Raw genomic sequence first — 57,671 nt, 5'->3', positions numbered from 1 at the left:
TCATGACCAAACAGCGCTACGGGCGCATCGTCAACATCACTTCGGTGGTGGGACAGATGGGCAACGCAGGGCAGGCCAACTACTCTGCCGCCAAGGCTGGCCTCATAGGCCTAACCAAGGCTCTGGGCAAGGAACTGGCCGCACGCAATGTCACCGTAAACGCAGTGGCTCCCGGATTCATTGAAACCGACATGACTCGCGCCCTGCCCGATGCCGTCCGGACCGAATACCAGAACGCCATTCCCATGAAGCGGTTCGGCAGCGTTGAGGATATTGCGGAGGCCGTGAGTTTTCTGGCCTCGCCCAAGGCCGCATACATCACCGGCCAAGTTCTTGCGGTAAATGGCGGCATGTACTGCTAGCCAAGGAATTTTTGCCCCTTTTCGCGACACCACCCCGTAGAACATACGCGGTACAAACGAAGAAACAATCCTCTGGAGGAATCCATGTCTATCGAAGCAAAAGTTAAGCAGATCATCGTTGACCAGCTCGGCGTTTCCGCCGAGGAAGTCGTTCCGGAAGCATCCTTTGTCGAAGACCTCGGCGCAGACTCCCTGGACCTGACCGAACTCATCATGGCCATGGAAGAAGAATTCGGCACCGAAATCGACGATGACGATGCCCAGAAGATGCTGAAGGTCAAGGACGCAATCGACTACATCGCCAGCAAGCAGTAGACGACGGCTGTACGCGATATTCACGGGCGTCTTATGACCTTAATCATAAGACGCCTGACCCGTTTCTTCCGGCCGCGTCCCGCCCCTCGTGGGCACACGGTGCACGTATTCATGCAAGCGGCCCGCGCCGCATGACCTGCCCCGGACTACGCCGCAAGCCCCAAGGAACGCCATAATGACGAAAAAACGAGTTGTTGTTACCGGTCTTGCCACCCTGAACCCGCTGGGGAATGATCTGGAAACCAGCTGGAGCAACCTCATTGCGGGCAAGTCCGGCATCAGTCCCATTACCGCCTTCGATGCATCGGAGTTCTCTTCCCGCATCGCGGGACAGGTCAAAGACTTTGACGCATCCGCCCACATGCCCGTCAAGGAAGCGCGCCGTATGGACCGCTTCGTCCAGTTTGCCGTGGCAACCGGCAACATGCTCATTCAGGACTCCGGCCTTGCCATCACGGATGAGAACGCGCACCGCGTGGGCGTTCTGCTGGGCGTAGGTCTGGGCGGACTGGATACCATAGAGGTTTTTCACACCAAGCTCATGGAATCGGGCCCCAACAAGATAAGCCCGTTCATGATCCCCATGCTCATTTCTAACATGGCTCCGGGACAGGTATCCATTTTCACGGGTGCCAAAGGCCCCAACGTGGTGTTTACCAGCGCATGCGCCTCCGGCACACACGCCATAGGTCATGCCTATACGGAAATCGTCATGGGACGGTGCGACGCGGCCATCACGGGCGGCGTGGAAGCCACCATCACCCCCATGGGCGTTTCCGGCTTCACCTCGCTGAAGGCCCTGTGCAGCAACCGCAATGATGAGCCGGAAGCGGCCTCCCGTCCGTTTGACGCAGAGCGATCCGGCTTTGTCATCGGCGAAGGCTCCGGCTTCCTCATGCTGGAATCGCTGGAACACGCTCTGGCACGCGGCGCGCGCATCTATGCAGAGGTGGTGGGCACCGGCTCCACCGGCGACGCATACCACATGACCGCCCCGCGTGAAGATGCGGACGGCATGGCGCGCTGCATGAAGGCAGCCATTGACGAGGCGGGCATCCACCCCGAAGACGTGGACGCCGTCAACGCGCACGGCACCTCCACCAGCCTGAACGACAAGGCGGAAACACTAGGCATGAAGACCGTGTTCGGCGAACACGCCTACAAGCTGCGCATTTCCGCCAACAAGTCGCAGACCGGGCACCTGCTCGGCGCTGCAGGCGGCATGGAGGGCGTGTTCTCATGCCTTACGCTGTACAAGGGCATTGTGCCTGGCACTGCCAACTATACCACCCCCGACCCGGACTGCGACCTCAATTATATGGGCAGCGGGCCGGAGGAATATCAGGCACGCTACGTGCTGAGCAATAACTTCGGATTCGGCGGCACCAACGCCAGCGTGCTTTTCAAGCGCTACGAGGCGTAGTGCGGACGAGTTCCGCAAGATAACCCGCATCCGGGTTCACCGGGTTTGCATCGGGCCGTGCGCCAGTCATGGCGCACGGCTTTCACAATACATACCGGAAGGTGGAATATGGACGAACTGTTCTTGCAAGACCCGGAAGTAGCCCGGGCAATGTATCTGGAGATAGAACGCCAGACAGGCGGTCTTGAGCTTATCGCATCCGAGAACTTCGTCTCTTCCGCCGTGCGTCAGGCGCAGGGCAGCGTGATGACGCACAAATACGCAGAAGGATATCCCGGCAAGCGCTACTACGGTGGCTGCGAATACGTGGATATTGCCGAAGAACTTGCCATAAGCCGCGCATGCACCATTTTCGGCGCGCAGTATGCCAACGTGCAGCCGCACTCCGGCAGTCAGGCCAATATGGCGGCCTACTTTGCCATAGCCAATCCCGGCGACACCATCCTCGGCATGGACCTGTCTCACGGCGGGCACCTTACGCACGGCAGCCCCGTGAACTTTTCCGGGCGGTTCTTCAATGTGGTCTTCTACGGCGTGGAACGCGAAACCGGACGCATTAACTACGAGCAGGTGCTCTCTCTGGCCAAGGAGCACAAGCCCACCGTCATCGTTGCAGGCGCCAGCGCCTATCCCCGCTCCATAGACTTTGCCCGTTTCCGCGCCATTGCCGACGAGGTGGGCGCAAAGCTCATGGTGGATATGGCCCACATCGCAGGCCTGGTGGCTGCCGGAGTGCACGAATCGCCCATTCCCCACGCCCACATCACCACCACTACCACGCACAAGACCCTGCGCGGTCCCCGCGGCGGCATGATTCTGAGCACCGAAGACCTTGGTAAGACCCTGAACAGCCAGATTTTCCCCGGCATTCAGGGCGGCCCGCTCATGCACGTTATCGCCGCCAAGGCCGTTGCCTTCGGCGAGGCGCTGCGCCCCGAATTCGCCGCCTACCAGCGGCAGGTTGTGGACAACGCGCAAACCCTTGCCAAGTGCCTCACCGATGCAGGCTACAAGCTCGTTTCCGGCGGCACGGACAACCACCTTATGCTCATGGACCTTACCGAAACCGACATTACCGGCAAGGCGGCGCAGCTTGCGCTGGATGAGGCGGGCATTACCGTCAACAAAAATACCGTTCCCTTTGAAACGCGCAGCCCCTTCGTCACCTCCGGTATCCGCATCGGCACTCCCGCGCTTACCACGCGCGGCATGAAGGGAGCCGACATGGAACAGGTGGCGGGCTGGATCATCGATGTGCTGCGTAACATAGACAACGAAACCAGAATCCGCGAAATCCGCAAGGATGTGGCAGCCTATTCCCGCCGCTTCCCCCTCTTTGCCTGGTAACGCAACGCATACCACTGCTTTTCCGGCTCTGCCGGAGACGCGCCGCACGGGCGGACTGGCCTTTGCGGCGCGTCCGTATTATACGGAAAAAGCGCGCTTCCGCCCTGCCGGGACAACAGAATTTCGGCCTACCAAGAAGGACATCCCCATGCACGAACGCATGCCGTGGCCACAGTATTTCATGGATATCACCTACATGGTGGCAGAACGCTCCACCTGCACCCGCCGCAAGGTGGGGGCCATCGCCGTTAAAGACAAGCGTATCCTCGCCACCGGATACAACGGTGCCCCCGCCAATGTATCCCACTGTCTGGACACGGGCTGCCTGCGCGAGCAACTGGGCATTCCCTCCGGTCAGCGGCACGAGATATGCCGGGGACTGCACGCGGAACAGAACGTGATCATTCAGGCCGCCGTGCACGGTGTTTCGCTGGCCGGGGCCGAAATTTACTGCACCACCATGCCCTGCCTCATCTGCACCAAGATGCTGCTCAACTGCGGCGTGAAGGCGGTCTATTACACGGAAGGGTACGACGACCCTCTTGCCGCCGACATGGTTGCGGAATCCGGCGTACTGTTCAAAAAGCTTGATTATACCAGAAGAGGATGCTGATGGGTCACCCCATGGAACCGTTCATGCGCGAGGCCATGGCCCTTGCCGAAAAGGGCCGCTGGCATGCCGCGCCCAATCCCACGGTGGGAGCCGTGCTGGTGCACCAAGGAGCCGTTGTGGCCCGCGGCTGGCACACCGCCTGCGGGCAGCCCCACGCAGAGGTGGAATGCCTGCGCGATGCCGCCCGCAACAACGTGGACCCCGCAGAATGCACGCTGGTGGTCACGCTGGAGCCCTGCAACCACCACGGCAAAACCCCTCCCTGCACACAGGCCATTCTGGAAGCGGGCATACGGAACGTGGTGGTGGGCTTTTGCGACCCCAACCCAAAGGCGGCCGGCGGAGCAGATTTTCTTCGCGGGCACGGCGTGCATGTGGAAACCGGCATTCTGGAACAGGAATGCCGCGACCAGATAACGGATTTTCTGACATGGGTGGCGACCCCCCTGCCCTATACCATTCTTAAGCTGGCTTCCACGCTGGACGGCAAAATAGCCACCAGAAGCGGCAACTCGCGCTGGATAAGCGGCCCGGAATCCAGAGCCCGCGTGCATGAGCTGCGCCGCCGGGTGGGAGCCGTCATTGTGGGCGGCACCACCTTCCGCAAGGACGACCCCCAGCTCACCTGCCGTCTGGATGAGACGGACGGCGCGTTGCAGCAGCCGCTGGCGGTGGTCATCACTTCGCAGTTGCCCAACGTGCCAGAATCGTTCAAACTGCTGCGGGAGAGGCCGGAACAGACCGTTTTCTGGACCACGGACGATGCGGCCCAAAGCCGCGCCGCAGAGGTACTGCGCGAACGCGGCTGCACGGTAATGGCACTGCCCTCCACGGCAGACACCACACACGGCGCGCGCGACATAGCACACGGCCTTGCGTGGCTGCGCAGCCACCACGGCTGCCTGTACACCCTGTGCGAGGGAGGCGGCAAGCTTGCCCTTACCATGCTGGAACTGGGACTGGCGCAGGAATTCCAGCTGCACATGGCCCCCAAGATCATGGCGGATTCCAAGGCTCCCGGCCTGTTTGACGGACGCAACCCCGCCACCATGGAAGAAGTGCTGGGCCTGCGCATGACTGCAACGGAAAAAAGCGGCGACGATGTGATCATCACCCTGCGCCGCCGGGAAGAACTATGTTCACAGGACTAGTGCTCGGACAGGGAGAGATTCGCGCCGTACAAGGCATGGGCAGGGAGACCCGGCTTACCGTGCGCCCGCTGTGCCCCCTTGCGGACTTTGTGCCTGGGGAATCCATTGCCGTGAACGGCGTATGCCTGACGGTGGAAACCTTCGGACCGGACTGGTTCTCGGTCTACGCCTCGGCGGAAAGCATGCGCCTTACCAATCTGGGCGACCTGCGCACCGGCAGTCTGGTCAATCTGGAACGCGCCCTTGCCGTGGGCGACCGACTGGGCGGCCATATTGTAAGCGGGCATGTGGACTGCGTGGCACAGGTGGTTTCCGTACGTCCCGCAGGACTTTCCAAAGTCTACCGGCTGGCCTTTCCCGCCCAGTTCGGCCCCCAAATCATCGCTAAAGGCTCCGTAGCTCTTGACGGCATCAGCCTTACGGTCAATGATTGCGGCCCTGATTTTCTAGAGGTGAACATCATCCCGGAAACGCAGAAGGTAACCACCATAGCCGCATGGACGACGGGATACAGGGTGAATCTGGAAACCGACGTCATCGGCAAATATGTTCAGCGCATGCTGGGCGCATGGCAGGGAACCCCCGCCGCGCACGGCACGCAGGGCGCAGGCACCGCGTCCGGAGTCATAACGGAAGAGTTCCTGCGCAAGCACGGATTCTGATACATTTTTGCGCCGCGCCGGCGCGCAGCGGGCCATGCCCACCGCACTGCGGCGCATCAGAGAAACATTCACGAGGTACCAACATGCCCATCTGCACTGCCGAAGAGGCCATTGAGGAAATACGGAAAGGCCGGATGCTCATTCTTGTGGACGACGAAGACCGCGAGAACGAAGGCGACCTGACCATCGCCGCCGAGCACATAACCCCGGAAGTCATCAACTTCATGGCCATGCACGGGCGCGGCCTCATCTGCCTTGCCCTTTCGCCCGATTGGGTGGATAAGCTGCAACTGCCGCTTATGGCACGGCGCAACGGTTCCAAATTCGGCACCAATTTCACCGTGTCCATTGAAGCGCGCCATGGCGTTACCACGGGCATTTCCGCCTCTGACCGGGCAACCACCATCCTCACGGCGGTTAAGGACGATGTGGTGCCGGAAGACATAGTCACCCCCGGCCATATCTTCCCCCTGCGCGCCCAGAAGGGCGGCGTGCTGGTCCGCGCCGGACAGACCGAAGGCTCGGTGGACCTCTCGCGCCTTGCCGGTCTCAAGCCTGCGGCCGTTATCTGCGAAATCATCAAGGACGACGGCGAAATGGCCCGCATGCCCGACCTCATCGAATTCGCCAAGAAACACGATATGAAGATCGCCACCATACGCGATCTCATCCGCTACCGCATGCAGCCCGACCAACTTTCCGTAAAGCGCGTGGCTGAGGCGAAAATGCCCACCAAGTGGGGCGAGTTCAAGGTCATTGCCTATGAAAACGAGCTGGAACCCTCCACCCACATTGCCCTTGTGAAGGGCGAGATAAAGGGCGACGAGCCGGTGCTCGTGCGCGTGCACAGCGAATGCCTTACCGGCGATGTGCTCGGCTCTGTCCGCTGCGATTGCGGCGACCAGCTCGCCAACGCCATGTGCACCATCTCGCAGGCGGAAAAGGGCGTGCTGCTTTACATGCGTCAGGAAGGACGCGGCATAGGCCTTGCCAACAAAATCCGCGCCTATGCCTTGCAGGATCAGGGCTACGATACCGTGGAAGCGAACAAGAAGCTCGGCTTTAAGGCCGACCTGCGCGACTACGGCATCGGTGCGCAGATGCTGGTGGACCTTGGCGTGCGCAAAATGCGCATGATGACCAACAACCCCAAGAAAATCGTGGGTATAGAAGGATACGGCATCGAAGTGGTGGAGCGCATTCCCATAGAGATGAACGCCTGCGAATTCAACGCGGAATATCTGCGGACCAAAAAGGACAAGATGGGCCACATACTGGAACATCTGGACGAAGGCTTCCGTAAGTAGGCCGTTGCGCCAATACAATTACCCCCATGCTCCCTCCCCTGATTTTAAGACTTTTCAGGGGCGGGAGCGTGTTCTATAGTACCGGACCGATACGCCACGGGAACACCGTTCCCATAAGGAGAACCGAGTATGCACCATATACGGACCATTGAAGGCCAGTTTGACGCCAAGGGCATGAAGGTGGCCATTATCGCCACCCGATTCAACGACTTTATCGTGGACCGCCTTGTGGGCGGCGCGGTGGACTACCTTGTGCGGCACGGCGCTTCCCGCGAAGACCTGACCATTGTCCGCCTGCCCGGCGCATTCGAAATGCCCATAGCCGCGCAGAAGCTGGCACGTTCCGGCGCGTTTCACGGCATCGTCGCGCTGGGCGCGGTGATACGCGGCGCCACCCCCCATTTTGACTTTGTCTGTAACGAGGCAGCCAAGGGCCTTGCTCAGGTATCCATGGATTCCGGCATTCCCGTGGGCTTTGGCCTGCTCACCTGCGACACGCTGGATCAGGCCATAGAACGCGCCGGTTCCAAGGCGGGCAACAAGGGTGTGGAAGCCGCATCGGCCATGCTCGAAACCATCCGTGTGCTGGAGCAGATATAACCCCATGTCCAAAGGAAAACCCCAGCCCCGCAGACTTGCGCGGGCACAGGCATTTCAGGTTCTTTACGGGCTGAACTTCTCTCCCGCCCTCACGCTGGAAGCATTGGGCGAGGCGTATGCCGGCTCGCCGGACAATGCGGACAAGCCCATAGACCCCGCAAACCCGGACGGATTTGCGTGGGAGATCATCGAAGGCGTGTGGAGCAACCACCGCGCCCTTGACGATGTGATTACCCGCTTTGCCAAGCACTGGCGTGTGGAGCGCATAGGCAAGATAGAAATCACCCTTCTGCGCCTCGCCATGTACGAAATGATCTACCGCGATGACGTGCCGCCCAAGGTGGCCATCAACGAGGCCGTTGAACTGGCGAAGCAGTTCGGCGATGAAAAGGCCCGCGGCTTTATCAACGGCATTCTGGATGCCGCCGCCAAAGCCTTGCAGGACGGCTCGCTGGAAAAGAAATTCTGACAGGCCGCCGCAAAGGCCGGATACCGTCCGGCCCGCACGCGCGGCAAACGGGCGCGGAAGCAGGATTCAGCAGGCATACCCGTCCTGCGCATCGCGCTCCCGGCGCACCTTGATAACGGGCAACCAAAAGGAACTGTTGGGAATGAAGTACGATCCGCAGGCCATAGAAACCAAATGGCAGCGCATTTGGGATGAAAACGGCGACTTTCACAGCGACCACAATTCGGACAAGGAAAAGTATTACGTGCTGGAAATGTTCCCCTATCCTTCCGGGAACATTCACATGGGCCACGTGCGCAACTATTCCATAGGCGACGTGGTGGCACGCTTCAAGCGTATGGAAGGATGCAACGTCATGCACCCCATGGGCTGGGATGCCTTCGGGCTGCCGGCGGAAAACGCCGCCATCAAGCACAACATCCACCCCGCCAAATGGACGTACGCCAACATTGACAACATGCGCACCCAGTTAAAGCGGCTGGGCTACTCCTACGACTGGCAGCGCGAACTCGCCACCTGCGACAGGGAGTATTACCGCTGGGAGCAACTCTTCATCCTGCGTTTCTTTGAAAAAGGCCTGCTCTACCGCAAAAAGCAGCCTCAGAACTGGTGCCCCACCTGCAACACCGTGCTCGCCAACGAACAGGTGGAAGACGGCCTGTGCTGGCGCTGCGATGCCGTGGTAGAACAAAAGGAACTGGCCCAGTGGTTCCTGAAGATAACCGACTACGCCGAAGAATTGCTGGCCGACCTCGAAAAGCTCAAAGGCGGCTGGCCGGAACGCGTTATCTCCATGCAGGAAAACTGGATAGGCAAGTCCGTAGGTGCGGAGATAACCTTTGACGTGGCGGACGGCGAAGACGCCATAACCGTATTTACCACCCGGCCGGATACCGTGTTCGGAGCCACGTTCATGAGCCTTGCCCCGGAGCATCCGCTGGTGGAAAAGCTCATCGCAGGCAAGCCGGAAGCCGCTGCCGTGCGGGCATTTGTGGACCGCATCCGCAACATGGACCGCATTGAGCGCACCTCCGAGACGCTGGAAAAAGAAGGCGTCTTCACCGGCGCATACTGCATCAATCCCCTGAACGGAGCGAAAATCCCCGTGTATGTCGCCAACTTCGTGCTTGTAAGCTACGGCACGGGTGCGGTGATGGCGGTTCCCGCCCACGACCAGCGCGATTTCGAGTTCGCCCGCAAGTACAACCTGCCGGTGCAGGTCGTCATCCAGCCGGAAGGCCCGGCTCTGGACCCCAAAGCCATGACCGAGGCCTATACCGGCTCCGGATGCATGGTCAATTCCGGACAGTTTGACGGCACCCCCAATGAAGACGGCAAGGCCCGCGTGGCCGACTGGCTGCAGGAGAGCGGGCGCGGCAAGCGCACCACAAACTACCGCCTGCGCGACTGGAACATCTCGCGCCAGCGGTACTGGGGCAGCCCCATCCCCATGGTCTACTGCGATACGTGCGGCATTGTTCCGGAAAAGGAAGAAAACCTTCCCATCGTGCTGCCGCTGGATATCCAGACTCATCCGGACGGACGCTCCCCCCTTGTGGACAGCCCGGAATTCTACGCCTGCGAGTGCCCCAAGTGCGGGCAGAAGGCCCGCCGCGAAACCGACACCATGGACACCTTTGTGGAGTCTTCATGGTACTTCGCGCGCTACACGGACGCACGTCTGGATACGGCCCCCTTCACACCGGAAGCGCTTTCCTACTGGTCACCCGTGGACCAGTACATCGGCGGCGTGGAACACGCCATTCTGCATCTGCTCTACGCGCGCTTCTTCACCAAGGCGCTGCGCGACTGCGGATTCCTGAATTTTGACGAGCCGTTCCGCAACCTGCTCACGCAGGGCATGGTGCTCATGGACGGCACAAAAATGTCCAAGTCCAAGGGCAACGTGGTGGACCCCACGGAAATGATCGCCCGATACGGTGCAGACACGGTGCGCCTTTTCTGCCTCTTCGCCGCTCCCCCGGAGCGCGACTTCGACTGGTCCGACTCGGGCATTGAAGGAGCCAACCGCTTTGTCAAACGCATCTGGCGGCTGGTGGAAGAGTTGCAGGACGTGCTCACCCCTGTGGCTCCCTGCTCCTCCACGGCGGCTCAGTGCACAGGCGAAAACGCAAAGGCCATCCGCCACAAGGAGCACGCCACGGTGAAGAAGGCGGGGGACGACATCCGCCTGCGGTTCCAGTTCAACACCGCCATTTCCGCCGCCATGGAACTGGTGAACGATCTTTACCAGCACAAGGATGCCCTGCGTGAAGAAGAAAACGGCCCCGCCGTGCTCTCTTCCGCCATTGCCACGGTGCTTGCTGTCATGTCGCCCATTACCCCGCACCTGTGCGAGGAACTGTGGCAGATTCTCGGCCATACAGGTCGTCTTGCGCTGCAGCCGTGGCCCGCATTCCGTGATGACGCACTGGTCAAGGATGTGGTAACCGTGGTGGTGCAGGTGAACGGCAAGGTCCGCGCCCGGCTGGAGGTTCCCTCCGATGCCGGACAGCAGGCCGTGCAGGAACTCGCCCTGCGCGATGAAAACGTAGCCAAGCATGTGGAAGGGATGACCGTGCGCAAGGTCATCGTCATTCCCGGGAAACTCGTCAATGTGGTTGCCAACTGACACCATACGCCCTGCGGCTCCCATGGCCCGCCGGTCCTTCGCTCTGCTGGCCGTCCTGCTGCTGACTGTCCTGTCGTCGCTGGCGTTGCTTTCTGGCTGCGCGGGCTACCAGTTTGCGGGCAAGGAAAAGGGCATTTTCGGCGATCCTTCGTCCACGCTGCGCATGGTGGAGGTAGAAAACCCCACCATGTACCCGTGGCTTCCGCACCGGCTGCGCTCGCTCATGCGCGATGAAGTACATAAGCGCAATCTGGCCCGGTGGGTGGATACAAGCCCCTCGGACTACTCCATGCGCATCATCATCAGCGAATTCCGGCTGCGCAGCCACACACGCGATGCCAGCGACACCACCCTGCTCTACTCGGCCACGCTGGGTTTTGAGGCCATTGTCTACAGCGGAACAACCAACAGCGTGGTGTGGCGGTCCGGCAAGGAATACCTCTCCCGGACGTATGATTCCAAAAACGCGGAAGAGGCCGGTACCGATGCGGCGTCCCTGCTGGTGCAGCGCGTGGCTGACCGCATGCGTCACAGCTTCTGACAAAGAACGCGCAGCCGGTCACCAAATATCACCCGGCATCACCCGGCATAATCTGATATTGGCGACTTTGCCGGAGTTTGCCAGACTTTGACGGATTTGCCGGCCGTTGCCGGATTTAGCCGGACCTTGGCGGATTTTGACGGATTTTGACGGTCACACGGCCATGGCTGGACCCCCGGCACGGCATGGTATATATTCGGCCTGAAAGCCAACGCTTTCAGGCCGTTTTCCTGCCGCGCAAGACCACCTTCCGCAGACGGCAATCAGACGTGCCGCCACAGCACAACGGTCATGCACCCTTTGCCGAACATTCTGCCAACCTCAGAAGAGAAAGACCATAACCATCCAACAGCCGCAGGCTCCCAACGACATGCCCCACACCACACGCCCCGGATTCAGCATCTGCGTCTGCCCCGATGCGCAGCTCATCAAGGAACAGGTGGAATCGCTCCTCGCCGCCCATCCTGCGGCAGAAGGGCCCTGGCAGCGTCATGCCTACTGGGGAGATGAAGGGCTGCCCGCCGTCTTCTGGGAAAACCTGACCCTGCAAGGATTGTTCGCCGCTCCCAAGTGCCTTGTGGTCCGCAACGCCCAGAACCTTGCCACGGATGACTGGAAAAAGCTGAGCCAGACGCTGGGCCGCTTCAACCCGCTGGCGTGGGCTTTTCTGTGCATGGAGGTTCCCTTTGAAAAAGGCGGTCCCAAGGTGGCAAAGGCTGTCTCATCCCTGCAATGCTGGACCTTCGCCGACAAGCAGGGCTGGATATGGACATCCCCCGGCCTCACCCCGCAGACCATGCGCGGATTCGCCTCCGCATGGGCAACCCGCAATGGCGTGACCATTCTTCCGCCCGTGCTGCAAACCCTTTCGCACAAGCTTCCCCCGGACGCCACCGCAGCAACCCGCGAACTGGAAAAGCTGGCTCTTGCCGCCGGCGATTCGCGCACCATAACGGCAGAGATAGCCGCCGACCTTTCCCACGAACCGGAAATGGATGTCTTCGCCTTCATAAACGCCCTGCAAAACGCCGGTTCAGGACAGACCGGCGGCAACGCCTCCCTGCACAAGGTGTGGCACAAGGTCATGCACAGTCAGGCAGGCGGTGAGGAGATGGTCTTCCCCTTCCTTGCCATGCTCCTGCGCGAAGCGAGGCTGTTGTGGCAGTTGCTGGCAGGCGAGCAGGCCTTTCTGCCCGGCAACGTGAAGCAGGCCAAGGAACGGCTGGCCCGTTCGCTGGGGCGCGCACGCCTGTGCCGCATATGGGATCTGGCGCTGGAGGCGGACAAGGGCATAAAAACCGGCGAACGCAGGCCGGAACAAGCCATGGAACTGCTCGTTGCCGGCCTGATAGCCCTGTTCAGCCCCCCTTCCGACCCGAGAAAGCCTTCACAAAGCCGTTCTTCCACGCATTTTCGCTGATTCAGACCTTTTTTTCCTGAAGCGGACCACTTTTTTCTCGTGCTTCCGCTTGCTTCACGCTATGAACTGCTTATCATGGACAGCAAACCGCACTACCACGGTCACAGGGACCGGCTACGGGAAAAACTCCGCAAGGATGCGACACAGCTTGCGGACTACGAGGTTCTTGAACTGGTATTGGGAACCGTTCTGCTGCGCAGAGATACAAAACCCCTTGCCAAGGAATTGCTGTTCAGGTTCCGCACTCTGCACGGCGTGCTGAACGCCCGCCCGTCCGAGCTGCGTGCCGTGCCGGGATTCGGTCCTTCGTTGCAGGCGCACTGGATGCTCCTGCGGGAACTGATGGCCCGGTGTCATGAATCCCCCGCCCGCGAACGCGCCGTGCTCTCCGGGCCTTCGGATATCGTGAACATGGCCCGCGCGCGGCTGGGTAACCTTGCCCATGAGGAATTCTGGGCGGCCTTTCTGGATAACCAGAATCGCCTGCTCGCGTGGGAGCGGGTTACAACCGGCACGGTGAACACCACCATGATTTACCCGCGCGACCTCATGGAAAAGGCGCTGGGGCACAAGGCAAGCTCCCTTGTGGTGGTGCACAACCACCCGGGCGGGAATCCGTTTCCCTCCACGCCGGATATCGAGATAACGCGACAGCTCGTGCAGTCCGGCAAAACGCTGGGCATACGGGTGCTGGACCACATTATCGTCACGGAAGACACGCATTACAGCCTGCGGGATGAAGGACATCTGTAACCATTTCCGCCCGCGCACGGAGGGGAACCATGAACACGGGATGCCGATGCATTATCTCCGGTATCGTTCAGGGGGTCGGTTTCCGGTACTGGACCCGCGACGCGGCGCGCGCCCTGCATCTGGAAGGCTGGGTCCGCAACCTGCCGGACGGCACGGTGGAACTGGAAGCCTTTGGCCCGGAAGATTCCCTGCGCGCCCTGCAAGACCTGCTGCACGAAGGCCCGCCATACAGCCGGGTTACAAAAGTACAATGCGTCCCCTGCCCCCCGCCCGACCATTCTTCCGGCAATCTTTCCATGGCAGGCTCCCCTTCCTCAGGCGGTTCCGCCCGGTTCATCATCCGCGCATGATGACACTTTTACCAGATCAGCACCAACGGAGCACCACATATGAGCGATGATACACTCTCCCCACATTCCCCGCTTTCCCCTCTCTCCTCCGGATCGGACAACGAATCCGACGATACCTCAGCACAGAGCGCAGACAGCGCGCCAGTGCAAAAAGCGCAGAACGCAGACAGCCCCATTCAGCGCGCAGACAGCGCAACGGAGCATGAACTGGAAGACGAGGTGCCCCAGGCCCTGCAGGACGACATGGAAGGCGCGCTGCCGGAGTTTCCTTCCGAACTGCCGGTGCTGCCGGTGCGCGACATTGTGGTCTTCAATTACATGATTCTCCCCCTGTTCGTGGGCAGAGAAAAATCCGTACAGGCCGTGGACGCCGCGCTGAACGGCAGCCGCTACCTGATGATCACCACCCAGAAGGAAGAATCCACGGAAGATCCTGGGCCGGATGACCTGCACACCACAGGCACCGTGGTCATGATCATGCGCATGCTCAAAATGCCCGACGGCAGGCTCAAGGTGCTTGTACAGGGCATAAGCCGTGCCGTGGTACGCCGTTTTGTATCCGAAACGCCTTTCCTGATGGCAGAGGTGGAGGCTGTTCACGAGCCGGAAGTGGAGATGCTGAACGTGGAGCAGGAAGCCATGATGCGCGCCGCCCGCGAACAGAGCGAGCGCATTCTCTCCCTGCGCGGCGTGGCCACGTCCGACATCATGGCGGTGCTGAACAGCGTGAACGATCCCGGCAGGCTGGCCGACCTTATCGCCGCAAACCTGCGCATGAAGGTGCAGGAGGCCCAGAAGATTCTGGAATGCACCGACCCGCTGGAACGCCTGCACCTTGTGAACACGCAGCTGGTCAAGGAAACCGAAGTGGCCGCCATGCAGGCCAAGATTCAGACCATGGCCCGCGAGGGCATGGACAAAGCGCAGAAAGACTATTACCTGCGCGAACAGCTCAAGGCCATACGGCGTGAACTGGGTGAGGGCGACTCCGGCGACGACGACCTTGAAGACCTTGCCCGCATGCTGGACAAGGCGGGCCTGCCCAAGGACGTACGCAAAGAGGCGGACAAACAGTTGCGGCGGCTTGCCTCCATGCACCCCGATGCGTCTGAAGCCTCGGTTGTGCGCACCTATCTGGAATGGTTCGGCGAATTGCCGTGGAAGAAGATGTCCCGCGACAGACTGGATATTCCCGTGGCAGAAGCCATCCTCAATGAAGACCACTACGGGCTTGCCAAGGTGAAGGACCGCATTCTGGAATATCTTTCCGTGCGCAAGCTCAACCCCAAGTCCAAGGGGCCTATCCTGTGCTTCGCGGGCCCTCCCGGTGTGGGCAAAACCTCGCTGGGCCGCTCCATAGCCCGTGCGCTGGGCCGCAAGTTCAGCCGTGTTTCTCTGGGCGGCATGCGCGACGAGGCAGAAATCCGCGGCCACAGGCGCACCTACATAGGCGCCATGCCGGGCCGCATCATCCAGATTATTAAGCAACTGGGCACACGCAACCCGGTCATCATGCTGGACGAGATAGACAAGCTGGGTTCGGATTTCCGGGGCGATCCGTCCTCCGCCCTGCTGGAGGTGCTGGACCCTGAACAGAACTTCTCCTTCTCGGACCATTACCTGAACGTGCCCTTTGATCTTTCCAAGGTCATGTTCATCTGCACGGCCAACCAGCTGGACACCATTCCCGCGCCCCTGCGCGACCGCATGGAGATCATCCAGATTCCCGGCTACACCATGCAGGAAAAGGCCAGCATAGCGCGGAAGTACCTTATTCCCCGCCAGACAGAAGAGAACGGCCTTACCGTGGAAGAAACCGTCATCCCGGATTCGGTCATCACCAAGGTCATTCAGGAATACACCCGCGAGGCGGGCCTGAGAAATCTGGAACGGGAAATCGGCACCATCTGCCGCAAGCTTGCACGCAAAAAGGCAGAGGGCGCCAAGGGCCCCTTCAAGGTCTCGGTCAAAAACCTGCAGGGCCTGCTCGGCGTGCCCCGCTATCTGGAAGAGGAAGGCGACAAGGAACTCATGCCCGGCGTGGCCATGGGCCTTGCATGGACCCCCTTCGGCGGTGAGATTCTGCACATAGAAGTGACCACCATGACCGGAAAGGGCAAGCTTACCCTCACCGGGCAGCTCGGCGAGGTTATGAAGGAATCCGCACAGGCGGCGCTCAGCTACGCGCGCGCCCACGCGGGCGAACTCGGCGTGGACCCGGATTTTCTGGAAAAGCTGGATATCCACATCCATGTTCCCGCCGGAGCCACTCCCAAGGACGGCCCTTCGGCAGGCGTAACGCTGATGATCGCACTCATATCCGCCCTTACCGGCAAGTCGGTGAACAGCGATCTGTGCATGACAGGCGAAATCACACTGCGCGGCAGGGTGCTGCCCGTGGGTGGCATAAAGGAGAAGATTCTCGCCGGCGTAGCGCGCGGGCTGGGGCACGTGATCATTCCCCGCCAGAACGTGAAGGATCTGGAAGACGTTCCGGCGGAACTGCTGCGGAAGATAACCGTGCACACGGCAGAAAGAATAGAAGACCTGCTCCCGCTGGCTTTCTCCAAATAACGTTCCGCCGTTCAGGAACCATCGCTTTTTAACAGCCGGACAACATATCACGGCAGGCGGCCATGCGGCGCCTGCCGTTTTTCCGTTACAGGCGGGAGAATGCGCTACCGGGGGCGGGCGGGCGGGGCCTGTGCCTGCCTGCGGTTGGCATTATTCGGTAAATGATGGTATTGTGCCATGCAGCACCCCCATGTACCGGAATAATGCGCATGGCAGATGGTCCCGGATGATCATCCCAAACGCTTTTCAGCGGGCTGTCCTGAAGAACTGTACGGAGCCTTGTCGGCACCAAATTGAGTACCCTGCGTTCACCAGTTGACTATCCGGCGTAAATGACGCATCTGTGCCACGCACCGGGGTGTGCCTCCACTTCAATCCGCACGAACCGTACACACTGTGCTTACCGTGCAAACCCTGTAAGCTAGGCAAACCAAAGCAGAACAATGAACCGTGACTTCACCTATTCCATTCCGTGGAACATTTTCATTATCACTCTGGGCTCCTGCATCTATGCAGTAAGCATCAAATCCATTGCCTACGTGCATGGGTTTATTCCCGGCGGGATTTTCGGGCTTGGTTCCATTGTCTACTACTTTACGGAACTGCTTGACCCCTCCCTATGGTTCTTTCTGCTTAACCTGCCGCTCTTCGCCCTCGGCTGGTTCAAAATAAGCAAACGGTTCTGTCTGTACAGCCTGTACGCCATGTGCTTTTCCACAGTGGCGTATCAGGTGCTGAACATACCCATCAATATTGAAAACGAATTTTACGCCACTGTTGCCGCGGGCGTTATGGGCGGTCTTGGCAGCGGGCTCATCCTGCGTTCTCTTGGTTCAGGCGGCGGCATGGACATAGTTGCCGTTATGCTGAACCAGAAATATAACATCGGTGTGGGCAAAACCTTTTTCGCCTTCAACCTGCTGCTGTTCTCGCTCTCGCTTTCGGTGCTCAAGCCGGACCTTGTGGTGGCGTCCATCATCAACGTGTTCATCGCCTCCACCACCATAGACTCGGTGATATCCCTGTTCAACCAGCGCAAGGTGGTCTTCATCATCTCTGACCACGCCAAGGCCATCTACGACGACATACGCGACCAACTGAACCGGTCCGGCACCTTCCTTGAAGGCAAAGGAGCCTATACAGGGCAAAACCGCGATGTGCTCATGACCGTGATAAACAACATCCAGCTCAAAAAACTGGAAGAGATCACCTTCACGCGCGACCCCAACGCCTTTTTCATCGTGGAAAACACGTTCTCTGTGCTGGGGCAGGGATTCTCGCGCCGCAAGGTCTATTAGCCCATTCCCGGCACAGCGGCTGCCCGCTCAGCAACAGGCACACAGCGCCCCCGCACCGGCTGAAAAAGCGTGCCGAACACAGCCCTTCCGTACACGCAGGAGGCAGCACCATGGGTGAACGCAGGCATATCATCACCACCTGCACCAGAGACTGTCCCAACACATGCGGGCTTACCGCCACGGTAGAAGACGGCCGCCTCATACGGCTTTCCGGCGACCCCGGCCACCCCCTCACGCGCGGGGCCGCCTGCGTGAAATGCGCCCGCTATGTCCACCGGGTCTACAGCCCGGAGCGCGTAACCCACCCCATGGTCAGGCCCAGCACAAAGGCCCCGTGGCGACGCGCCACATGGGACGAGGTCCTTGACCTTATCGCCCTGCGCATGACCGCCATACGCGATGCCTCCGGCCCGGAAGCCATCCTGTATTATCAGGGCTACGGCGAACGCACGGCCCTTAAACTGCTGAACAGATACTTCTTCAACCTCTTCGGCGGCGTTACCACCACGCGCGGCTCCCTGTGCGGCGGCACGGGGCAGGCCTCGCAAAATCTGGACTTCGGCGAACGCGTCTCCCACGACCCGCTGGACCACTACAACAGCGCCTCCATGATTCTGTGGGCGCGCAATCCCGTCTCCACCAACATCAGCCTTGTGCCCGTCATCCACGACATCCGCAAACGCGGCGGCAGCGTCATTGTGGTGGATCCGGCACACAGCAAAACCGTGCCGCTGGCCACCCGCCACATCCGCCCCAAGGCAGGCACAGACGCCTTTCTTGCCATGGCCGCCGCCAAGCTCATCCTTGCCGCCGGGGCGGAAGACCGCACCTTCCTTGCGCAGCACAGTGCGGGCGCACCGGAATATCTGGGTATCCTTGCCCAGTTCAGCGTGGAAGACCTGTGCCAGCGCAGCGGCGTTCCGGTTGCAGACGCGCAACTTCTGGCAGAAACCCTCATGCGGCAGAAGCCCACCTCCATACTTCTGGGCTGGGGCCTGCACCGCCATGAACACGCCCACTATTCGCTGCGCGCCATAGACGCGCTGGGAGCCATTTCCGGCAACATAGGCATTGCCGGGGGCGGCGTGAGCCAGGGGTTTGAGGAATACGGGCCCTACGACCAGCACTATTGGGGAGACAGCCTCAATCCGCCCCGCCGGTCCCTGCGCATGCCCACCATCGGCGAAGATATCCTGAACGCCCACGAGCCGCCCATCCGCATGATTTACGTCACGGCATCCAACCCCGTGTGCATGGCGCCCAACTCCGGCAAGGTGGCGCAGGCCTTCTCGCAGGCGGAATTTGTCGTCTATTCAGGTCATTTCATGGACGATACGGCCGACCATGCCCATGTGTTCCTGCCCGCCACCACCTTTCTGGAAGAACAGGATGTCATGGCCAGCTACGGCCACAACTACGTGGGGGCAGTAAATCAGGCCATAGCCCCCGTGGGCCTGTGCCGGTCAGAATTTCACATGTTCCACGATCTGGCCGTCCGCTTTCCCTTTGCAGAACGGTTCCGCCGCCCGGTCAGGGACTGGCTGCACGACCTCTGCGCACCGCTCCGGGCGCACGGCTGCGATCTGGATGCCCTTGCCAACGCCGCCTTCCGCTATCCCGCGCCCATGGTCCCCTATGCGGATAAAACCTTTGCCACCCCTTCCGGCAACTATCAGTTCATGACGGAATTTTCCCCGGAGTTGCTGGAAAAGACCGACCCGGCCTATCCCTTCCGCCTGCTCACCATCGCGCCGCACGGTGCCATCTGTTCGGAACGCACCATGACGGAACACACCCCTCTGCCGGTGGTCATTCTCGCTCCGGCGGAAGCTGCCCGGCAGGGCCTTGCGCAAGGGGATACCGTCACCGTGCGCAGTGCGGTGGGAGCCATACGCGCCACCCTGCGCACGCAGCAAGGGCAGCGCCCCGATGTGCTGGTGGCGGAACGCGGCGGCTGGATGAAGGCGGGGCACGGCCTGAACCGGCTCACCCGAGACCTTGCCAGTTTGGTGGGGCTGGGCACGCCCTATTACGAAACCTGCGTGGCGGTAGAGCCTTCTTCAGGCCCGCCTGCACCGCGCATCCTCGTCGTGCAGCACGATGAAGACGCCCCCGGCGGCAATTTCTGCAAATCTCTGGAACGGGCGGGAGCACGGCTTGCCACCGTCATGCCCGGCAAAACCAAAGGAGCAGCAGAGGCGCACGGGCTCCCGCAAACACCGGAAGAATGGGACGGGCTGGTGGTGCTGGGCGGTGCGCAGCATGCCGGTGATGATGCGGGCTCGCCGCATTTCCCCGCGCTTCTGCACCTTATGCGTGCCTTCGATGCTGCCCGCAAACCTGTGGCAGGCATATGCCTCGGCAGCCAGTTGCTTGCGCGGGCGTGGGGCGGCACCCTGCGGACCATGGACGCGCCCGAGTTCGGCTTCATCCGCTTTACCCCCACTGACGCGGCACGGCTTGATTCCGTCTTCCACGGCGTGGATGCCATCCCTCCCCTCATGTCCTACCATGAGGATGCCTTCGGCCTGCCGCAGACCGCCACCCTGCTTGTCCGCGGGGACCAATGCCCCAACCAGTGCTTCCGCGTGGGCAACGCCTCCTACGGATTCCAGTTCCATCTGGAGGCAGACGCCGCCATAGCCGACAACTGGATACGGCTGTTCCGCCACCGCCCCGCGAACGCCAAAACCGCACAGTACGATGAAGCCTTCTTCCGCAACCTGCGTGCGGACCTCCCCGTCCTTGCGGAGCAGTCTGAGCGTTTCTGCCGCACCATAGCGGAAAACTGGCTGCGCCTTGCTCTGCGGGAATAGATGCCTGCGGCCGGACGTTAGCGTGCAGACAGAAAACGGCGGGGAGAGGGAGCAATGTGCTCCTCCTCCCCGCCGATTACGTCATGATACCCTGTCCCGTATTACAGCAACTGGGCCTTCAGTCCCGGACTGGGAGACGGAATAACCACATGGCTCAGTACCGGACCGGCATCACCCACGCCAGCCACACCGGACTGCACGGCAGATTCCACAGAGGCCACATCGCCCGTCATCACCACAAAGGCCTTGCCTGCCAGCCCTGCGGCAATGCGAATTTCAATCAGCGACACCAGCGCAGACTTGGCTGCGGCATCGGCCGCAAGAATGCAGGAGGCGGCGGTACAGGTTTCGATAATGCCCAGCGCGCCTATGGGGCCGGTCTGCGTTGTGCCGCTGAGAGCCGGAATAACGTCAGGATGCACGCTGGGAATGGTGAACCAGTCCACCATCAGGTCGCCCCCCGCAGCACGCCCCGCCTTCACGGAACTCTCCACCGCTCCCGTATCGCCGGTCACAATCACAAGATACCGCCCGGGACAGGTAGGACGGGCAATCACTATTTCCACGGCAGCCGCCTTTACCATGGCATCCGCCGCCAGCATGCCCAAAGCCACGCTGTTCAGTTCCACACAACCGATGGTGCGAAGATTCATATCCTTCACCTGCTCCTATCAAGCCCTGATTGTTACCACGCCATCGCAGATGGCTTCCACCACGCCGTCCATGCTGGCGTGAACCCGGGCTCCCATGGCCTTTTCCGGAATCTCGCCTATCAGGTCCCCGCAGCGTACGCGGTCGCCCGTTGCCACCACGCATTGCGCGGGTGCGCCGATATGCTGCCCCAGACGAATGCGCACAACAGAGGGTGTAAATTCCCCGGCATAGGCCGGATGCGCGTCATACCGCTCAAGATCAAGCCTCTGCAGCAACCGCGAGGTGGGCACCTGCCGGACAACGCGGAAGGCATTCCCCCGCAATTCCTCCCCGGCGGATTCCCATTTCACACCGGCCGCCATGAGCACCTTCTTGATCTGGGCGTTGACCTCTCTGGGAGATACCTGCATGGGGCAGGCAAACTTCTCGCACAGCCCGCATTCGGAACAAAGCAACGCCTCTCTGGCAACCGGACTGCTAGCCACCAGCGTATCCGGGATGCGCATAAGCCGGTGCGGGTGCAGGGTGTGCCCCAGCAGGTTTCTGGGACACAGATCGGTACAGCGGGTACACTGGCAGCACACGGTATTGGTTATGCGGCGCAGCCGGACCGGGTCCATGCTCTTGCCCGCCACCACGGTATGGTCCGACGGCAGCAGAAGCAGCCCGCTGGTGGTCTTGGTCACGGACGGGTTACCCTCCGGCAGCACGCGGCCCATCATGGGGCCACCGTCCACAATGCGGTACTCGGAAATGGCGGCCCCGCCGGCAAAGGCAATGACATCGGCCACGGGCGTGCCCACGGGCACCTTCACCACCATGGGATTACGCACCGCTCCCGTCACCGTGAGATACCGATGGGTAACAGGCGCACCCTGCATGGCCCGGGCAACATTAAACAGGGTCTCCACGTTGCTCACCACGGCCCCCACCTGCAGGGGAATGCCGCGTTCCGGCACAGTACGTCCCAGCACCTCATGCACCAGCACATGCTCATCACCGGCCGGATAGAAATCCTTCAGCGCAAAAACGTCCAGCCTGCCGCCTGCCGCTTTCGCAACGGCGGCCTTTACCGCTTCCATCGCCTTGCCGTGCTTCGCCTTCAGGCAGATGACACCGCGACTCGCGCCGGTGCATTCCATCACGGCTTCCAGCCCGCGCACCACGGTTTCCACTTCCGACTCAAGAAGATACGGGTCACTCGCCAGCAACGGCTCACAGGAAGCCCCGTTTACCAGAACGGTATCCACCGTTGCAGCGGCCTTCACATGGGTAGGCAGACCGGCTCCGCCAGCTCCCACTACCCCTGCGCTTCGTATCGTATCAACTATATGCTCTCGCATGGTTCTGCCCTTTCCGGTATGTCACCGGGCCGCTTCACCACCGCCCCCGCTGCCCGGATTACTCCGGCAACAGGCATGGCGGAAGAAACCAAAACCACATGCCATCAGGCCATCAGGCCTGCTCCGGCAGCAGCCCCACCTGACTGTTGAAAAATCCTTTCCGTCCCCTTCCGTCCACATCAGGGCCGCCCACATTCATGCCGCACAAAGCACAACATTGTGCCATTGCCCGTGCGGCAGAAGACACGCCCCGGCACAGGCGCACCCGGCGGCATCTCTGCATAGTGCCTTGGCAGACGGGTGGCAAACCTTTGGCCGCTCCCTGCCCCGCAGGGCAGAAACATGCGGCATCCGGCCTGCGTTTTATGAAAATACCCCCTTCCCCGCAGGGAAAAGTCAACACCTTTTTCCACTTTCCCCATAAGGGGAATCTAAATCATAACACCATGTAATTTTTCATACTTCGTCAGATAAATTATTCAGCTGCCCCATACACCCCGGTTGGCCGCCTCCTGCCATGGACATGCGCCAACAGGTCACACCTGTCGCATTATCAAATACAGGCATCCCCACCCGATGACCTGCGCGCCCTGAAAAACCGGAAGCTGTCCAAAGAAAAATGAATGGTATCAGCACAGTGCAGAGGGAATCACCGCGCTCTTAGCGAAACGCCCTTCCATGGCGACACATACGGGATGCTTCTGCGGGCCGAAAGAGCGACACTCCCGTCGCCCCCTGCAAAACAACAAAAACATTCCACCTAGGGGAATGTTTTGCCAACAGGGGATGCGCCCCCACATGAAGACCGGGAGCATCTCTCCCGCCCGGAAAATCAGAACGGCTGCACAGCCTTTGCTTTTCAGGCCACTAAGAATGGGGAGGGTACCGTGGTGCCGGCATGCGGTCCGGAAGGAGCTTGCGGAATGTCCGAGCACAGTGCGGATTCAGGAGCTACACGCTCCGCACGATAAGCGTAACCGCGCTGACGGCAGAGAGCAGAAAAACGGCGGGACGGGTGTAGCCCGCATCACAGTATGCGGCAACGGGAATGGATGCCATATAGCCAAGCAGCACCGCCGGTGTCAGCATGGCGGCAAGCAGCAGTTCGGTCTGTCCTATACGGCCCACCAGCGAAAGGGCGACCACCGCCATGAGGATGGAGATAAACCCCACACAGGCAAGGGTGCCGCGCAGCCTCGGCCCCGGCTCGTTCTGCAACACAAGGGCCACGGGCGGCAACCCCACGCCGCTCACAGTGCCCATAAGGCCCCCGAATATCCCTGCGGAAAACAGCACCCGCCCCGTGGCGGGCAGCGAAATGCCGGAAACGCTCATGCCCACAGCCGCAAGAATCAACCCGCCGAGCAGCAGACCTGTCTCCCGCGGGGGCAGGTTGCTCAGCAGCATGGCAGCAACAACAGTACCGGCAAGATACCCGCCTATGGTGCGGCGCACGTTGCGCGGCTCAATATTGCTGCGTCCCCGTATGGCCATTACGGATGTGATGACGGCCACAAGCAAAACCACCGGGCCGGGCAGGAAAACAGGGCTTATCAGCACCAGCAGCGGCCCGATGATAAGGGCAAGGCCGAATCCCGCCACGCCCTGTGCAAGGGCACCCAGAAAAACGGTTCCGAAGGCAAGCGCATAGGTGGTAAGGGAAAGTCCGGTTTCAAACATGCATGTATCCGTTTGCAGAGTAATGTGTTCCGGGGGGATATACGGAAAAAACAGAAGCAGCTCCCGACTGCCGGCCTGCCCTGCCGGAAATTCGGGAATCGCCACCATTCATGCTTCGCGGGTTCTCACAAATTCATGAGTCCGCTTTCTGAATTTTGCGGAAGATGGTGCTGCGGTCCACCTGAAACACCTCCGCCACCTTCTGCACCGAGCCGTGAAACTCAATGGCCTGCCGCAGCAGATCGCGCTCCATTTCGGCAACAATGCTTTTCAGCGGTCTTCCGCCCCCGAGGATGAGGTCGGCATAGGACTGTTCCCGCGCATTGTCCTCCACGATGTGCGATGGCAGATCCCGGGGGGAGATGAGCGGCCCCTTGTGGGTGATGACCAGACCGTGCACCATGTTCTGCAGTTCGCGCACGTTGCCGGGCCACTGGTACCCGGAAAGGATGCCGTGCACAACCTCCATCATGGCCAGACTCTTGTGGTACTTGGTGGAATAATGACGCAGGAAATGCTCAACCAGAGGGCGGATGTCTTCCGCACGGTCCCGCAGGGCGGGAATGGTCACCTCCGCCACGTTCAGCCGATAGTAGAGGTCGCGCCGGAAGGTGCCCGCCTCCACGCATTCCGCCAGATTCTTGTTGGTGGCGGCGATAATGCGCACATCCACCTTGGTGGGGCGGGTTCCGCCCACGCGCATGATCTCGCGGTCCTGCAGCACCCGCAGCAGCCTTGTCTGCATGGAAAGGGGCAATTCGCCTATTTCATCCAGAAAGACCGTACCGCCTTCCGCCAGTTCAAAGAACCCGGCCTTGCCCTTACTGGAAGCCCCCGTAAACGCGCCGGGCATATACCCGAACATCTCCGACTCCGTAAGGGTTTCCGAAATGCCGCCGCAGTCCACCTTAAGAAAAATCTTATCCTTGCGGGCGCTTTTGGCGTGGGTAAGACGGGCAAACACGTCCTTGCCCACTCCTGTTTCTCCCAGAATGAGAATGGAGGCATCCGTGGGTGCCACGGTCTCCAGCATGTCCACCACCGCGCGCATGGCGTGGCTTTCGAACACGGGAGCAAGGGCGCGGTTCTGCTCGTTGGCAAGATAGGCCATCTGCTTGTGGAACTGGTCGATGAGCTGGCGCTGCTCCTCCATCTGCTCATTTATCCGCGTAATCATGGTAATGTCGCGGACAAAAGTGACCACAAGCCGCAGGTCCCCTGCCTCGTTGAACACGGGAAAACCGGAAAGCACCAGCCGCTTACCGTCCTGCAACTGCTGCACATGGGTGGCGGGCCTTCCCGTTCGCACGATCTCCGGATTGAGCACCCGGTCGAAAACCCCCTCCTCCACCAGCGTGCGCACCTGCTTGCCCTGCACGTAGTCCTGCTTCAGCCCGGTAAGCTGCTCATACATGCGGTTCACCCGCAACGCCACGCCTGAGGCATCGGAGATAAACACCCCGTCGGGCAGGGCATCGAGAATGCTCTCGAAATGTTTGGCAAGAATGTTCGCGGAACGGTGTACCATGGGGCTCCCTCGTCAGGCTCCCTTGTCACGGGTGTTGGAAAAAGGCAACCCTTGCGGGCCGCCTCTCCCTTCGTCACATATGCCCTGCTGCCGGAGCACGGGCAGGCTCGCAGGCACGTTCGCCCGCCCGTGCTGTCTCCGGCTGCGGCAGACTAGGCGTGCGCTGCCTCGACCCTGTCGCCCAGAATGCCCCGTGCAACAGCAACCAGCCTGGGCATGACATCCTTGCCCAGCGTCACATCCGCCATGGGCGGCGTACGGTCAAGGAACACATACTTCTGCGTTCCCAGCCGGTGATAGGGCAGCATCTCATACCGCACCGCAGGGTACGGCCGCAGAAATTCCGCAATGGCTGCCACTGCTTCTTCCGTGTCGTTAAAACCGGGAATGATGGGGGTACGGGCAAGCACGGGGGTATCGGGCACCAGTTCCATCAGCTTGCGGAAATTGTCCAGAATCAGCGCGTTGGGGCATCCGGTATGCTCCTCATGCATGGCGCTGTCCATATGCTTGATGTCGTAGAGGATGTAATTCAGATAGGGAGCCGCGGCCTCCATGGTCTTCCACGGCACCATGCCGCAGGTTTCCACGGCGGTCTTTATTCTGCGCCTGCGTGCCTCGCGCAGCAGGGCAAGCACATATTCGGCCTGCATGAGCGGCTCGCCGCCGGAAAGGGTAAGGCCGCCGCTGGAACGGGTATAAAAGGCCGCGTCCTGCTCCACCACCTTGAGCACATCATCCACAGTGCGTTCCTGCCCGTAGACGATGAGGCCCTGCGCGGGGCAGGCTTCGGCACAATGCTTGGGGCAGCCCTCGCACAGCGCGCGGTCTATGCGCAGGGTATCGTCCGGTTCGCGTATGATGGCACCCCGCAGGCAGGCCTGCAGGCAGCGCGTACACTTGGCAAAGGTGAGGCACCGCCCGGTGTGATACGCCAGTTCCGGCTCCCGCTGCTGCGATTCCGGGTTGCTGCACCAGCGGCAGGCAAGGGGGCAGCCCTTCAGGAACACGATGGTGCGTATGCCCGGCCCGTCATGCACCGAGTATTTCTGAATATTGAATACTATGCCTCGTTTCTTCTTGTCTTCAAGAACGCTCATGCTTCCCTCTGGCTGGCTGAGAATGGTTGGGACTCCGGGGCGGGGCAACGCGCACCCCCTGCTCCATCAGGCAGCGCGGGACGGGCCGTTATCGGCCCGCCCCGCTTGCCGTGTGTTGCCGGGAGTTACCGGATGGCGGAGGAGGTTATGCTATCGCTTCATGCTCGGTGCGTGCGATAAGGTCATTCTGCAAGTCGGGCGACAGGTCCACAAAGTAGGCGCTGTAGCCCGCAATACGCACGATGAGGTTGCGGTACTTCTGCGGGTCCTTCTTGGCAGCAATGAGCGTGTCGCGGTTAATGACGTTGAACTGCACATGCCACAGCTTCAGGTCGCAGAAGGTGCGGATGAACGACACCAGCTTTTCCGTTCCCTGCTCACCCTCAAGGCTCTTGGGGGTGAACTTGATGTTCAGCATGCGTGCCGCGCGGTCGCGCTTGCTCATGTTCTTGGTGTTGTAGTTGGAGAGCAGAATGGCGGTGGGGCCGTTCACGTCTGCACCATGAGAGGCGGAGGAGCCGTCGGACAGGGGGGTAAAGCCCTTGCGTCCGTTGGGCGTGGCGGAAACCACCTTGCCGAAGGGCACATGCGAGGTGAAGGGCACGTAACGCAGGTCGTTGTGAATGCCCAGTTCCTTGCTGTATTTGCCGCCGTATTCCACGGAAATGCGGTCCAGCTCGCGGCCTATGGCGTCTGCATACTCGTCGTTGTTGCCGTAGCAGGGAGCGGAGCGCAGCATGGCATGCACGTCCTCGCAGCCTTCGAAGTCGTTGTCGATGGCGGAGAGAATCTCGTCCATGGTCAGCTTCTTGTCTTCAAACACAAGCTTCTTAATGGCCGAAAGGGAGTCCACCACCGTGCCCAGGCCCATGAACTCGAAGTAGCCGAGGTTGATGCCTTCCGGAATATGAGTCTGGTGCAGGTCCATGCAGTGCTTCATGCACAGGTCGTGCATGGCGGAACCCATGGGCTGCGCAAAGTGGCGGGCACGGATGTTGTTGATGAGGTACTGCTGCACAAAGGCGGTTCTGAGGAACAGCAGGTGCTGCTGCACATAGGCGTTCCAGAACTCATCCCACGTGGCAAAGTTTCTGGGGTCGCCGGTTTCCATACCCAGCTGCTCGTCGCCGAACTTCTTCATACGGCCGTTGCGCAGCACCATTTCCACAGCGGCGGCAAAGTTGATGTAGGCCCCGCCGGAGGTGTAGGTATCGCGGTTGGGCATACGCGCTTCGGTGCAGCCGGAAACGGCGTAGTCCAGCGCCTCTTCAAAGGTCGCGCCCTTGGAAACGTAGAGGGGCACGATTTCTTCATCGTTAATCAGCTTGGGGAAACCGGAACCGTCCTTGATGGTTTCCGCCACGTCCCACAGGTAGGCTTCCGGCGAACGGGAATGGATACGCGCCGCAAGGTCCGGGTAATGCAGCGGGAATTCGCGCTTGGACTTGAGGATAAGGTGAGTCAGTTCGTTGGTGGCGTCGCGTCCGTCCGGAGTCTGGCCGCCCACGGTCACTGCTTCCCAGTGTGCGTACCCTTCGTTGAAGGCGCCGCCGGTGGGAGAGATGTACATGTCGATGAATTCGGCCATGCCCACCCACATGCACTCAAGCAGTTCCATGGCCTTGTCTTCGGTCAGCACGCCTGCTTCAATATCCTTGATGTAGAAAGGATAGAAGTACTGGTCCATGCGGCCGTTGGAAATGGTGGTGCCGGTCTTCTGCTCTATGCGCGAGAACATCTGGGTGAACCACTGGCTCTGCACGGCTTCATAGAAGTTGCGGGCGGGGTTGCCGGGCACATGCTCGGCCATGTCTGCCATAAGCAGCAGCTCCTGCTTGCGCGCGGGATCGGCTTCCTTTGCGGCTGCTTCGCGGGCGACCACGGCGTGACGCTTGGCCCACAGCACAATGGCTTCGCACACAATGACCACGGCTTCGAGGAAGGGCTTCTTCTCGCAGCTGTCCACGGGGCTCAGCGGGTCCAGCGTTGCCAGCTTGTCCAGTGCCTCCTGACGGATGCCGTTGAAACCGCGCTTGAGAATCTTTTCATAGTCGTGCACCCACTGGATGGATGAACGGAAGGAAGAGGTTTCGTTGACGATGAAACGCGAGGTCAGCCCCTGCGGATCATCGTAGGTGAGCTTGTGCACTTCCGGGGGCAGGGCGGCGTTCAGCGCCTCGTGGTAGGTCTTGCCTTTCCAGAACGGTGCGATTTCTTCGATGACGATCTTGGCGTCTTCGGGGGTGATGGTGGCGGGAGACTGCTTGCGCGTGGGCAGGTCGCGCACGGCAATGTCAAGGAAGTCGCCGTCCAGTTCGGGATACAGAATACCATAGCGTCCGTCGCAGCCTGCACGGCCAAGAATCAGCTGGTCTTCCTGCACATAGACGGTCATGTTTTCAGCAATGTGCTTAAGCGCCTTGGCCCAGCGCAGTACCAGCGGCTGGCCCTCAGTCTGCTTCATGGACTGGGTGAAATACAGAGCGCGTTCAATGTCTATGCGCGGCTTCTGGCCGTCAAAACGCTCAAGCAGCTTAAAGACGCGGCTGTGCGTCTTGCGGAATTTGTCTTCCTTGCCCGCGATCTTATCATGCAGACGCTGTTCCTGCGGCGACATGCACGCACACGTGATTCTTGTCATGCGAATACTCCTGGACTATTTTTGGTGTTACGAAGCTTGGACTCTGCGCCCAGTTTGCCACCATGCCCTGTGCGGTTTACGCGTGTGTCAGGCTGGTGCGTGTACTGCGGGGCTTGTGCCTTGCGGAACTCCCGCCCGCTTTGAAAACCCTGTGAGCACGGTTTGTGCCAAACATCGCAACACGCTGAAAAATAAAGAATTGGCTACCTCCTCTCGCAAAAAATTTGGTTGTGAAAAAAATCCCGTTACGGGAATGTTGCAGCTTTGCATCACATGGGATCAGACAGCATTTTTTCCTCGCATTTGCGTCGCAAAAATGCGACATGCGCTCCAGATGTGCTGCGTTTGCGACACCGCATCGGCATTGCCGTCCCTTTATATTGATACCTCTTGTGAAAATTATCCCATACAGAAATGGCTTTCAGGAGCGATTCCTTTTAGATGCATACTTGCGACACCTCGCCCCGTCCCCAACGCCACCCCGGTCGCACAAGCGCACTAACGAACTGATTTTATTGACACCACTCGCCGTATTCCAGAAATTAGCACCTAAAATTTTTGGCATACATCCTGCTCATACACAATCGACACAAGCGACCGGTGCATACATCAGGGTGGTGCACACCTTGAGATTCTGGTCACAACACCCGATTTTTGGAGGAAAAATGAAGAAGAGCCTCGTATTCGCAGCCATTGCCCTTTTCGGTGCCATTGCCCTTTTCGGCACAAGCACCCCGGCAGACGCCGCCAAGCCCGTTACCCTGCGTCTCGGCCATCCCATGGCTCCCGGCAACAACGTCACCGTGGGCTACGAAAAGTTCAAGGAACTGGTGGAAGCCAAGAGCGACAAGCAGCTCCGCATCCAGATTTTCGGCAACGCCCAGCTCGGCAGCGACCGCGTGACCACCGAAGCGGCACAGGCCGGCACGCTGGACATGTCTTCCAGTTCCTCGCCCAACATGGCGAGCTTCAGCAAGGCATTCATGGCCATTGACCTGCCCTACATCACCTCCCCGAAGTATCAGGAAAACCTCTACAAGGCGCTGGACGAAGGCGAGCTTGGACAGGAACTGGAAAAGGTGGCCAATGAGATAGGCCTGACCACCATCATGTTCAGCGAATACGGCTACCGCAACTTTGTCAGCACCAAGAAGCCCATAAAGACCGTTGCCGATCTGGCCGGGCTGAAGACCCGCACCACCGATTCCCCTGTTGAAGTGGCCGTGGCCAAGGCTCTGGGCATGAACCCCGCCCCCGTGGCATGGGGAGAAACCTACACCGCCCTGCAGCAGGGCACCGTGGATGCGGAAGGCAACACCTTCTCCCTGCTGAACGATGCCAAGCACACAGAAGTGCTCAAGTATGCCATGGATTCCAACCACAACTACTCCATGCACCTGCTGCTCATGAACAAGAAGAAGTGGGACAGCCTGTCCGCCGAGCATCAGACCATTATCCGCGAAGCCGCCCGTGAAGCCCTGATCTGGCAGCGCGCAGAAACCGTGCGCCTTGAAAAGCTCGCATGGGACGCCTTCCGCGAAAAGGGTATAGAAATCAGCATTCTTGACGAAGCGGAACGCACCAAGCTGAAGGAACTGACCGAACCCGTGCGTGCACAGTTCGCTTCTCAGGTTCCCGCACGGCTTCTGGAACTCATCAACGAAACCCAAAAGTAGCCCCCCTGCCCGCTTTTCTCCGGAAAAGCGGGCAGCCTTGTTCCTGCCCGCCCCGCTGCCGGGGCGGGTAAGAGATAACAGATTCCCGGCATGAGCGGGAAAGGGGTGCCCGTCCCGGCTAACCGGCGGCGTTATGCCCGCAATGCGGCAGCCACCGGCCTGCGTGGACAGACACAGGAACACGGTCCCGGCCTATCCGGGTTGAGGGAGGCTTTATGAGCCAGGAAATTATCTGCAACACAATGCCCATTAACGATACGACCGACGCATCTGCCCTGAAAAAGGCATGGCTCTGGCTGGACAACAACTTCGAGAAGATATTTCTCGTGGCCGGCCTGCTGTCCATCATCGCCTTTATCACCTTCCAGACCGCCTACCGCTATGTGCTCACGCATTTCACAAGCGGTTCGGGAGCTGCGGTCTGGACTGAAGAATTGTCCAGATACATCTTTATCTGGATAACCTATCTGGCGCTCTCCGTTGCCATCAAAAAACGCAGTTCCATCCGCATAGACATCCTGCATGACAAGCTTTCCGCACGCTGGCAGAATGTAAGCTGGGTGATGGTGAACACGTTCTTCCTCACGCTTACGCTCACCATCTGCTGGACCGGCTGGTCGCAGATAGAGCGGCTGATGATGTTCCCCCAGCACACCACGGCTCTGCGGATTCCTTTCATCATACCGTATCTGGTGCTGCCGGTGGGATTCGGCCTGATGAGCCTGCGCCTGCTGCAGGACCTTTCCGCGCAGGTACGCGCCTGCGGCCTGAAAGACACCGCCATAGCCCTTGCCTGCGTGGGGCTGGTTATTTCGCCCATTGTGATCACGGAATACATGGAACCGCTTCCCGCCCTGTTCGGCTACTTCGCCGCGCTGTGCATCATAGGGGTTCCCATTGCCATTTCCCTTGGCCTTTCCACGCTGGCCACGGTTATCTGCGCAGACACCCTGCCCATCCAGTACCTTGCGCAAACAGCCTTCACCTCCATTGACAGCTTTCCCATCATGGCCATTCCCTTCTTCATCGCCGCAGGGGTGTTCATGGGAGCGGGCGGCCTTTCCGAGCGCCTGCTGGCACTGGCTGACGAGATGCTCGGCGGGCTGTACGGCGGCATGGCGCTGGTAACCGTGGCAACCTGCATGTTCTTCGGCGCCATAAGCGGCTCCGGCCCCGCCACGGTGGCAGCCATAGGCGCGCTGACCGTACCCGCCATGGTGCAGCGCGGCTACGACAAGTACTTTGCAGGCGCACTGGTCGCGGCGGCAGGCGCCATAGGGGTTATGATACCGCCCAGCAACCCGTTTGTGGTGTACGGCATATCCGCGCAGGTCTCCATCGGCGACCTTTTCCTCGGCGGCATTGTGCCCGGCGTGATGACCGGGCTTGTGCTTATGGGCTATGCCTACTTCTTTTCCAGAGCACGCGGCTGGCATGGCGAAAAGCGCCAGCGCACCATCGTTACCTTCGGGCGGGCTTTCTGGGACGCCAAGTGGGCGCTCATGGTGCCCGTCATCGTGCTCGGCGGCATTTACGGCGGCCTTATGACCCCCACAGAAGCCGCCGCCGTGGCCGCCTGCTACGGGCTCATCGTGGGCGTGTTCGTCTACCGCGAGCTCACCCCCCGCAAGGTCATCAGCTGCTGTGTGGAGGCTGCGGAAACATCGGCCACCATCATCGTGCTTATGGCCATGGCCACCCTGTTCGGCAACATCATGACCATTGAAGACGTGCCCGGCACCATTGCCCGCGCCATTCTCGGCGTTACGGAAAACAAGCTGGTCATCCTCATGCTCATCAACGTGCTGCTGCTCATCGTGGGCATCTTCATGGAAGCGCTGGCCGCCATCGTCATCCTTACGCCCATCCTGCTGCCCATCGTCATCGGGGCAGGCGTAGACCCGCTCCACTTCGGCATCATCATGGTGGTGAACCTTGCCATCGGCTTCATCACGCCGCCGGTGGGCGTGAACCTCTTCGTGGCCAGCGGCGTTTCCAAGGCCAAGCTGTCCAATCTGGCGCAGTCCGTCATTCCCATGATGCTGCTCATGCTCGTGGTGCTTCTCATCATCACCTACATTCCGGAAGTGCCTCTCTTCTTCGTCGGAAAGTAGTTGCTCAATACCATACGCCGCCGGGACACATGTCCCGGCGGCCCACACAAACCCGTGCCGGAGCGGCTTTCGGCACGGATATGGGAGACTTTGTCCATGAAAATCATCGACTTCAGATTCCGCCCCAATACACCGGAGATCATTAACGGCATAAAAAACAGCGCCATGTTCAAGGAAGCGTGCAAGGCCATCGGCTTTGACGCCCGCCAGCCGCAGCCGCTGGAAGAAATCGTGGCCGATCTGGACCGCCGCAACGTGGCACTGGCCGTCATTACCGGCCGCGACTGCGAAACCACGTACGGCACTTCCGCCAACAACGGCAGCGTACTGGATTTCTGCAAAGCCTATCCCGACAAGTTTGTGGGCTTCTGGGGCGTAGATCCGCACAAAAAGATGGCCGCCGTGCGCGACGTGGTGCGCGCCGTGGAGGAACACGGCATGAAGGGCATAGCCATTGACCCCTACCTTGCCCATATTCCCGCGTGTGAAGCCCGCTATTACCCGGTGTACACCAAGTGCGCAGAACTGAACGTGCCTGTGTTCATCACCATGGCTCCGCCCCCGCAGGTTGCCGGAGCCATCATGGACTACGCAGACCCGCGCCACGTGGATCAGGTGGCCCGCGATTTTCCGGAACTGACCCTCATCATGAGCCACGGCGGCTACCCCTATGTGAATGAAGCCGTATACGCCTGCCTGCGCAACGCCAACGTGTACATGGACTTTTCCGAATACGAGCGCGCGCCCATGGCAGACGTGTTTGCTCAGGCCATGAGCACCATCATTCAGGACAAGGTGGTCTTTGCCAGTGCCCATCCGTTCATCGAACTGAAGGACGCCCTGGATGCTTACACCTCCTTCCCGCTTACGGACGAGGTGCGCCACAAGGTCATGTACGGCAACGCAAGCCGTATTCTGGGCCTGACGGAGTAAGCCGCAGTTCCACGCCCGTGCGGCGGAGGCGGACAACCGGAACGGATACGCACAGGGGCCTGCTGCGGGAGAGCGCGCCCCTGAATGCCCAAAGCCGCTGCCGCCATCCATATTTCCGCCTGCACGGGCGCATCCGGCATTCCTTCGGCAGGCGCATGCAGCGCACGGCTTCGTGCCGTCTGCCTTTCTCCGTACAATGCATTTGCGCACCTCCCGCCCGGGCGGGACCGGCGCAGAACATCCGGCTCCCGGATGGCTGCCCCGGTCCGCGCCTGCGCGATACACACTCAATGGAGAAAACCATGAAGAATATTCGAATCGGCGTGAAAATGCTGGGGGGATTTCTGTTCACGGCCATACTGGCCCTTGCCGTGGGCGTTACCGGCTTTCTGGGACTGAAACAGACCGAGCGGTCCATGGCGGAAATTGCCACGGTGCGGCTGCCCGGCATTGTCGGGCTTGGTTCCATGAGCGAGGCGCAAACAGCCATTCAGCGCGTGGAGCGTACCCTGCTCATTCAGGAAACGCTGGATAATCCCACGGAAGCGGCCAAGCAGTTCCGCATGCTGGATACCGCATGGGCCAACGCCCAGCGGGGCTGGGAACGCTATGCCCCACTGCCCAAAACCGAGGAAGAAGAGCAGCTCTGGGAGCAGCTTGTTCCCACATGGCAGGAGTGGAAAACCCGCTCCGCCGAAGTGATGGACCAACTGCGCGACGGCGAACGTGATCTGGCCTATATGCTGAGTCAGGGCGGGGCCAGAACCTCCTACGACGAGGCCGTGCGGCTGGTGAACGCCCTCATCGACCTGAACGTGCGTGTGGCTGAAGATTTTGGAAAAGAGGCGGAAGAAAAAGCCCAGCGCGCGGAAATGATCATCGTCATCGTATCCGTCCTGTGCGTGGTGCTGGCTGTTGCGCTGGGTGTGGTGCTCACGCGGGTCATCACCGGCCCCCTTTCCAGCGTGGTCCGGTTTGCCGGAGGCGTGGCACAGGGGAATCTGGATATGTCTCTGGATGTGCGGCAGCGGGATGAGGTAGGCCAGCTGGGCGATGCCATCCGGTCCATGGTGGGCACGCTGAAGGAGCGCATCGCGGAGGCAGACCGGCAGTCCGCAGAAGCCACGGAACAGGCCCGCAAGGCCCATGAGGCCATGGAAACAGCCGCGCAGGCTGGGCAGGCGGCTGAAATAAAAACAGAAGCCATGCTGGAAGCCGCCGACAGATTACAGGGCATTGCGGAAAATACGGCCTCTGCCGCAGAGCAGCTTTCCGCACAGGTGGAGCAGTCCAGCCGCGGTGCAGAGGTGCAGGCACAGCGGGTGACAGAGACAGCCACCGCCATGGAAGAACTGAACGCCACCGTGCTGGAGGTAACGCGTAATGCGGCCGAGGCGGCAAGCTCATCGGAATTTGCCCGCAGCAAGGCGCAGGAAGGCGCGGCCATTGTGCAGCGTGTGGTGCACGGCATGTCTGCGGTGCATACGCAGGCTGCGGAGATGAGAGGCGATATGTCTACCCTTGGCTCACAGGCGGAGGGCATAGGGCAGATTATGAACGTGATTTCTGACATTGCGGACCAGACCAACCTGCTGGCGCTGAACGCCGCCATTGAAGCCGCCCGCGCGGGAGATGCGGGGCGGGGATTCGCCGTGGTGGCGGACGAGGTGCGCAAGCTGGCGGAAAAGACCATGAATGCCACCAAGGAAGTGGGCACCGCCATACACGATATTCAGCAGAGCACCAGAAAGAACATAGACAATGTGGAGCGCACCACCCGCCAGATTGAAGAGGCCACTACCCTTGCCAACGAATCCGGCGATGTGCTGCAGAACATTGTGACGCTGGTAGATACCGCCAGTGATCAGGTACGGTCCATTGCCACGGCTTCTGAGCAGCAGTCCGCTGCCAGCGAGGAGATAAGCCGCAGCATTGAAGACATAAGCCGCATTTCCGGCGAAACCTCCGGCGCCATGCGGCAGTCCGAGCATGCCGTTACAGAACTCTCCGCACAAATGCAGGTGCTGGGGTCGCTCATTGCGGAACTCCGCAGCAACTAAGACCGGCTGTATAGCCTCTCCTTTTCGGGCAGCCTAAAGGGGGGAGGATTGCCCTTGCATCCCGGCTTGTCGGTAAACGCAAAAATCCCACGGTATTCAAGGCGTTCCTTAACGAAAACTTCAACGGCCTAGACGCCGCATGGAACCAGATTGAAGGAGGCAGGCCCAAACTGCCGGAATAGACACCGCTCACACGGAGACTGCTTTCAGGGCAACGGAATAGCTTCCGTTGCCCTGCTTTTGTGGAGACTGTCACGCGTCAGTGCGTTTTTTTCCGGAATAACATCGTGCTATCATTCGTTCCCAGCACGATTGGTCGCATGTTGATTGTACCGTAAGCATTGATTCGAATACCAAAATGGTCATTCCTGATGGACTAATGGACAAGGATGAAAGAAGCACCCTATCGACGCTGCCACAAAATAGAGCTAGCATTTTTGTGCAGCTTGACATATAAGTATACTTATAGCGTATTTCTGAAAATTATCTCTCTGTGCTATTTTAGATACACAATAAGGAGTTAGAAATGGGAAGGAAATTGTCACCTGAATTTATTACTGACTTAAAAAACGGCAATCTCACTCCTGTATTAAAAAGAGTGCGCGACGACCATACGTTAGATTTACAAATTAGGGACAATGAAATCCATATATACTACAGAGGAGGCAAGCTTGTTGGGATAAAAAGGAATAATAATACTAATTCGTATAAAATGGATTTTGACAAGAATTATCTCAAAGATCCATCTTATTTTGTTAACTTGCCCTATGACGTATCGAGTATGAATGATGCACAAAGATGGGTAAATGATTTTCAGTTTTTAAAATTAGAAATGGATATTCACTTCTCTAAAAACATGAAACCTGAAAGAGAATTTCAGCAATTAGTATCAAGAGAAAATAGCTATTCTCGTGTATCAAATTTAACTGACTATTTCATTGTTGATGTTGAATTTGAAAAGACTGTTAATACTATTTCTACAAAATTCGATGCCATGGCAATTTATTGGCCTAGTACATCAAGTGCAAGAAAATTTATTGAAAGTCCTTCACAAAAGCTTGCTATTATTGAAGTTAAATATTCCGACAGTGCACTGTCTGGTTCTTCTGGAATTGTCGAACATATGGAAAAAACAGTAGCATGCCTTCGAGAGCCTGGTGATTGCGAGGAAATTAAAATAACAATTTGCGAGCAGTTCAACCAAAAACGGGAGTTAGGACTTGTACTCTTTTCAAAAAACGGCAACAAGAATGCGGTTCCCGAGTTGTCAGGAAGACCGATATATATATTACTCCTTGCCAATCACGACCCGGCTTCAAAAGTTTTGAGAAATGAATTAAATTCTGATGCATTTAACCAAGCCTACATGGCTCTCCAGCAATATGCAGATGTCAAATTCGCAACCTCATCCTTCATGGGGTATGGTTTATTTGAGGAATGCATGCTTGATTTGGATTCTTTTAAATCGGCTTTAGGACGACAGGCAGGGGCATAAATATTATAACAATCTTGAAGTATGCTATTAAAACATCTTCCCTGCCCGGCATGTGCGTCTCCTTCGTAGCCCGCAAGTACGGCAGTCATCATCCTGTGCGCCCCTGCGTCAGGTCGTAAGCATAGTCTGTATCGTACTCATGTCGCCTGGCACCTGCCCGGTGCACCGTGTGGCGAGCCGCGCACCCGGCGTCTGTTTCTGCTGTACACGTTCCAGCCAGCTTCACCTATGACTCCGCAAAGACGCTCAGCCTCCTCCACAACAGCGGGAGAATTTGCTGCTTGCCCGTGGAGATGATAGGCATGGCTACGGCATTGTTAAACCGGCTCTATATGAATGCCTATTTATGGTTAGCTCCGCCACGCATAGCACGTTGTGCAAACGGTCCATCGACCATAGCTGTTGCCCGCTCCGGCACAGCCTTACGAGGATAAGCAGAGATGCCCCCATGCAACACGGAACAGCCCTATTTCGGCTACTGGGCAAAATTTGACAAGAACACTGCCCCGTTCATCCACCTGCTGCCCTATCACCTGTTGGATGTTGCAGCCGTCTACGACAGACTCCTTTACCACTCCCCTCTCCTGCTGCGGCGCATCACGCACCTCTCCGGGTTACCTGCAACCAGCATCCGCGCACTCCTTCGCACACTCGCAGCCCTGCACGACATAGGCAAATTTGCGTCGCTCTTTCAGGAGCAGCAGGCAGCGGCTCGGGCCATGCTTACAAACGCCCCGCCTTCCGGCCTTGGCGGCAACACGCACCATACCGCGCTGGGGCAATCGCTCTACATGAGTGTTGTCCGCCAGAAACTGGAGAACCATCACTCCGCCTTTTCCGAAGAAGCGGCGCACACCATGCACCCCCTCATTGCCGCAACATTCGGGCATCACGGCTCTCCGCAGGAAGAGTCCGGCTCCATACGGCACTTCCGCCGCTCGGCAGAACACGCAGCCAGCTTTGCCTCCGAGGTTGTCGGTTTGCTGATGGAACCCATGGCGATTCCGGAAGATGAGCAGAGCTTCTGCGCTCTCTCGTGGCTCCATGCAGGACTCATGGTGGCAGCAGACTGGCTTGGTTCCAACACGCGCTGGTTTCCTTTCTGCACAGAACCGATGCCGCTAAAAACATACTGGGAAGAAGTGGCACTGCCCCATGCGCAGCGCGCCGTATGTGAATCCGGCTTGCTGGCGTCGCCCGCCCAACCGGAGCGCGACTTTACCCGGCTGCTTCCCCATCTTCATGCAGACGCCCGGCCCAGCCCGCTGCAAACCCATGCCCTGCACTATGCCCTGCAACACGCCGGTCCCCAGCTGCATATATTTGAAGACATGACCGGGGGCGGCAAAACGGAAGCAGCTCTGCTCTGCTGTCACGGGCTCATGCACATGGGCGAGGCGGAAGGATTCTACATCGGCCTGCCCACCATGGCCACGGCCAACGGCATGTATGCACGGCTGGCCCAGTCCTACCGGGCACTGTTTGCAGAAGATGAAGGCAGCGGCCAGCCCGCCCCCATATCCCTGATGCTGGCGCACGGCGCCCGCAATCTTTCCGAACTGTTCATGGCCAGCGTTCCCGATGCCGGCACATCTCCATCCATTGATCCGCAGACCGATGGGCGCTCCTACTGTGCCACATGGCTTGCCGATTCCCGAAAAAAGGCACTGCTGTCCCAGTGCGGCGTGGGCACAATAGATCAGGCCCTCATGGCCGTGCTCCCGGCCCGGCACCAGTGCCTGCGCCTGCTCGGACTGGCCCGCAACGTGCTGGTGGTAGACGAGGTGCATGCCTACGACGAATACACCGGATCATTGCTCCAGACCCTCCTCCGTTTTCATGCAGCCCTCGGGGGCAGTGCCATTCTTCTTTCCGCCACGCTCACCCGGAGCATGCGCGCCAATCTTGCCGCCGCGTTCTGTGAAGGAGCGGGATATCCACCCCCATCCCTGCATTCCGGCTTTTTTCCTCTGGCCACGGCAGTGGACCGGCAGGGCACCAGGGAGCAAGATATCCCGGCCACCCGGCATGCAATAATCCGTGTAGAGATGACCACAGACGAAAACGCCCTCTATAACGCGCTCATAGAAACCCGCACTTTTGGCGGTTGCACCTGCTGGATACGCAACACGGTGGATCAGGCGGGAGAAGCGTATCAGCACCTGCGTACGCAATATGGCGTCCCGGAAGAAGACATCATTCTCTTCCATGCCCGGTTCGCCATGGCAGACCGCCAAGCCATTGAAGAACGGGTGATGGCCCTGTTCGGCAAAGAGAGCACGCCGGAAGACAGGCGCGGCAAAATACTGATAGCCACACAGGTTGTTGAGCAAAGCCTTGATCTGGATTTTGATCTTCTGGCATCCGACCTTGCCCCCATGGAATTGCTCATTCAGCGCGGTGGCCGCTGTCACCGCCACAAGCGTTCCCGGCCTGCCGGACTGGAATCCCCCCGCATGCGTGTCTTGGCTCCGCAGGCACAGACAAACGCCACAAGCGACTGGTATGCCTCAGTGCTGGGCAAGGCCCAGTTTGTCTATCCCGTGCAGGCCCCGCTCTGGCGTACAGCCAGATTGCTGGAAGAGACACAGCACCTCTCTCTCCCCGATGACGCACGCAGACTGGTGGAATCGACGTATGACGACTCGGCCTTTGCGCCGCAGGCACTGCTGAAAGCCGATGAGAAGCACCTCCCCACACGCATGGGGAAACGTGATATGGCCCGGTATAATGCCTTGAAGCTGGAAGCCGGTTATTCCATCGGGGCTGTCGGGAGAGGCTGGGAAACAGACGAGAAGGTGCTCACCCGACTGGGGGAGGAGACCGTTCAACTACGCTTGCTGCGCTGGGATGGCACCCGCCTGCATCTTTGGGCGGAAGCCCCCGGTATGGCCGCTGCATGTCGGATGTCTGAAGTCTCGGTAGGCCTGCACAAGGTCACGCCGTCCACGCTCCCGCCCGACGTGACCGTTCAGCTTGCCGCGCTCTTGGAGCGCATGCCGGACAAGGGCAAGTGGTGCGTGCCGCTGGTTCTGCGGCAGGTTGGAGAGGGCTGGATAGCATGGGCGGAACAACAGGTGGAGTATACGGACAGCACAGGCCTAACTATTATCAATCCTGAATACTGAAAGGGCGTCCTGAACCACCCCCAGCCGGAAGCATCCTTGACAAGGCGTAACCAACATGGTTACACTCACTCCATGATACGGAGCTTCGCACACAGCGGACTTGAAGACCTGTTCTTCGACGGAATTACCAAAGGCGTACAGCAAAAGCACGTCCGCAAGCTGCTGGATATTCTGGACCGCCTGGACAACGCTCGAGAGATCGGAGACATGAACTACCCCGGTTCTGCCCTTCACCCACTGAAAGGAAAACGTGAGGGCCACTGGTCAGTAAAAGTCTCCGGCAATTGGCGACTGACCTTCCGGTTTGAAAACGGCGATGCCCATATTGTAAACTATCAGGACTACCATTAGGAGGAACGCCATGCGTACCCGCACCAGAAAACCCACGCATCCCGGCGGAATCCTGCACCGGATGCACATGGAGCCGCTGGGCCTCACCATCACCGCTCTGGCGCAGCGTTTGGGCATTTCCCGCAAAACGCTTTCCGCTATTGTGAACGAACGCGCCTCCATCACACCGGACATTGCGTTGCGCCTGTCCCGCGCTCTGAACACCTCACCGGAACTCTGGCTCAACATGCAGCAGGGGTACACCCTCTGGGAGGTGGCTCACACCAATACGGACTGGAAGGCCGTGGAACCCATTAAAACGGCCCAAGTGTAGCGGCGGGAGTCCTTCTAGAGCTTGCATTTTGAGCAACCGACGAGTATCCTTACAAAAGAGGAACCAGCCGACTACATGTTCCCTGCACATGCGGGGATGATCCGTTAGTTATGAACAAGTATGTCGGAATCATCTTCCGTTCCCCGCGCAAGCGGGGATTTCTTTTCATAGCCACCTAAAAGAAATAGAAAAATATTCGCATTAATAAAAAAGATAAGTTAGTAATGAAGAAGTAATTGACAAACACTCTGCAAGGGTTATTCTATACCCAGAAACATGGACCCTGCCCAATAAAAATGCCCCCAGACCACAAGGTGGGCCTAAGGGGCAGCCGCGTAACCTTGCGGGTACACGTCATTAGTAGGATTTTGACTTTACCCCACAAGGCTACGCGCAGTCAATAACCCTCAACCGAGGAGGTTGACATGACGCGTCGCCGCCCGCGGATTACGATTATTCTCATCATGCTTGATGAGGATGGCATTGTGATCTGCATCATTCCATTACGTATCCCGAACTGATTTCGCTCTGAGTTGACTAGCCAGAGAGCATTTCAATCTGGCTAGTCAGCGGGTTTTCTTGTACCGTCCTAAATCGAAAACCATGTATCGGAGTATGCCATGAAGACGTTCAATCTCCTGTCTGACCAATGGCTGCCCGTTATCCTGTCTGATGGGGGGCGCACACGCATTGCCCCGTGGGAACTGACAGCAACCCCTGCTCCGGTGGCGCTGGATGTGCCGCGACCGGACTTTGGAGGGGCCATGCTGGAATTCCTTGTGGGCTGCGTGCAGACCATGATCCCGCCCCACAGCAATAAGGATAAACAGGCATGGCGGAAAACACCGCCGCAACCCGAAACCTTGCGCGCGGCCATGGAGCCGTTCTTTCCCCACTTTTTCCTGCTGGGGGAACGCCCCCTCTTCATGCAGGACCTCACCCTGACGCCGGAAGAAGAAAACGTCGTCGGCATCGCTGCCCTGCTCATAGACTCCCCCGGCGAGAACGCCCTTAAAAAGGATACGGACTTCTTCGTCAAACGGGGACGCATAGAAAGCCTGTGCCCCACCTGTGCCGCCATGGCCCTGTTCACCATGCAGGCTTTCGCTCCGACCGGCGGGGTAGGTTACCGCACCTCTCTCCGCGGCGGCGGGCCTCTTTCCACGCTGGTGCTGGGCAATACCCTTTGGGAAACCGTGTGGAACAACGTGCTGGTAGCCAGTTCCGATGAATGGCGCATGCCCACCACACCGGACGGACTGGGCCGCGTGCTTCCGTGGACCGTGCCCACACGCATAAGCAAAGAAAAGGGCACAGCATGCTTGCCGGAACACGGGCACCCCCTGCACGCCTTCTGGGGCATGCCGCGCCGTATCCGGCTGCACAGTGAAACATCCGTCCAGCCGATCGGCTGCGATATCTGCGGCACTGCCACCACAACCGTCATCCGGCAGATGGGGGTCAAAAACTACGGCAACAACTACGAAGGGGCGTGGCGTCACCCCCTCACGCCCTACCACGACCCCGGGCAGGACAAACCGCCTCTGTCTGTCAAAGGCAGCGCGGATGGCACCGCCTACAACCAGTGGTTGGGCCTGCTCTACGGCTTGCCGGCAGACAGCAAGAAAAAGCTGTTGCCCGCCCTGTGCATTCAGCAGGTCCGCGATCTGACGGAGAAGGCGACCATGCGGATAAGCGTGTTCGGCTATGACATGAACAACATGGAACCCATGCAATGGTGCGAGGGCGAAATGCCTTTTTACCCGCTGGAAGATGCCGAAGCGGCAATCCTGCGGGAAGAGGTAGGCTTGTGGCTCTCCGTGGCGGACAGGATTCGATCCAATATGCTCAAGGCCGTCAAGGATGCCTTGTTTGCAGATGGCGGCCGCAACGCCAAGACGGACCAAACACTGTTGTCCGCCGCTTCCATGGCGTTCTGGTCCCGCACGGAATCGGTGTTCCATGCATTGGTGGCCCGATTCGTGATGCCTTTGCAGAAGGGCGACCCGGTAGAGCAGGACGCGCTTGCCCCTACCCTGCGCAAGGAATGGGCAACAACCATACTGAACACCGCAGAGGTCCTATTCGCGGAACAGGCAGAAAGCGGAACCTTCAGCAGCGTAGAGGCACCCCGCATTTACGGAGCACTTAACCAGATGCGCCGGTTCAACCGGGGCCTCTGCAATAAGGAATTGGGAACCGGCAACAAGGGAGGCAACGCGTGAGTGCATTCGGAGCATTTCTTAAAAACGACACGTTCAAAGGCTTTCTGCACACATGGTGGGAAGGGCTTAAGCAGAACCGGGGCATGCGGGCGGAGCTACGCCGGGCCCGCAGTCCGCTTGATGTGCTCGTTTCGCGCGCATACCAGCGCAATTTTCTGCCCGGCCTGCTGCGAGAAAGCGGCATTCGTCTTGTGGAAGATGAAATGGAAAGCTTGGCTCTGCCTGTGGGCATACTGGCACATGTGTGCAAACTGGATAAGCGCACCATCCCGGAAGCACTGGCCGCCATGCAGGCGGAAAAGCCCGGAACGGGCGGCAGAAGCATGGTTGATCTGCGCATGCAACGGCTGCTGGCCATTACTGACCGGGATGAACTGTACACCGCATGTATCCGGTTGGTGCGCTTTATGGATGATACGGTCAATCTGACCAGCCTGACGGAAAGCGGCTTCTGGTGGACGGAAGATACCCGCAAACGTTGGGCCCTTGCCTATTACGTTGCCCCTGAACAACGCCCCGCAAAAGGAGATAAGAAATGAGCAAGTTCATACAGTTGCATGTGCTTACCAGCTACCCCGCTTCTAACCTGAACCGCGACGACCTCGGCAGCCCCAAACGGGTTGTCATGGGCAACACCACCCGTCTGCGCGTCTCTTCCCAATGCCTCAAGCGGGCGTGGCGCACGTCTGACATCTTCCAGAACCTCGGTTCGGAACATATGGGTGTTCGCACCAAGGAGATGGGACGGCATATATTCACTGCACTGACAAAAGGCTGCACCTTGCAGGATGTGCTGGCAGGAAAAGCCGCAAGCGGCCACGCCATGCTGGAGGAAAAGGAAGCCGTTGCCATTGCCCGCACCATTGCCGGTGTGTTCGGCAAGAACAAGTCTGCATACGACCCCAAAAAGGACGTCGATACCGATGACTCACGCAGAAAGCTTCTGGAATCTCTGGAGATAGAGCAGCTCGCCCATTTTTCACAGGAAGAAATAGCCGCCATTTCCGCGCAGGTGGAAGCCTGCCGCCAAAACCGCAAGGCACCGGAAGAAAAACAGGTAAACTTGTTGCGCACCAACATAAAGGCGGTCGATATCGCCATGTTCGGGCGCATGCTGGCGGCTGAAAAGGATTACAATATGGATGCGGCTGTGCAGGTGGCCCATGCCATGACCGTGCATGCCGTGACCGTGGCAGACGACTTTTTCACGGCGGTGGACGACCTGAACCGCGACGACAGCGGCGCGGGCCACATGGGAGTATCGGAGTTCGGCGCGGGCGTCTTCTACCTGTACCTGTGCATAGACCGTGACCTGCTGCAGCAGAACCTGCAGGACGATGCGGAACTGACCAACCGGGCACTCACCGCCCTGCTGCAGGCCGTGGCGCAGGTAAGCCCCACGGGCAAGCAGAACAGCTTCGGTTCCCACGCCTATGCCTCATACATTCTGGCGGAACGCGGCAACGAGCAGCCCCGCAACCTTTCCGTGGCCTATCTGACCGGTGTAAACTCCAAGGATGATGTCCTGCAGGATGCCATTACGCGCCTGACAGACACCCGTGCACACATGAACAAGGCATACGGCCAGAAAACGGAGTGCGCAGAACTGAACATTCTCACCGGCAGCGGCAGCCTTAAGGACCTTGCGGCGTTTATGGTGGGATAAAGCCATGGCACAGTATCTGACCTTTCAACTCTACGGCCCTTTGCAGGCATACGGCACAGTGGCAGTGGGGGCAATACGCCCCACGGCCACCATGCCCACGCGCTCTGCCGTAATCGGGCTGCTGGCCGCCGCTCTGGGCATCAGACGGGACGAGGAAGCACGGCTGGCAGAATTGCATAAAGCGTATGGCATGGCCGTTCGGGAACACTCCCCCGGCAAGGTGCTGCTGGATTATCACACCATTCAGGCACCGGGAACCAGAGGTAAGCGCCAGCTCTTCTGCCGCCGGGATGAACTGCTGCTCACGGAGCCGAACACCATCCTCTCCCGCCGGGAATACCTTATGGATGCCCTGTTCACGGTCTGCCTGTGGCAACGGAGCGATTCGGCCCCGCATACGCTGCAGCAACTGGCGCAGGCGCTAAAAACCCCTCACTGGACGCTGTGGCTCGGGCGCAAATCGTGCCCGCCTGCCCTGCCGCTTGCCCCGCAGGTGGGTGAGCATGCAACCCCGCAGGCGGCGCTTGCCGCGTACCTCGTGTATGAACCTGTTTCTGCAACTCTTCGCCATTCCGACCCGTATCGCATACATATGGATGCAGATGAGCTGCTGGAATCGGATGGCCTGCCGGATGCAGAGGGCCTGCCAGACCTGCCTGCTGATCTGGGCGATCTGGATGATCTGGCTGATCTGGGCGATCTGGCTGACGCGGCAGGAGGCATGGAGATGCACCGCGACATGCCCCTGCACCACGGGCGCAGGCAGTTTGCAAAACGCCCTGTCCGTGTGCTGCTGGTTTCCCGCGTAGCAGACAGCGCACACCACGCTGAAATGCCTGCCGATGCGGAGGTATCTTATGTGGATAAGTAAACTTGTGCTTGATCCCCGGCATGCGGCCAGATCGGGCTTGTACGACACGCACAGGCTTCTCTGGAATCTGTTCGCCGACAGGCCGGACAGAAAGCGGGATTTCCTGTTCCGCGAGCAGGATGATCCCCACACATTCCTCACCGTTTCTCACCGCCAGCCGCATGACGCGGAAGGATGGTGGACAACGCAAATCAAGCCCTACGCCCCCAAGTTGCAGCAGGGAGAGGGCATTGCCTTTTCCCTGCGCGCCAACGCGGTGGTAAAACGCAATATAGATGGCAAGCAACGCCGATTTGACGTGATGCAGGATGCACGCATCCGCCTGCAGGAGCGGCAGCCGGGCATAGACGCTTCCGACCTTCCCGTCCGTGCCGGGCTTGCGCAGTCAGCCGGTATGGAATGGCTGCTGAAGCGTCAGCAGGAACTGGGCCTGAGCATCGATCCCGGCTGCGTGCAGGTGGACGGCTGCCGTGTGGAGCGGTTTATCAAGCGCAACCCGCACGCCGGTCGCTCCCACACTATCAGTCTGGGCATCATGGATATGCAGGGCACGGCGCAGGTAGAAGACCCGCAAAAGCTGTTGCGCGTGCTGTTCCAAGGCGTGGGGCCGGCTAAAGGCTTTGGCTGCGGTCTGCTGCTGGTGCGCAGGCTATGACCATGCTGCCCGCCCTGAAACCCATACCCATCAAGGAAAGGTTATCCATGATCTTTCTGGAAAAGGGCAATCTGGACGTGCTGGACGGTGCGTTTGTGCTGGTGGATGCCACGGGGGTGCGCACACACATCCCCGTGGGCTCCGTGGCCTGTATTCTTCTGGAACCGGGCACGCGTGTCAGCCATGCTGCCGTTGTGCTTGCCGCACGTGCGGGCACACTCCTTGTCTGGACCGGCGAGGCCGGAGTGCGGTTATACGCCTCCGGCCAGCCGGGGGGAGCCAGGAGCGACAAGCTGCTTTATCAGGCCAAGCTGGCTCTGGATGAAACGGCCCGCCTTAAAGTGGTTAGGCGCATGTATGCCATGCGTTTTCAGGAACAGGCACCGGAAAAACGTAGCGTTGACCAACTGCGGGGGCTGGAGGGAGCACGGGTTCGCGCCCTGTATACACTCTTTGCCAAGCAATACCGGGTGCCTTGGAAAGGCCGGAAGTATGACCCCAAAGACTGGGACTCTGGCGATGTGCCCAACCGTTGTGTCAGTGCAGCCACGGCATGCCTGTATGGTGTGTGCGAGGCCGGAATCCTTGCTGCGGGATATGCCCCTGCAATTGGATTTCTGCATACCGGCAAACCGCAGAGCTTTGTGTATGACGTGGCTGACCTTTTCAAGTTTGAAACGGTGGTTCCGCTGGCGTTTCGCATTGCAGCGGAAAAGCCGGACAAACCGGATCAGGCAGTTCGGCTGGCCTGCCGCGATATGTTCAGAAAAACAAAACTGCTGCAACGCATCATCCCCACAATTGAAGAGGTGCTGGCAGCAGGCGAGATCACGCCTCCCAAAATTGAGGGAGTGGTTGCCCCCGCAATACTAGATGAGGAGGGAATTGGCGATGACGGTCATCGTGGTTGAAAACGTGCCTCCCCGTCTGCGCGGGCGTTTAGCCGTTTGGATGCTGGAAATCAGGGCCGGAGTCTACGTGGGGTCATTTTCTGTCAAGGTCCGCGAAATGGTCTGGAAGAACGTAGAAGTGGGCATTGGAGAAGGAAATGCCGTCATGGTGTGGCGGGCACAGACCGAATCCGGCTTCGACTTCCTTACACTGGGAGCAAACAGACGCCATCCTGTTGATTTTGATGGAACTCCTCTGGTTTCATTCTTTCCTTCTCCAGAAATAATTGGCCTGTAAAAAATATACAATGATCTTTGACAATTACAGAGAGACAAACTGGTAGTTTTAATCTCTTCATTTTTTGCGTAGTATTTCCGTGCGTTAGAAATGGAGTGTTCCCCGCACCCGCGGGGATGATCCGCGGGTTGTGGTGAGCCATGGTTGAGAGACCCTGTGTTCCCCGCACCCGCGGGGATGATCCGGTTTACCACTCTGCTTGCCCGGCTGCGGGAGTGTGTTCCCCGCACCCGCGGGGATGATCCGGACTACGTTGATCTGAAGGAGCGGGAGATAGCGTGTTCCCCGCACCCGCGGGGATGATCCGCGCCCCAACAGCCTCCGGCGTGTGCCAGTCGTGTGTTCCCCGCACCCGCGGGGATGATCCGTACAGAGATGGGGAGTGGTCCTTGGTACGTAGGTGTTCCCCGCACCCGCGGGGATGATCCGTGCCCGTGCATATGAGATGATTTCATCTACTCGTGTTCCCCGCACCCGCGGGGATGATCCGAACGGAATCAATGGGGATGTAAACAGCGAAATGTGTTCCCCGCACCCGCGGGGATGATCCGCAGAGCAAGACCACCAAATATCAGGCGCTGAAGTGTTCCCCGCACCCGCGGGGATGATCCGAGGCCGTATTTGGTATAAAATCCAAAAATGAGGTGTTCCCCGCACCCGCGGGGATGATCCGCAAAAAATCCGCCGCCCCCTCCCTTGAAAGCTGTGTTCCCCGCACCCGCGGGGATGATCCGGTGTACACCCGCGACCGTACCGAAGGGCCGTGGTGTTCCCCGCACCCGCGGGGATGATCCGCCTCGGACTTGCGACCGATGGTGTTGGTGGCGTGTTCCCCGCACCCGCGGGGATGATCCGATCGAATTTGTATGGGCCACCGAGGATCCACAGTGTTCCCCGCACCCGCGGGGATGATCCGGGCATCCAGAAATTCCTGAGTCACATTGGCCGGTGTTCCCCGCACCCGCGGGGATGATCCGACAAAGAGTCTCGGTGCGCACAAGAAGACCCTGTGTTCCCCGCACCCGCGGGGATGATCCGCGTTAGTTATACTTCACTTTTGCGGCGGTAGAGTGTTCCCCGCACCCGCGGGGATGATCCGAGAAATCTGAAACTTATTGACTTCCGGCTCATGTGTTCCCCGCACCCGCGGGGATGATCCGTAATCAGAACTTGCACGATGAGCTTCATCGATGTGTTCCCCGCACCCGCGGGGATGATCCGCAAATTCAGCTTGCCTCCGGGCCGTGTCCATTGTGTTCCCCGCACCCGCGGGGATGATCCGCCCACAATCACCACCAGCGCCACCGCTCCCGTGTGTTCCCCGCACCCGCGGGGATGATCCGCAGGCTCAAGGGTCAGGAGTCAGAAGCCTTTTGTGTTCCCCGCACCCGCGGGGATGATCCGTAGTAATGGCAATGCTAATGACAACTGACCCTGTGTTCCCCGCACCCGCGGGGATGATCCGAGCTTGCCCAAACCGAGGAAGAACGCGCGTTGGTGTTCCCCGCACCCGCGGGGATGATCCGTTGCACCAGCGTCCAGAGACGAAGGCGTTACCGTGTTCCCCGCACCCGCGGGGATGATCCGGATCGATGAGCCTTGCCCCATATGGGAAAAGGGTGTTCCCCGCACCCGCGGGGATGATCCGTCGCAATGCTCTCCTCTCGCGTCTGCGTAGTAGTGTTCCCCGCACCCGCGGGGATGATCCGCTACTCACGCCATACTTAGCAAGCGCAGTTTTGTGTTCCCCGCACCCGCGGGGATGATCCGCGCCTCTTGGTTTCCTGTCTCGCTGCGGTTGTGTGTTCCCCGCACCCGCGGGGATGATCCGAACATACTGCCCGTCAACTTCGTCAATCCAGCGTGTTCCCCGCACCCGCGGGGATGATCCGGTTAGGGACATCGGGATACAGATGTGCCAGAAGTGTTCCCCGCACCCGCGGGGATGATCCGGTCTTCCTCCAGCGTTGGCCCGTCGCCACAAAGTGTTCCCCGCACCCGCGGGGATGATCCGGCTATGACCTCGTCAGACGGTATTGTATGGACGTGTTCCCCGCACCCGCGGGGATGATCCGATGATCCAAACGGCCAATACATGATCTCGGTAGTGTTCCCCGCACCCGCGGGGATGATCCGGTAGATAAGGGGTTGAAGGCAAAAGCAAAAAAGTGTTCCCCGCACCCGCGGGGATGATCCGGCCCTTGCCCACATCTCCGACGCCGGGCACGGGTGTTCCCCGCACCCGCGGGGATGATCCGCAGGTGGAATAAGCTCCATTTTAGCGAGGTATGTGTTCCCCGCACCCGCGGGGATGATCCGTTGTTTTTCCGCAGCCTCGGCGCGGGGGTATAGTGTTCCCCGCACCCGCGGGGATGATCCGAACATGCCCCGGTTATCACGCGATACGCTTCAGTGTTCCCCGCACCCGCGGGGATGATCCGATGTTGCCGAGCTTATTGGCGTTACCAAATATGTGTTCCCCGCACCCGCGGGGATGATCCGTATTTGTTCAGGAATCGGGGTTGCAGAATCAGGTGTTCCCCGCACCCGCGGGGATGATCCGCATGGATGTGAGTAAAGCCATCGATAAGGCGGGTGTTCCCCGCACCCGCGGGGATGATCCGAACTCTCCGCCATTGATCTAGTCCAACTCCACGTGTTCCCCGCACCCGCGGGGATGATCCGTCCGATAATTGACCAAAACATAAGTATCGTATGTGTTCCCCGCACCCGCGGGGATGATCCGGGTCGCACCAGATACCGCACGGCGGAAGGCAAGTGTTCCCCGCACCCGCGGGGATGATCCGCGGTATTACAAGGCAATGGCCGATTGCATGGAGTGTTCCCCGCACCCGCGGGGATGATCCGCAAAATGCTCTTTAAAAACCGGGTACTCAATGGTGTTCCCCGCACCCGCGGGGATGATCCGCGGCTGTTGCTGGCCATACAATCGTATAATGGGTGTTCCCCGCACCCGCGGGGATGATCCGCCATCCGCCCTTATGCAGCAGGTCATCCAGCTGTGTTCCCCGCACCCGCGGGGATGATCCGGTTGCGGCACACAATGCGGTTTTTCGGAGACTGTGTTCCCCGCACCCGCGGGGATGATCCGGGCACAGATGGACGGTCAGCACGTTTTTCGATGTGTTCCCCGCACCCGCGGGGATGATCCGCGTGTCAACAGGGAACGACAGTGTGCGCGCTTGTGTTCCCCGCACCCGCGGGGATGATCCGCGGTATTACAAGGCAATGGCCGATTGCATGGAGTGTTCCCCGCACCCGCGGGGATGATCCGAACACTTATGCTCTGAGTGTTTGCAGTTATATGTGTTCCCCGCACCCGCGGGGATGATCCGGAACAGCAAGGGGGGCATGACGGGCTATACAGGTGTTCCCCGCACCCGCGGGGATGATCCGATGATGGCGTGGAAGCGCTGGCATGGTCCTTTGTGTTCCCCGCACCCGCGGGGATGATCCGGCCGCTGTTGTTGCCGTAAACGGAGCACAAAAGTGTTCCCCGCACCCGCGGGGATGATCCGAGTTGGAGTCTGCAAAAAAACAGATGAGCGAGGTGTTCCCCGCACCCGCGGGGATGATCCGTCCGAACATGCTCCAGAAATTTACCAATCTGTGTGTTCCCCGCACCCGCGGGGATGATCCGTGGGGCCGCATGTTGCCTGTACGCATTGAGCAGTGTTCCCCGCACCCGCGGGGATGATCCGTTTAATGGTCCCGGCTCCGTCTTGCTGTGTCAGTGTTCCCCGCACCCGCGGGGATGATCCGGCGTACATGGGCCTGAAGCTGGCAAACCCCCGGTGTTCCCCGCACCCGCGGGGATGATCCGCGATACCAGCGTGCTCTCTCACGTCCGCAGATGTGTTCCCCGCACCCGCGGGGATTGAACCCCACCGAAAGAGACATTCAAAAAATCGAATTATCTCGTAAACCCGGATGAAGATCGCCCTCAAAGCTCAGTGGAAATGTTAGAACGGGGGAATATGGTGAAAGTCCATGAAACAAAAAGGCTTACGACCAATTTGATCATAAGCCTTTGTTATTCCTTGGTACCCAGGACGGGACTTGAACCCGTACAGCCCGAAGGCCGAGAGATTTTAAGTCTCTTGTGTCTACCAATTCCACCACCCGGGCACGGGGAGTCAGGCTTCGTAGTATGGAGCGCAGGGTCGCGTCAACCATCTTCGGCAGGCGCAGAAAAAAATCCTGAATCCCGCCCGGCGGATAGCGGCAATCATTCCTGCGGGCCGGGCAAGGTGCAGTCCGTGTGGCAGGCCCTCATGGAAATATCCATGGCCGCCTCCTTCCATCCGTTTTCAAAAAAACAATACAAATGCACCACATGCAAATCCTTATGCACGCACAGCAGCCGCCCCTGCACAGACTTGGGCAAAAACGCCGCCACCGCATCGCATAACGAATGAAACGCCGCCTCCTCATACCGGACCAGCACGCACTGCATCCGCAGCGCATCGCCCTGCGCCGTCAGGTCCACATGCTCTGCGCCCGCCTGCTCCAGCGCTTCACGCAGCTCATCAATTAGATTCGCTTCCAGCGCGTACAACTCGTTATAACTCAAATCCGGACTGTACAGCATGTGCCCGAAAATCTCGCAATCGTGCATCCCCATTGTTCACAATCCTCCGCCCGACTGGTTTCATGGCCACGCCAACGCGCCGGACAGCCTCCGGCCCGCAACGCAATATCCCCGCCCTGCAAGATACTACCACCCCTGAAGCAATGCGTCAATTGTCATACAATATCAGTGGATTGGGCAGAAAAATCGCGTCATTTTCCCACGCTGGAACTTTGCCCGCGCATTTGCTACACCCTTGCCCATGTCATCCTCCTCTTCACCGTTTCCGCAGCAATCCTCCCCTCCGCACGCGCCCTCCTCCGGCAGGCAGAACGCCCCCGGCCGCCTTGTCGTGCTCGGGCTGGACGGGCTCCCCCTCTCCCTTGCCCGCACTCTCGCCGCCACGGGCCGTTTTCCCGCCCTTGCGCGGCTCACGGAAAAGGCCCGCGCCATCCGCGCAGAACTGCCGGAACTCTCTCCCGTCAACTGGACCAGCTTCTTCACCGCCACCGGGCCGGAAGAGCACGGCATATTCGGCTTCACCCGCATCCACGCCCGCACCTACGAAATGGCCCTGTGCAGTCTGGAGCACGTGCAAACCCCCACCATCTTCGACAGGCTGGGAGCCGCCGGACTGACTGCGCGCGTCGTCAACCTGCCGAACACCTACCCCGCCCGTCCCCTGAGGGGCATGATGGTTTCCGGCTTCGTTGCGCACGATCTTTCCCGCGCCGTGTTCCCGCCCATGCTGGCGGGTGCCCTGCGCCAGCGCGGCTACCTGCTGGAGGCAGATACCACCCGCGCCGCAGACAACCCGCTTGCGTTGCTGGAAGAACTGCGCAAAACCCTCGCCTCGCGCCGCGCCGCGCTGGACCTGCTGTGGCCCGACCTCGCGTGGAACCTTTTCGTGCTGGTGCTTACAGAAACGGACCGCCTGTTCCACTTCCTGTTCGATGCCGTCAACGACCCCGCCCATGCGTTGCATCAGCAGTGCCTCTCCCTGCTCATGGAATGGGACAGCACCATCGCCGCCCTGCTGGAACGGTTCGATGCCCTGCCGGACCCCAAACGGCTGATCGTCCTCGCAGACCACGGCTTCACTCACCTGATAACCGAGGTGGACCTGAACGCCTTTCTCCGCGCAGAAGGACTGCTGCACACCGCCCTGCCGCCGGAAGCCAGCGACGAACTGGACGCCTCCGGCATCCTGCCCTCCACCCGCGCCTTTGCGCTGGACCCCGGACGCATCTACCTGCATACCGCCGCCCGCTTCGCACGCGGGCAGGTTTCCGCAGACAATGCCGCCCCCCTGCGCGAACGCATCCGTCAGGCACTGCTGTCTCTGCGGCACAATGGCACCCCCGTCCTCGCCGCCGTGCACGATGCCGCAAGCCTCTACCCCGGCCCCATGCAGCCGTTCGCACCCGATCTGGTCTGCGAGCCGAACCCCGGCTTCGACCTGAAGGCCAAATTCAACCGGCGCGATGTCTTCAGCCTGCACGGACGCACCGGAACCCACACGGTGCACGATGTCTTCTTTTATGATAGCACTCCACCAGACATGCAGCAGCCAAACAGTGAGCCAAATATGCGGCCAAATATGCGGCCTGACATGCAGCCTGACAGTGGACCAACCTTTGGACCAGCCATGCAGGCAGAACGGGTGCGCGATGTGGGCCGTCTGGTGCTGCACCACTTCGGCCTTGCCGCCGCAGAACCGGCTGCTGAAAAAACAGCCCCAGCAGCACCTGCGCCCTCCTCTCCCGCCACGGTGCGCTGACCGGAAAAAGCAGCGCGCCGCAGGCCATGGCAGGAGGACGCAATGCACTCCGCGCATACGATTCAGGCCCCGCAAACAGTTCGCATCAACGCAGCAGACCGCCATGGCGCTGCAATCTTCAGGGTCGGTACATGATTGATTTTAAAAAGGAACTGAACCCCGCCCAATACGAAGCGGCCATGACTCTCGAAGGCCCCGTCCTGTGCATCGCAGGCGCAGGCTCGGGCAAGACCAGAACCATTGTCTACCGTCTGGCCAACATGGTGGAACAGGGCGTTCCGGCCTACGAAATACTGCTGCTCACCTTCACCCGCAAGGCATCGCAAGAGATGCTGCACCGCGCAGAAACCCTTCTCGGGCGCGGCATAGGGGCGGTTTCCGGCGGCACCTTCCACGCGTTCGCCTACTCCGTGCTGCGCCAGCACCCCCCGGCGGGACGCGAAAACGGTCTTTCCATCATGGACGCGGCAGACGCCGCAGAAGCCCTCAAATACTGCAAAGACCTGCTCGGCGCGGGCAAGGGCGACAAGTCCTTCCCCAAAACCGCCACCGTCATGGGCATGCTCTCCAAGTCCCGCAACAAGGAACGCGACATAGGCGATATCCTGCAACGCGAGGCCTTTCACCTTGCCGCCTACCGGAACGACATAGAAGCCATTGCGCAGAGCTACGCCGCCTACAAACAGGAACATGGCCTGCTGGATTACGACGACCTGCTCTTTGAACTGGAACACCTGCTCTCCACCCGCGCCGACCTGCTGGAATTCTACCGCCAGCGGTTCCGCTACATCATGGTGGACGAGTATCAGGATACCAACCTCGTCCAGTCCCGGCTGGTGCAGCTTCTGGCGGGCGGTCACCGCAACGTCATGGCCGTGGGTGACGATGCCCAGTCCATCTACGCCTTCCGGGGGGCCAATGTGCAGAACATCCTGCAGTTCCCCAACATGTTTCCCGGAACAAAACTCATCAAGCTGGAAGAGAACTACCGCTCCGTCCAGCCCGTGCTCAACCTCACCAACGCCATTCTGGAAGATGCCCCGGCAGCCTTCCACAAATCCCTGTTCACCAGCCGCACCGGCGGCTCGCTGCCGCAACTGGTCAAACCCCTCTCCGACCTCACGCAGGCCAATCTGGTGGTGAACAAGATAGCGGAACTGCGCAGCCTCTACCAACCGGGCGAAATCGCCGTGCTGTTCCGGGCGGGCTACCAGTCCTACCATGTGGAAATGCAGCTCGGCAAAGCGGGTATACCGTTCAGAAAATACGGCGGCCTCAAATACTCAGACGCCGCGCACGTCAAAGATGTCATGAGCTACGTACGCCTCATGCTCAACCCGCTGGACCTGCCCGCCTTTCAGCGGCTGGCTGCCAACGTCAAGGGCATAGGCCCCAAGACGGGCCTGAAGATATACGAGGCCTCGCGCATGCAGAACGTGGCGGAACTGGATAAGGCCCTCAAAAAGTATCCGAATTTCCGTAAGGATCTGGAACTGGTAGACACCCTGCGCCGCCAGCGGCTGCAACCGGCCGAGGTACTGGAAGAGGTGCTGGAACACTACCGCCCCCGGCTCATGGCCCTCTACCCGGACGACTACCCACGCCGGGAACACGGGCTGGACCAACTGGTGCAGATTGCCGCCACCTACCGCGAACTGGACCTCTTCGTCTCCGACCTGTCGCTGGAAGACCCCAACCCGGAAGCGGCGCAGGCCGAGAACCATATCACCCTCTCCACCGTGCATTCCGCCAAGGGGCTGGAATGGGACGCCGTGCTCATCATCGACCTTGTGGAAGAACGCTTCCCCTCCAAACAGGCCCTGCAAAAAGCCGAGGACCTTGAAGAAGAAAGAAGGCTCATGTACGTGGCCTGCACCCGTGCCCGCGAATATCTGGGCCTGTTCGTTCCGTCCTCTATCTACAGCCGTGGTGGCGGCGGCAACGAACCGGCCAGCCCCAGCCCCTTTGTGCGCGACCTGCCCGTGCACCTCTATGAGGAATGGAAGGAGAACTACACCGGCGGCCTTGCCCGCCGCGAATACCCGCAGCAGCGGACCATGCGCCTCGGTTCCTGCGCCCCGCAAGCCCCGGACGCAGCCATGCCTGCTTCGGCTGCCACCGCCATGCAGAAGCGCAGCACTTTCGCAGATGCCGCTTCGGCTTCAGGCATGCAAACGGACGAAGACGGCATCCCCTTTGCCACGGCAGACGACTGCATACCTAAACCCGCCAGCCCCAGCCCCCGCCGGCTGGGCTTCTGCACGCACAAGATTTTCGGACGCGGCAAGCTTGTGCAGCACGTCCCGCCGGATAAATACCGGGTAAACTTCCCCGGCTTCGGCCTCAAGGTCATCATGGAAGCCTATTTGCAGATGGAAGACTGACCTGTACCCTGACCTTGACGTGACCTTGACGTACTCTGGCCCGCCCGCATGACCGGAATGCACGGTCAGCCAAGGCGAAAACCCCGTGTGTACACGGCGCAAAATCCCGCTTGCGATGCACTGCGGAAGAGCATATGGATGCGCTGTCGTCACCCCTGCCTTCTTCCGTGCGATCTCTGCCCGTCATGTCCTGGCGTGTCCGCCATGCCCGGCATCCCGGCAGCTCCGCCAGCTTAGACAGCTCCGGCAGTTCCGGCAGCCGCGGCAGCTTCGGCACCGCCTGACACAACTCCTGTCGGCAGGCGCAGCAGAATCAGCGGAATCCGCACAGGGTGCCGACTATTCTTCCTCATCCAGAGGTCACCCATGGACTCCGTTGCACTGCGCACCGTCGGTCTTCTCCTGCTCTCCAACATTTTTATGACCTTCGCATGGTATGCCCACCTCAAAAACATGGCAGGCCGGGCATGGTATGTGGCAGCCCTGGCCAGTTGGGGCATAGCCTTCTTCGAGTACATGATTCAGGTCCCGGCAAACCGCATCGGCTACGGCACCTTCACCCTGCCGCAGCTTAAAATCATGCAGGAAGTGCTTGCTCTGGCCGTGTTCGCGCCCTTTTCCATCTGGTACATGGATCAGCCCCTCAAGCTGGACTACCTGTG

General features: G+C 59.6%; 43 protein-coding genes, 1 tRNA gene and 1 CRISPR repeat array (2 of these 45 running past the window's edge). Of the genes, 36 read left to right on the top strand and 8 right to left on the bottom strand.

Annotated features, from left to right (window positions below):
- From fabG to HUV26_RS10155, 18 genes are all read left to right on the top strand, one after another.
- Positions 1–362 carry the final stretch of a 3-oxoacyl-[acyl-carrier-protein] reductase gene (gene fabG / locus HUV26_RS10240; protein ID WP_174409996.1) on the top strand. Its footprint begins 382 nt before the window's first position, so the window shows 362 of its 744 coding nt (coding positions 383–744); the start codon falls outside the window, past its left edge; the stop codon is at positions 360–362.
- A gap of 84 nt (positions 363–446) precedes the next feature.
- Complete coding sequence (acpP, locus tag HUV26_RS10235) at positions 447–677, top strand: acyl carrier protein (RefSeq protein ID WP_174409995.1); 231 nt, start codon at positions 447–449, stop codon at positions 675–677.
- A gap of 175 nt (positions 678–852) precedes the next feature.
- On the top strand, positions 853–2,100 hold the full coding sequence (gene fabF, locus HUV26_RS10230) for a beta-ketoacyl-ACP synthase II (RefSeq protein ID WP_174409994.1): 1,248 nt from the start codon (positions 853–855) through the stop codon (positions 2,098–2,100).
- 108 nt (positions 2,101–2,208) lie between these two features.
- On the top strand, positions 2,209–3,447 hold the full coding sequence (gene glyA, locus HUV26_RS10225; protein WP_174409993.1) for a serine hydroxymethyltransferase: 1,239 nt from the start codon (positions 2,209–2,211) through the stop codon (positions 3,445–3,447).
- Between the two features lie 148 nt (positions 3,448–3,595).
- Complete coding sequence (locus HUV26_RS10220; protein ID WP_174409992.1) at positions 3,596–4,060, top strand: deoxycytidylate deaminase; 465 nt, start codon at positions 3,596–3,598, stop codon at positions 4,058–4,060.
- The gene (gene ribD / locus HUV26_RS10215) at positions 4,060–5,211 is read left to right on the top strand and encodes a bifunctional diaminohydroxyphosphoribosylaminopyrimidine deaminase/5-amino-6-(5-phosphoribosylamino)uracil reductase RibD (RefSeq protein WP_373869059.1); all 1,152 of its coding nucleotides are present in this window, start codon (positions 4,060–4,062) and stop codon (positions 5,209–5,211) included. The genes HUV26_RS10220 and ribD overlap by 1 nt, the downstream gene beginning before the upstream one ends.
- Positions 5,196–5,873, top strand: coding sequence for a riboflavin synthase (locus HUV26_RS10210; protein ID WP_174409990.1), 678 nt, complete (start codon positions 5,196–5,198; stop codon positions 5,871–5,873). The genes ribD and HUV26_RS10210 overlap by 16 nt, the downstream gene beginning before the upstream one ends.
- A gap of 83 nt (positions 5,874–5,956) precedes the next feature.
- Positions 5,957–7,180 (top strand): bifunctional 3,4-dihydroxy-2-butanone-4-phosphate synthase/GTP cyclohydrolase II, encoded by a 1,224-nt coding sequence (locus tag HUV26_RS10205; protein WP_174409989.1) that lies wholly within the window; start codon positions 5,957–5,959, stop codon positions 7,178–7,180.
- Between the two features lie 129 nt (positions 7,181–7,309).
- A complete protein-coding gene (gene ribH, locus HUV26_RS10200) occupies positions 7,310–7,780 on the top strand; it encodes a 6,7-dimethyl-8-ribityllumazine synthase (RefSeq protein WP_174409988.1) in 471 nt (156 codons plus the stop codon).
- 4 nt (positions 7,781–7,784) lie between these two features.
- Positions 7,785–8,249 carry a transcription antitermination factor NusB gene (nusB, locus tag HUV26_RS10195; RefSeq protein ID WP_174409987.1) on the top strand — a complete coding sequence of 155 codons (465 nt, stop codon included), beginning with the start codon at positions 7,785–7,787 and terminating at the stop codon, positions 8,247–8,249.
- 142 nt (positions 8,250–8,391) lie between these two features.
- Positions 8,392–10,881, top strand: a complete 2,490-nt coding sequence (gene leuS / locus HUV26_RS10190) for a leucine--tRNA ligase (RefSeq protein ID WP_174409986.1) — start codon at positions 8,392–8,394, stop codon at positions 10,879–10,881.
- Entirely contained in the window at positions 10,865–11,422 is a 558-nt protein-coding gene (lptE, locus tag HUV26_RS10185; protein WP_174409985.1) for an LPS assembly lipoprotein LptE, read from the top strand. The genes leuS and lptE overlap by 17 nt, the downstream gene beginning before the upstream one ends.
- Before the next feature lie 370 nt (positions 11,423–11,792).
- A complete protein-coding gene (locus HUV26_RS10180) occupies positions 11,793–12,842 on the top strand; it encodes a DNA polymerase III subunit delta (RefSeq protein WP_174409984.1) in 1,050 nt (349 codons plus the stop codon).
- A gap of 75 nt (positions 12,843–12,917) precedes the next feature.
- Positions 12,918–13,595: a RadC family protein gene (gene radC, locus HUV26_RS10175; RefSeq protein WP_174409983.1), complete on the top strand. Its 678-nt coding sequence runs from the start codon at positions 12,918–12,920 to the stop codon at positions 13,593–13,595.
- 29 nt (positions 13,596–13,624) lie between these two features.
- Positions 13,625–13,945 (top strand): acylphosphatase, encoded by a 321-nt coding sequence (locus HUV26_RS10170; protein ID WP_174409982.1) that lies wholly within the window; start codon positions 13,625–13,627, stop codon positions 13,943–13,945.
- A 39-nt stretch (positions 13,946–13,984) separates the two neighbouring features.
- Entirely contained in the window at positions 13,985–16,519 is a 2,535-nt protein-coding gene (lon, locus tag HUV26_RS10165) for an endopeptidase La (RefSeq protein ID WP_243451346.1), read from the top strand.
- 443 nt (positions 16,520–16,962) lie between these two features.
- The gene (locus HUV26_RS10160; protein WP_174409981.1) at positions 16,963–17,817 is read left to right on the top strand and encodes a YitT family protein; all 855 of its coding nucleotides are present in this window, start codon (positions 16,963–16,965) and stop codon (positions 17,815–17,817) included.
- Positions 17,818–17,927: 110 nt separating this feature from the next.
- Positions 17,928–20,633, top strand: a complete 2,706-nt coding sequence (locus HUV26_RS10155) for a molybdopterin-dependent oxidoreductase (RefSeq protein ID WP_174409980.1) — start codon at positions 17,928–17,930, stop codon at positions 20,631–20,633.
- A 101-nt stretch (positions 20,634–20,734) separates the two neighbouring features.
- Here the strand turns inward: HUV26_RS10155 and HUV26_RS10150 are convergent, their stop codons facing one another.
- The 6 genes from HUV26_RS10150 to hpsG form a co-directional block, all read right to left on the bottom strand.
- Entirely contained in the window at positions 20,735–21,286 is a 552-nt protein-coding gene (locus HUV26_RS10150; RefSeq protein WP_174409979.1) for a BMC domain-containing protein, read from the bottom strand.
- A gap of 18 nt (positions 21,287–21,304) precedes the next feature.
- Positions 21,305–22,630 (bottom strand): SLBB domain-containing protein, encoded by a 1,326-nt coding sequence (locus tag HUV26_RS10145; protein WP_174409978.1) that lies wholly within the window; start codon positions 22,628–22,630, stop codon positions 21,305–21,307.
- Positions 22,631–23,581: 951 nt separating this feature from the next.
- Positions 23,582–24,310 (bottom strand): sulfite exporter TauE/SafE family protein, encoded by a 729-nt coding sequence (locus HUV26_RS10140; RefSeq protein ID WP_174409977.1) that lies wholly within the window; start codon positions 24,308–24,310, stop codon positions 23,582–23,584.
- Between the two features lie 133 nt (positions 24,311–24,443).
- Positions 24,444–25,838 carry a sigma-54 interaction domain-containing protein gene (locus HUV26_RS10135; protein ID WP_174409976.1) on the bottom strand — a complete coding sequence of 465 codons (1,395 nt, stop codon included), beginning with the start codon at positions 25,836–25,838 and terminating at the stop codon, positions 24,444–24,446.
- A 152-nt stretch (positions 25,839–25,990) separates the two neighbouring features.
- Positions 25,991–26,938, bottom strand: coding sequence for a (2S)-3-sulfopropanediol dehydratase activating enzyme (gene hpsH / locus HUV26_RS10130; protein ID WP_174409975.1), 948 nt, complete (start codon positions 26,936–26,938; stop codon positions 25,991–25,993).
- Between the two features lie 145 nt (positions 26,939–27,083).
- Positions 27,084–29,579, bottom strand: a complete 2,496-nt coding sequence (hpsG, locus tag HUV26_RS10125; protein WP_174409974.1) for a (2S)-3-sulfopropanediol dehydratase — start codon at positions 29,577–29,579, stop codon at positions 27,084–27,086.
- 665 nt (positions 29,580–30,244) lie between these two features.
- Between hpsG and HUV26_RS10120 the strand changes: the two genes are divergently transcribed.
- From HUV26_RS10120 to cas2e, 15 genes are all read left to right on the top strand, one after another.
- Positions 30,245–31,255 (top strand): TRAP transporter substrate-binding protein, encoded by a 1,011-nt coding sequence (locus HUV26_RS10120; RefSeq protein WP_174409973.1) that lies wholly within the window; start codon positions 30,245–30,247, stop codon positions 31,253–31,255.
- A gap of 242 nt (positions 31,256–31,497) precedes the next feature.
- Positions 31,498–33,369, top strand: a complete 1,872-nt coding sequence (locus HUV26_RS10115) for a TRAP transporter large permease (protein WP_174410287.1) — start codon at positions 31,498–31,500, stop codon at positions 33,367–33,369.
- 96 nt (positions 33,370–33,465) lie between these two features.
- On the top strand, positions 33,466–34,302 hold the full coding sequence (locus tag HUV26_RS10110) for an amidohydrolase family protein (RefSeq protein ID WP_174409972.1): 837 nt from the start codon (positions 33,466–33,468) through the stop codon (positions 34,300–34,302).
- A 302-nt stretch (positions 34,303–34,604) separates the two neighbouring features.
- A complete protein-coding gene (locus HUV26_RS10100) occupies positions 34,605–36,362 on the top strand; it encodes a methyl-accepting chemotaxis protein (RefSeq protein WP_243451345.1) in 1,758 nt (585 codons plus the stop codon).
- 526 nt (positions 36,363–36,888) lie between these two features.
- Positions 36,889–37,857, top strand: a complete 969-nt coding sequence (locus HUV26_RS10095) for a hypothetical protein (RefSeq protein ID WP_174409971.1) — start codon at positions 36,889–36,891, stop codon at positions 37,855–37,857.
- Between the two features lie 440 nt (positions 37,858–38,297).
- Positions 38,298–40,985, top strand: coding sequence for a CRISPR-associated helicase Cas3' (gene cas3, locus HUV26_RS10090; protein WP_174409970.1), 2,688 nt, complete (start codon positions 38,298–38,300; stop codon positions 40,983–40,985).
- Between the two features lie 72 nt (positions 40,986–41,057).
- A complete protein-coding gene (locus HUV26_RS10085; RefSeq protein WP_174409969.1) occupies positions 41,058–41,336 on the top strand; it encodes a type II toxin-antitoxin system RelE/ParE family toxin in 279 nt (92 codons plus the stop codon).
- 10 nt (positions 41,337–41,346) lie between these two features.
- Positions 41,347–41,649 (top strand): HigA family addiction module antitoxin, encoded by a 303-nt coding sequence (locus HUV26_RS10080; RefSeq protein WP_174409968.1) that lies wholly within the window; start codon positions 41,347–41,349, stop codon positions 41,647–41,649.
- 620 nt (positions 41,650–42,269) lie between these two features.
- The gene (gene casA, locus HUV26_RS10075) at positions 42,270–43,874 is read left to right on the top strand and encodes a type I-E CRISPR-associated protein Cse1/CasA (protein ID WP_174409967.1); all 1,605 of its coding nucleotides are present in this window, start codon (positions 42,270–42,272) and stop codon (positions 43,872–43,874) included.
- Positions 43,871–44,413 (top strand): type I-E CRISPR-associated protein Cse2/CasB, encoded by a 543-nt coding sequence (gene casB, locus HUV26_RS10070; protein ID WP_174409966.1) that lies wholly within the window; start codon positions 43,871–43,873, stop codon positions 44,411–44,413. Before casA ends, casB begins: the two co-directional genes overlap by 4 nt.
- Positions 44,410–45,540, top strand: a complete 1,131-nt coding sequence (gene cas7e, locus HUV26_RS10065) for a type I-E CRISPR-associated protein Cas7/Cse4/CasC (RefSeq protein WP_174409965.1) — start codon at positions 44,410–44,412, stop codon at positions 45,538–45,540. The genes casB and cas7e overlap by 4 nt, the downstream gene beginning before the upstream one ends.
- A gap of 4 nt (positions 45,541–45,544) precedes the next feature.
- Positions 45,545–46,411: a type I-E CRISPR-associated protein Cas5/CasD gene (gene cas5e / locus HUV26_RS10060; RefSeq protein WP_174409964.1), complete on the top strand. Its 867-nt coding sequence runs from the start codon at positions 45,545–45,547 to the stop codon at positions 46,409–46,411.
- Entirely contained in the window at positions 46,398–47,066 is a 669-nt protein-coding gene (gene cas6e, locus HUV26_RS10055) for a type I-E CRISPR-associated protein Cas6/Cse3/CasE (protein WP_174409963.1), read from the top strand. Before cas5e ends, cas6e begins: the two co-directional genes overlap by 14 nt.
- Positions 47,063–47,977 (top strand): type I-E CRISPR-associated endonuclease Cas1e, encoded by a 915-nt coding sequence (gene cas1e / locus HUV26_RS10050; protein ID WP_205245137.1) that lies wholly within the window; start codon positions 47,063–47,065, stop codon positions 47,975–47,977. The genes cas6e and cas1e overlap by 4 nt, the downstream gene beginning before the upstream one ends.
- On the top strand, positions 47,958–48,254 hold the full coding sequence (gene cas2e / locus HUV26_RS10045) for a type I-E CRISPR-associated endoribonuclease Cas2e (RefSeq protein WP_174409962.1): 297 nt from the start codon (positions 47,958–47,960) through the stop codon (positions 48,252–48,254). Before cas1e ends, cas2e begins: the two co-directional genes overlap by 20 nt.
- A 95-nt stretch (positions 48,255–48,349) precedes the next feature.
- Positions 48,350–52,159: a CRISPR direct-repeat array (repeat unit 29 nt; unit sequence GTGTTCCCCGCACCCGCGGGGATGATCCG).
- 157 nt (positions 52,160–52,316) lie between these two features.
- Here the strand turns inward: cas2e and HUV26_RS10040 are convergent.
- A tRNA-Leu gene (locus tag HUV26_RS10040) sits at positions 52,317–52,403 on the bottom strand.
- A gap of 100 nt (positions 52,404–52,503) precedes the next feature.
- Positions 52,504–52,899 (bottom strand): hypothetical protein, encoded by a 396-nt coding sequence (locus HUV26_RS10035; protein ID WP_174409961.1) that lies wholly within the window; start codon positions 52,897–52,899, stop codon positions 52,504–52,506.
- 208 nt (positions 52,900–53,107) lie between these two features.
- Here HUV26_RS10035 and HUV26_RS10030 point away from each other — a divergent pair, with 208 nt between their 5' ends.
- The 3 genes from HUV26_RS10030 to HUV26_RS10020 form a co-directional block, all read left to right on the top strand.
- Positions 53,108–54,625, top strand: coding sequence for an alkaline phosphatase family protein (locus HUV26_RS10030; protein WP_174410284.1), 1,518 nt, complete (start codon positions 53,108–53,110; stop codon positions 54,623–54,625).
- Between the two features lie 131 nt (positions 54,626–54,756).
- Positions 54,757–57,009 (top strand): ATP-dependent helicase, encoded by a 2,253-nt coding sequence (locus HUV26_RS10025; protein WP_174409960.1) that lies wholly within the window; start codon positions 54,757–54,759, stop codon positions 57,007–57,009.
- Positions 57,010–57,375: 366 nt separating this feature from the next.
- On the top strand, positions 57,376–57,671 hold the 5' portion of the coding sequence (locus HUV26_RS10020) for a DMT family protein (RefSeq protein WP_174409959.1). It continues 49 nt past the right edge of the window; only the first 296 of its 345 coding nucleotides appear in the window; its start codon is at positions 57,376–57,378; the stop codon falls past the right edge of the window.

Origin of the sequence: Desulfovibrio psychrotolerans (assembly GCF_013340305.1) — a bacterium.
GTDB classification, from domain to species: domain Bacteria; phylum Desulfobacterota; class Desulfovibrionia; order Desulfovibrionales; family Desulfovibrionaceae; genus Halodesulfovibrio; species Halodesulfovibrio psychrotolerans.
Note: the sequence above shows the minus strand (reverse complement) of the source record. Positions and strands in the feature narration are given on the sequence as shown.

Excerpts from the sequence above, each read along its gene's own strand:
- acpP (WP_174409995.1), top strand. The coding sequence starts at position 447 with ATGTCTATCGAAGCAAAAGTTAAGCAGATCATCGTTGACCAGCTCGGC.
- fabF (WP_174409994.1), top strand. The coding sequence starts at position 853 with ATGACGAAAAAACGAGTTGTTGTTACCGGTCTTGCCACCCTGAACCCG.
- glyA (WP_174409993.1), top strand. The coding sequence starts at position 2,209 with ATGGACGAACTGTTCTTGCAAGACCCGGAAGTAGCCCGGGCAATGTAT.
- HUV26_RS10220 (WP_174409992.1), top strand. The coding sequence starts at position 3,596 with ATGCACGAACGCATGCCGTGGCCACAGTATTTCATGGATATCACCTAC.
- ribD (WP_373869059.1), top strand. The coding sequence starts at position 4,060 with ATGGGTCACCCCATGGAACCGTTCATGCGCGAGGCCATGGCCCTTGCC.
- HUV26_RS10210 (WP_174409990.1), top strand. The coding sequence starts at position 5,196 with ATGTTCACAGGACTAGTGCTCGGACAGGGAGAGATTCGCGCCGTACAA.
- HUV26_RS10205 (WP_174409989.1), top strand. The coding sequence starts at position 5,957 with ATGCCCATCTGCACTGCCGAAGAGGCCATTGAGGAAATACGGAAAGGC.
- ribH (WP_174409988.1), top strand. The coding sequence starts at position 7,310 with ATGCACCATATACGGACCATTGAAGGCCAGTTTGACGCCAAGGGCATG.
- nusB (WP_174409987.1), top strand. The coding sequence starts at position 7,785 with ATGTCCAAAGGAAAACCCCAGCCCCGCAGACTTGCGCGGGCACAGGCA.
- leuS (WP_174409986.1), top strand. The coding sequence starts at position 8,392 with ATGAAGTACGATCCGCAGGCCATAGAAACCAAATGGCAGCGCATTTGG.
- lptE (WP_174409985.1), top strand. The coding sequence starts at position 10,865 with ATGTGGTTGCCAACTGACACCATACGCCCTGCGGCTCCCATGGCCCGC.
- HUV26_RS10180 (WP_174409984.1), top strand. The coding sequence starts at position 11,793 with ATGCCCCACACCACACGCCCCGGATTCAGCATCTGCGTCTGCCCCGAT.
- radC (WP_174409983.1), top strand. The coding sequence starts at position 12,918 with ATGGACAGCAAACCGCACTACCACGGTCACAGGGACCGGCTACGGGAA.
- HUV26_RS10170 (WP_174409982.1), top strand. The coding sequence starts at position 13,625 with ATGAACACGGGATGCCGATGCATTATCTCCGGTATCGTTCAGGGGGTC.
- lon (WP_243451346.1), top strand. The coding sequence starts at position 13,985 with ATGAGCGATGATACACTCTCCCCACATTCCCCGCTTTCCCCTCTCTCC.
- HUV26_RS10160 (WP_174409981.1), top strand. The coding sequence starts at position 16,963 with ATGAACCGTGACTTCACCTATTCCATTCCGTGGAACATTTTCATTATC.
- HUV26_RS10155 (WP_174409980.1), top strand. The coding sequence starts at position 17,928 with ATGGGTGAACGCAGGCATATCATCACCACCTGCACCAGAGACTGTCCC.
- HUV26_RS10150 (WP_174409979.1), bottom strand. The coding sequence starts at position 21,286 with ATGAATCTTCGCACCATCGGTTGTGTGGAACTGAACAGCGTGGCTTTG.
- HUV26_RS10145 (WP_174409978.1), bottom strand. The coding sequence starts at position 22,630 with ATGCGAGAGCATATAGTTGATACGATACGAAGCGCAGGGGTAGTGGGA.
- HUV26_RS10140 (WP_174409977.1), bottom strand. The coding sequence starts at position 24,310 with ATGTTTGAAACCGGACTTTCCCTTACCACCTATGCGCTTGCCTTCGGA.
- HUV26_RS10135 (WP_174409976.1), bottom strand. The coding sequence starts at position 25,838 with ATGGTACACCGTTCCGCGAACATTCTTGCCAAACATTTCGAGAGCATT.
- hpsH (WP_174409975.1), bottom strand. The coding sequence starts at position 26,938 with ATGAGCGTTCTTGAAGACAAGAAGAAACGAGGCATAGTATTCAATATT.
- hpsG (WP_174409974.1), bottom strand. The coding sequence starts at position 29,579 with ATGACAAGAATCACGTGTGCGTGCATGTCGCCGCAGGAACAGCGTCTG.
- HUV26_RS10120 (WP_174409973.1), top strand. The coding sequence starts at position 30,245 with ATGAAGAAGAGCCTCGTATTCGCAGCCATTGCCCTTTTCGGTGCCATT.
- HUV26_RS10115 (WP_174410287.1), top strand. The coding sequence starts at position 31,498 with ATGCCCATTAACGATACGACCGACGCATCTGCCCTGAAAAAGGCATGG.
- HUV26_RS10110 (WP_174409972.1), top strand. The coding sequence starts at position 33,466 with ATGAAAATCATCGACTTCAGATTCCGCCCCAATACACCGGAGATCATT.
- HUV26_RS10100 (WP_243451345.1), top strand. The coding sequence starts at position 34,605 with ATGAAGAATATTCGAATCGGCGTGAAAATGCTGGGGGGATTTCTGTTC.
- HUV26_RS10095 (WP_174409971.1), top strand. The coding sequence starts at position 36,889 with ATGGGAAGGAAATTGTCACCTGAATTTATTACTGACTTAAAAAACGGC.
- cas3 (WP_174409970.1), top strand. The coding sequence starts at position 38,298 with ATGCCCCCATGCAACACGGAACAGCCCTATTTCGGCTACTGGGCAAAA.
- HUV26_RS10085 (WP_174409969.1), top strand. The coding sequence starts at position 41,058 with ATGATACGGAGCTTCGCACACAGCGGACTTGAAGACCTGTTCTTCGAC.
- HUV26_RS10080 (WP_174409968.1), top strand. The coding sequence starts at position 41,347 with ATGCGTACCCGCACCAGAAAACCCACGCATCCCGGCGGAATCCTGCAC.
- casA (WP_174409967.1), top strand. The coding sequence starts at position 42,270 with ATGAAGACGTTCAATCTCCTGTCTGACCAATGGCTGCCCGTTATCCTG.
- cas7e (WP_174409965.1), top strand. The coding sequence starts at position 44,410 with ATGAGCAAGTTCATACAGTTGCATGTGCTTACCAGCTACCCCGCTTCT.
- cas5e (WP_174409964.1), top strand. The coding sequence starts at position 45,545 with ATGGCACAGTATCTGACCTTTCAACTCTACGGCCCTTTGCAGGCATAC.
- cas6e (WP_174409963.1), top strand. The coding sequence starts at position 46,398 with ATGTGGATAAGTAAACTTGTGCTTGATCCCCGGCATGCGGCCAGATCG.
- cas1e (WP_205245137.1), top strand. The coding sequence starts at position 47,063 with ATGACCATGCTGCCCGCCCTGAAACCCATACCCATCAAGGAAAGGTTA.
- cas2e (WP_174409962.1), top strand. The coding sequence starts at position 47,958 with ATGACGGTCATCGTGGTTGAAAACGTGCCTCCCCGTCTGCGCGGGCGT.
- HUV26_RS10035 (WP_174409961.1), bottom strand. The coding sequence starts at position 52,899 with ATGGGGATGCACGATTGCGAGATTTTCGGGCACATGCTGTACAGTCCG.
- HUV26_RS10030 (WP_174410284.1), top strand. The coding sequence starts at position 53,108 with ATGTCATCCTCCTCTTCACCGTTTCCGCAGCAATCCTCCCCTCCGCAC.
- HUV26_RS10025 (WP_174409960.1), top strand. The coding sequence starts at position 54,757 with ATGATTGATTTTAAAAAGGAACTGAACCCCGCCCAATACGAAGCGGCC.